This is a genomic window from Virgibacillus halotolerans, from assembly GCF_016908515.1.
GTDB classification, from domain to species: Bacteria; Bacillota; Bacilli; order Bacillales; family Amphibacillaceae; genus Virgibacillus_M; species Virgibacillus_M halotolerans.
Map to the genome: position 1 here is coordinate 57,672 of NZ_JAFBEA010000011.1, position 57,671 is coordinate 115,342.

Below are 57,671 nucleotides of genomic sequence, written 5' to 3' on the forward strand. Positions count from 1 at the left end.
GCCCAAATATCTTTTAATGGAATATTAACCGCGCCGAATTGAATACTAAAGATCGTCGAAATTACTAGTAAAATAACAAAAACAGCAACAATAAATCCTTTCCATCCGGCTCTATCTCTTAATGCTTCTTTTTTACTCATTCCCAAACACTTCTGGGTACACCATTTCTGCCATATCCTGCATCGTATCAGCATAATCAAAGCCTGGATTAGATAGATATTTTTCGGAAGGTATAATATGGACATTTCCCTCTTGTACAGCTTTTAGTGAACCCCACGCAGGATTTCCTTCCAAATCCTCTTCTATTATTTCCTTTCCAGCTTCTTCACTACCATGTATAGTCATTAAGATATAATCTGGCTGCTGTTCGGCAATTGTCTCTAGACTATATGGTGCTGAGGTTTGAGATTTAGGGCCGGCTTCCATATCTTTTCCGATATTATTTACATGGAGTAAATCCCCAATCTCCAGCGCAGTCGTATTGGCTCTTTGGACAGAAACACTTTTCGCTGTAATATTTAAAACCACTATAGACGGATCCACGTCACTTGGCAGCTTGTCTTGTACTTCTTGCATCTGCTCTTCCGTTTCTTGCAGTTTCTTGGTTGCAAGCTCTTCTTTATCTAATATTTCCCCCATAAGCGTTGCCATTTTCTTTACATCATCGAAAGAGCGCATGTCTAATAACGCAAAGGGAATATCACTGCTCTCCATAATCCCTTCCAAATCAGCATGGAAATTTGGTGCTCCAATGACAAGGTCTGGAGAGAGAGCCACCAGTTCTTCCGTATTTATTTGATTCACCGTTCCCAATTCAGGCAAATCCTCTGCTTTCTTTGGAACAGGTATGCCGCTTGTTGACATTCTCCCAACCGCTTCTCCATCCAAGTCATAAATCAATTTTAAAAATTCGGGTGCTAAGACAACAATCCTTTCTGGTTGACCATCAAGCACTACTTCCCTGTCCATGCTATCTGTAAAAGATATTTCTTCCATATCATCTGAACGCACGACAACTGTCTCATCCGCTGTCGATGTTTCTTCGTTTTGCTGACAAGCTGTCATTAATATAATTACAATAACAGCAATTCCGATTCCTATTATTTTATTCCTAAGTAATAAATTAGCCAAAGTAGCTCCACCTCCGTAATGATTACGATTTAAGAAAAATGAATATTTTCTTAATAAATGACAGAATTAGACATTGCGTTGACCCTAAGTTATTAACATCCTTATTTAAAAAGATGAATATTTTATTTCTTATTATTAAATATTTCCCCAAAGTAAAGTGTTTAGTTTTGAGGAAATATTAACATTATTAATCTGTTATTTTATCAAGCACTTTTAAGTTATCATCCATTAGTTCAATATAGTCTTTCCCATTTTCAATATTCTCTTCTGTTCTTACTTCTAAGTTGTGAATCATTACAGCCTCCGCATCAATCTGTTCTTGAATAATGTCAGAAAGACGGTTCTTGCTGTTTTGTTCGTACAGAACATAATCTAAATTGTGCTTTTCAGCAGCTTTTATAACTTCAGTTAATGCCTTTTGTGATGGCTCCTCAGTAGAAGATAAACCGCTTATTGGAATTTGCTCGATACCGTATCGTTCTTCCCAATAACCAAAAGCTGCATGTGGAACTATAATATATTTATTTTCTTTCGTATCAAGGAGATCCTTGTATCTCTTATCCAATTTTGTTAATTTGCTTTTTAATGCATCAAAATTTTCATTGTAAAGAGCTTCTTCATCAGGATTTAATTCAATTAACTCCTCCTTCAATATTTTCGCAACTTTAATGACTCGTAATGGATCAGTCCAAATATGCGGATCATGATCTTCATGATCATCAATTGTTATTGTTACTGGATTTGATTCGGCAACTCGTTCATGATTGTCATCATATAGCTCAGCTTTTATTTGTTGTTCTGAAATAGTAGCTTCCCCTTCATAAGTATCTACATTTTGATCTTCTACCTTTTCCCATTCCTTTGAGTCCGGATCAAGTGTAAACCAGTGCCAATGATCATAATCAGCGTCTTCATTATGTTTTGCAGTAAGCTCAATTGTATCCCCCGTATGGTAATGACCAGCTAATCCTCTGAGTGAAATTGCTTGGTCCTCATCTCCGTCGTGGTCGTGGTCATGTTCATCATGATCGTGGTCATCTCCATGTTCATGGTCGTGCCCATCATGATCGTGGTCATCTCCATGTTCATGTGAATCGTGATCGTGGTTATCCTCATGTTCGTGATCATCAATTGTTATTGTTACCGGATTTGATTCGGCAACTAGTTCATGATTGGCATCATATAGCTCAGCTTTTATTTGTTGTTCTGAAATAGTAGCTTCCCCTTCATAAGTATCTACATTTTGATCTTCTACCTTTTCCCACTCCTTTGAATCTGGTTCTAGTGTAAACCAGTGCCAATGATCATAATCGGAATCATCATTATGTTTTGCAGTAAGCTCAATTGTATCCCCTGTATGGTAGTGATCAGCTAACCCTTTGAGTGAAATTGCTTGTTCCTCATCCTCGTCATGATCATTCCCTTCATGTTTATGGTCATGTCCGTCATGATCATGACTGGCATGTTCATGATGGAAAAGATCCTCATGTTTTCCGATTTCTATTAATTTCACATCTTGCGAATCCAATGCACCAGAGACACTTTCAGCGAATCCCTCCATTCCTTCCCCTATATAAATAAATGCATCACTTTTCGCAAACTCAGTCATTTCCTTAGAGGTCGGTTCATATGTATGACCATCTGCGCCTGGTGGATAAACTGAATGAGCAGTAACCGTACTCCCACCGATTTCCTCCACTATGTATTGAAGTGGATAGACTGTAGTATAGACGGTTAAATCTGATTTTGATTGTTCAGAACTAGATGCGTCTTTATTTTCGAAAGAACAGCCTACAGTCACAAAAACTAGTAACAATAATATTGCGAACGGTTTTATAAATTTCATTCTCTACTCCCTTTCCATTTAGATCGTAATCATTACGACTTAGATTGTATCGTAATCATTACGATTTGTAAATAGAAATTATTACGATTTATAATTTTATTTTGTTAAAGCTACAACATGGCCGATTGAACAACTCTATATCCATAGATTTAATTTAAAATCCAACTGACAAAGAAAAAACTAGAATTCATTCTTTATAAAATGAAACCCTAGTTTTTTTCGTTCAGTTTTTTTATTTTATTAAACATTATCCTCCTACCAGTTGGATTAGTGGCGGATATATATAAGGGTCATCCCGCTCCTCTATTACTGTCCAATTATCGACTTTTATGACAGGCAGTTCGAATCCATTATAAGTTGTTATATCAAGGGTCCCTTCTATTTCAAGCCATGTGTCTTCTTCAAACTTTCCAGCTTCTTCAAATTCATTTAGAAAACCTATTACACTTGTATCTGCTACACAGTGCACCATATAAAATCTTGCCAAGACCAATTGATTGGGGCCCAAATTTTCCTCCCTGTATACAAATCCATTTATTTTAAAGTTCTTACCGACGAACGCTTTTGGATTTGCATCTATTTCTTCATAATAGGCTCCATATATATTTTCATCCATTTGAATAACATCCGATTCATGAAGACCTTCCATTGCTTTGTCATATTCATTTTCAGAAAAATAATTATTGTTTTCCATAGGCGTTTGATGTTCCACCTGTGTATCGTTGTTGTCTGCCGTTGAATTTAAACTCCCATTTGCTTCTTTTTTGATCGTTTTCTCTCCATACATATCCTTATCCTCATTTTGACCGCCCCGAGTTAGAATAGTACTTTTCTTAGCTGCTATTGACGCATCCAGTGTTACTGGAGCTAATAAAAATCCCGTAACCAAAGGGAAAATAATTATTGCATATCCGATGAACCTTTTTATAAATGAGCCGGAATCATGATTGTGATCGCTACAATCTGAACAGAAATCATGCGTTTTCTGCTTAATTTCCCACACTCTCATTAACTGAATGATAAACAAGAAAACAAATGCTCCTGCTGCAATTTTACTTGTAAGATCATACTTCGGATTAATAAGTTTTTCGATATCACCCGTATAATGCAGCTTAATGAAAAGCGCCGCAAAACCTACTAAAATAAATGCCCGCAGTAGCTGCCTAAAATTAATGCCCATTTCATCTCACCATCCCAACAAACTAACAATATAGGTAGATAAAAATACTACCAGCGTTATGAATATCAACAGCACCATTACAAACTTTGTTTTGAACACCCCAAGGAGCATAAATGTATTTTTCAAATCGATCATTGGGCCATAAACCAAAAATGCTAGAACGGAAGCGGAAGGAAAAATGTGGCTGAATGAAGCACCAATAAAAGCATCAGCTTCCGAGCATAAAGAAAGGAAGTAAGCCAGTCCCATCATGACAACAGTCGAACCAATGAACCCGTCACCAAATATAAAAAGGGAGGATGCCGCTACATAGGTTTGAACAAATGCCGCTACGAATGCGCCGATAAACAAGTATTTTCCCATATCAAAAAACTCGTCAATCGAATGATTCATCATTTCCCCCAATTTATGGGAGAAAGGTTTCTTTCGATCGGTATGACTATGGGCATGTACATGATTCCCATCTATTAATTGGTTGGATTTATAGAAGTAACTAATAATAAGTGAGATAACTAGCGCCGCAACAAAGCCTGCTCCCATTCGTAATCCCGCCATTTTTAAGTCATTTCCGAATGCCATATAAGTGGATAAAATGACGATTGGATTGATTAAAGGCCCCGTTAACATAAATCCAACTGCTGCATGAATAGGTACACCCTTTGAAACCAGACGACGCATAATTGGTACAATGCCACACTCACAGGCGGGAAATAGACCGCCAATCACACAACTCATCAACACAGCAAGATATCGATTAGCTGGAATCCATCGCCTAATCATTTCTTCGGTTATAAAAATTTGAATAAACCCTGCAATCAGGACTCCTATTAGCACGAAAGGAAGCGCCTCTATCAAAAGACTGAGAAAAATAGTGTTAAGTTGTTGCATGGAATTTGGTATGTGTACAGATAAGATTTGTCCAAGTGGTTGGCTGGTGGAAATGAGAAAAAGAACAATCATGATGACAAACATACCGGTAACATCGAATAATAGTGAATGTAATCTGTGATTCATTTTATTTGTCCCCCCATAAATTTCTTCATTTATAATAAGTATTTATGCCAATATCCTGCTACGACTTTTTAGCATCCTTTTTAAAAGAAATACCATTCGGGATGGGAATACAAACAATTCCTTAATCGTAATCATTATGATATATCCATTCTATTAATCGGAATCTAATATTATTCTAATTTAAGATAAAAGGGTATAAAAAAAGAACCTTATGTCAAGGTTCATTTAAATAAGTAAGTATAATCTATGGCGGAAGATCGACTGCAATTCGACATTTAGCCGCAGTCCAGCCTTTCTAAATGCTTCAACAACATCCTTTATTTCTTCTGTATGTAATTCTCTTCGTACAGGAACATCCTTCTTGCCATCGGCCTAAATGATACTCATCGAAGGGTTTCTACAATAAAAACATATAGAAGTAATGAGGTTGTTATGCTAATATTACATTTATACATAATAAAATAATTATGAGGTGAAACGTATTGAAAAAGTACATGATGATTTCCATTCTAATAGTAAGCGGATTTCTATTAGCGGCATGTAGTGATGACAGCAATGATAGTGATGCCTTCGACAATGCAAGTGATTCTGTAAACGATAGTGAAGATCAGAAAGTAAGTGCAAACATTCCCGAGGAAGTAATCAAAGATGCGGATGCTGACCCGATTGAACTAGAAGATCAGATGGATCTGGAGATCGGGGACAAAGGTTATGCCATAACACAGTCGGAAGGCCTTCCGCTTGCAGCAACGCTAAACAGTGTCGAAAAGACACAAGATGTCGGCTCTGAGACACGGGACGGTGATAAATTTTACCTGATTGCCGATTTCACATTTGAAAATCTCGGAGACGGTCACCTAGAAGTAGAGAAACCGGATGTAGGTTCAAGTTCAGATGAATCAGCTATTATAAATGACGAAGTGACGAAAGGAGACCGACTCGGACTAGGTAGCTGGGCTCTCGATGAGAATGGCGATATCGATCAAGATAACCCTACGAATACAATAACATTAGAACCTGGTGAAGAAGCAAATCATAAAATTGCTTTATCCATGCTTGACAGTGCAGATGAGTATATCGTTTACTTCGGTTTTTATGCTTCAAACAACAGAGATTACAGGAACAAGGCTGCATGGACGATCCAGACAGAGCAAATAGATGAAAAGTAAAACAAGCCAAGATATTGGAATGGACTGAGTCCATTCCAATATCTTGGCTATTTATTTGAGGAACTTCCCAATATGGATATAACAGATAGATCGGATTTGACTTCCTTAAAGATAAATTTAATCGTCATACTATTTAATTAGAGGCAGAAATACATCATCTACAATTTCAGAAATTGTCTTCTCTGTTACAGGCTCATATGTGGTTAAAAACTCATGTCTAATCAGATCAATGGGAAGTTTCACTATCCGCTCAGAAATCTTTTCTTCCTTGATTTCTCCTCGCCCTATTGCGCGTTTTATGATAGTCTCCATTGTATTTGTTCTCCTCATATTTAATATCTCAGAAAACGGAATATCAACAAGTACAGACATTAAACCATGCAGGGTCTCTGCCCCAATTTTGGACAAGGTATCGTTTAGTCGTTTCATTACGATGATAACGTCACTTCTTATATCACCAGTATCAGGAATGTCGCCCACCGGTTTTGGCATATTTTTCTGAATAGCAGCTAATACAAGCTCCTCTCGATTCGCCCATCTTCGGTAGATAACCGGTTTACTTGTTTTTGCCTTGATAGCAACTTCTTCAATCGTAAAGCTTTGATAGCCAACATTCACGAGTTCTTCCCACGCAGTTTGAAGAATCGCCTCTTCCAGTTCTTCGCCTCTTCTTCTCGTATTCATCTTTTGTTACTCCTTTTTCATTTATACATTCGAAATAAAATACCTTGCGTATCTTATATTTTTATTGTAACATATTCTCATATAGGAAACCCACAGTATCTTATATCTAAAAAAGGAGTGTTAAAATGGATAAAGCAATCAAGAATAGCAATTCAAACGAAAAAATTGATCCAGCTGTTTTGAAAATAGTTTGGATCTTACTTATTGGGATGTTAGCCCCTTTATTTGATACAACCATTATGAATGTAGCCATCGACACGCTAGGCAATGCTTTAGATGCACCTGTTTCAATGGTTCAATGGGTGATGACCAGTTATTTAATTGCACTTGGTGCCATCATTCCTGTTTCAGGATGGTTGCTAGACCGTTTTGGAGATAAAAATATATGGATATTTGCCTTAAGTTTATTTTTAATAGGCTCCATTTTATCCAGTTTAGCTTGGAGTATCGAAAGTCTTATCTTATTTAGAGCTATCCAAGGGCTTGGAGGCGGATTGATGATGCCGATTATGCAAACAATGGTAGTCCGGGCTACTGGCGGAGAAAAGTTAGGAAAACTGATGGCTATCGTAGGCTTGCCCGTATTGCTTGGGCCTATTCTAGGTCCTGTTTTAGGAGGTATCATTATTAACGCGCTTAATTGGAGATGGATTTTTTATGTAAATATTCCAATAGTCGCTGTTGCTTTGATTCTAGCAATCTGGCATTTACCAAAAGACAGCGCGCCCAAAAAGACGCAAAAATTAGATGTGATTGGATTGTTGCTGCTTACACCTCCAATCATTTTAATTATTTACGGACTTACTGTAGTTAGTGACTATAATGGATTCTTTAATCAACATGTCATGATCCCAATTGGGGTTGGAATCATAATCCTGATTCTTTTCTGTATGCATGCTTTAAAAAAGCAAAGCAATGCAATTATTAATATCCTGCTTTTTAAAAGTCGTTCTTTTACAGCTTCTTCGTGCCTTCTATTTCTATTAGGATTAACTACTTTTGGAGGAATGCTTTTGCTGCCACTTTACTTCCAACAAGTACGGGGGGCCAGTGTTCTTATTGCAGGGCTTTTATTGATACCCCAAGGTATAGGAATGCTGCTTACTCGCTCGTTAGCAGGTAAGCTGACAGATACAATTGGGTCGCGATGGGTTGTATTTTTGAGTACTATTCTCACCATACTTGGTACAATACCATTCATTTTTAGCAATGCAGATACATCTATACTATTAATTTCTTTGACGCTTATTTTGCGTGGTGCAGGACTTGGAGGCATAATGATTTCAATTATGGCAAGCGTTTATATCGGATTAAGCAAAGAAGATATACCTCATGCAAGCAGTATGACACGTATCCTTCAACAAATTGGAGGAGCTTTTGGAGCTTCTATACTTGCAATAATTTTACAAAGTCAATTGAGTTCACTAAATGCAATGGGTATTACTGCTATAAATACCGCGTTTAACCATACATTTATGTGGACAACAATTTTTACGGTAATCTCCTTAATCTTTGCTTTGTTTTTGCCCAATAAATTAAGCAAAAATCATTCTACGGCCGATTAGAAAAGTAAACGAAACTGAAGGCCCGCCCCCTATGTTAGGAGTGATGTCATCATTTACTTTAGTGTATACTAGCGCTTATATACGGAAGGAAATACCAAAAAGTACTTCTATAAAAATCAGAAGTACTTTTTATGCTCACTTTGATTCGTTGCTGTGGCTTTGGAATAAAGTTTGATTAAAAACACCTTACACCCCAATACTTTACTTGTCTCGCTTAAATTGGCAAATCAAATGATAAAAACTCAGGTAGTTGTTGTTCACGCTTGTCGAGCATAATCTGTTCTGGCTTGATCCCCTGTTCACGCAGTACTTCAATGTTCTGCACGAGGAATTCGTCACTGCCGACAACATAGAAGAGTCCATCCTTGTCTGCAGCAAGATTTTTCACTTCTTCATAGTAGTCTTTACGGTTATCAACGAACTGTGATGTGAACTTCTTGTCAGACGCGGATTCAAAAATATTAGTGAATAAGAAGTCTTTTGATGAATCGACGTTCAGGGAATGAATTTGATTGACGTTGTCAGCGCGTTCGAAATAATCAAGTACAAGCGGTCTGAAAGTTGCCAGACCGACACCTGATGACAGCAGGTAAACATTTTTGTCTTCTCTTTTAAGCGGTACATTCGAATGGATTTTAAATATCGCAACTTCACTACCGACTTCAAGCGTTCTTAGAATCGATTTAAACTCAGAGCACTGCTCTTTGATGCGTGTTGTGATGCCGATTGAATTTTCGTGTGGTAAAGTGGAAATTGACATATGGCGAACCAAGCTACGGTTTGGTTTCTCTCCTGCGTTAAAACCTTCCAGTCCCAAGTGGATGTGGGCCCCTTCTTCCCATGTAAGGCCTTCCGGACAGTCGACTAGGTACGTTTTTATCTCTGGTGTTTCTTCAATAATCTTATTTATCTTTGTCCAGTATATTTGCATTATATCTTCTCCTTATTCAATGATATGAATCGTTACTATCTAATATACATCAAATGATAACAATTCTCAATTAAACAGATTGGCCATTTAAGATAATTTATGCGACTAAAATAATAACATTTTAGAAAAAGGTTTCGCCTGAAATAAATCAGCATTCATCTCAATAATAAACTTTTCGTCTGTAACCGATAGTTGTCGGTGCGAATCATGAGGATTTAAGATGAACAATTCGTCTTGAGCAATTTCATGATCAGCCTGCTTGGTCCTTCTAAAGAAAAGATACATTTAAATAATCTGTTTGCCATCCTCTGTTTTCGTATAATCTTTCCTTTACAATTACTTTTATTTCGTAAAGACAAAAAAACTCAACTGAACTAAATCAGTTGAGCACACTAATAACATTCTTAAATAAAGAAAAACTATTCTACCCCTTTTAACGATTCAACCATGTCGATTCTTTTAACCTTCAGTTTTAAGAAACTATTGGTTGTTAAAGTTGAAACTAATGTAAGTAGAATCGCTATAGGTATACTCATTAAATTAAGTGAATGTGGGAAAGCCATTTCGTCTGAAGCGATAAATTCACATAGAATAATATACATTGGGTAGCTAAGTAATATTCCAAATATGGATGAAAATACAACTAGAAAAATATTTTCAACAAAGATTACACGATTTATTTCTTTTAAAGTTAAACCTAGTACTTTCTCCGTTGCAATATCCCTTCTTTTTTCAAAGATATTAATAGAACTAATATTATAAATCACTGTAAATGCAAGTAATATAGAGGCAACGATCATAATAAGGACTAGGGAATCTATTGAGCTGGAAGCATTTAGATATTCATTTTTTTGTGTATCTTTTACAGTAACATGTGAGAATTGTGAATCATCATCCAACTTTTCTTTTAAAATCTCCACGTCATCACTTGTAGTTAAATGAATGCTCATAACTGGGTAATTAATATCATGTTCGTCTAGTAGTTCAAATGTTCCATAGAATCCTTGATTTGTATAACTTTTATATACATCTAATATCTCCACTTCAATATTTTTATTTTCTATAACAGGAGAGTTAAAGCCTAGTTCAATCATATCTCCTTTTCCTATAGAGTTTTCTTCAGCAAATTTTTCTGACACATATATACCACTATCATTTATTTTAATTTCTTCTCCACTTCTATTATATAAATGATTAGATTGTGTATCTTCATTGACAATGTTTAAGACTGTATTTTTGTTGTCATAGGTTACTGGAGATACGCTAAATAAATCGGCTGCATCTACAGTATCCTTATGCTTAAAATCTTTATCTTCAAAGGAAGGCTCATTTAAAGTGGCAGTAACATCATAACTTCGATTTAAATCAAATTCTGTGTCCACAATCTGATTAAAAGCATATTTTATTCCAATAGAAGCGATCATAATACTCACACAAAATATAATACCTAAAGAACTTAACCAGAATCTTTTTTTATTCATAGAAATATTTCTGAAAATCATTCTATACGTATAAGGTATCTTATTCCAGATAAATTGATTTCTTTCCACAATAGAGTTTTTTGCTTTTTTAGGCGGTAAAGGCCTCATACCCTGTGCTGGAATTTCCTTTAGAATTTTCCTGCACGCCATTCCTGTTGCAATAGCACCAGCAATTAAAGCTACTAGAAAGCCAATAATGGACAAATGGATGTATGTTACCGAACTTAAAGAAGGGAATACAAATAAAACAGAGAGTGTAGAAATTAATACTTTTGGAAATAAAACTATACCTATTGTTGTCCCTACTATCGTACCTATTAAAGCTGTAAATAAAGGGTATTGTAAAAAACTAACACTTATATCTAGTTTTGAAATTCCAAATGCTCTCATCACAGAAATTTGTTCACGTTGGTTCTCAATTTGTCTAGACATACTTATAGATGTTATAATAGCAGCCAAAGCAATAAAAACAATTGGTAAAATAACACTTAAATTCTTTACAGATTCTAATTTACTGGATACCATTTCATAACTTACATTTTGTTCTTTGGCAGTTGACTGAAGATAAGTTGAAAGTTCAGAGTCTATTTTATCAATAAGTTCACTATCGTCAGCTTTGCTTGTTAAATTTATCAAAGCTTGAGTATAGTTAATCCCAAGTTCTTCAAAGAAATTAGCCTCTACTATCCCTACCGCATAACTAGAATGATTGGGAACAGGTATAGTATTATCATCCGTATAGTAAATATATTCTGCACTTTTAAAAACGCCTGAAACAGTAAGCTCATCATCAACTTGTTCATTTCCAATACTTACAGTTATATGATCTCCAATTTTAATATTATTGCTCGACACATATTCACTATCTAAAATAATTTGATCACCTGTCTCAGGGTAATCTCCTTCTATTATAGTAGGAATATTCATATAATTATCATTAGAATAAGACTGCAGGGTAATCGTGTCATCTGAAGATATTCTTCCTTCAAGGAGGAATCTTCCTTGTACTTCTTTTACCTCTTCAAATTCCTTAATGGTATCAATATCGTCTTTACTTAAGTCTAAGAAAGAAACAGACATATCGGCTAGATTTGCTTCTTGATAATAATCATTGATAGATTCATTAATTGTATCGTAAGAATAAGTAAGTCCGACAAAGAACGCAATTCCAATAGAAATCACAAGAGAGATAGCCGTAAATTGACCAATATTTTCTAAAATATCTTTTCTGAATTTTTTTATCAAAAACTTCATAGCTCTGATCACCTACCATTCAATATCATCAATATCTTTCTTATGATGATTCCTATATATTTCTTCAACTTCTCCACTCTTTACCTTGATTACCTTATCAGCCATGTCTGCAAGGGCTATATTATGTGTAATGACAATTACTGTCTTGTCATAATCTTGGTTCACTTGTGATAAAAGCTTCAATACTTCTTTACCAGTTTTATAATCAAGAGCCCCTGTCGGTTCATCGCACAATAACAAAGTTGGATTTTTGGCAACCGCTCTTGCTATAGCAACTCTTTGCTGCTCTCCACCTGATAATTGAGTTGGAAAATTATTAAGACGTTCTCCTAAACCAACTCTTGATAATATTTCTTTTGCATCAAACTTATCTTTGTTATAAGAACTGGCAAACTGTACATTTTCTAATGCATTTAAATTGGGAATCAAATTATAGAACTGAAAAACAAATCCAATTTTATTCCTTCGAAAAAAAGTTAACTCTCTTTCGTTATATTTATTAATTTCCTCATCTTCAACAAATATTGAACCCTCGGAAACAAAATCCATTCCTCCAAGAAGATTCAATATGGTAGTTTTTCCAGCTCCACTTGCCCCAAGAATAATTATAAATTCTCCTTTACCAATACTAAAACTTACATCTCTTAAAGCTAATATTTCAGTATCTCCTGACACATATCTTTTAAAAACATTTTCAAGTTTTATAATATTATTCATGTTCAACCTCCATATTCATCTTTAAAATAATTATTTAGAAAGCTTAAGAAGTGTATTTTTCATAAACTTCATGTCTTTTTGATTAATCAAACCAGGAACTAATTGATTTATAATACCAAATACATAATCTGAACGTAATTCGAGTTCTTCTAATTTCCATTTAAATAAAATAGGATCTAACCAGACATCAGCGAGTATTAAAATTACTTCTGCTGCAAAAGTTGGATGATCACACTTTATTTCATTTTTTTCAATTCCTTGTTGAAAAATTTCTGCAAGAATCGGAGAAAGATTTTTCATTGTACCTCGTAATGTATCTAATAAGGCATAGGGAACTTTTTCAACCCATCTATTTTCGATTAAGTTATTTTGGATTGAATTATTCCCAAAATAACTTATGATTTTTAGAATTTTTTCCTTAGTAGAGAGTTCATGGTTATTCTTTACTTCCTCAAAATAATCTCTGACACAATTATGTGCTTCTTCTGTAAGAGTTTGTAAAATTTCTTGTTTACCCTTGAAGTGATGATATATTGCTCCTTTAGACATTTGTGTTTCTTTCATAATATCTTGTAAAGAAGTAGCATCATATCCTTGTTCAGAAAACAATTTTACTGCAGCATTTAATATATTTCCTTTTGATTTTTTGGCTTTTTCCTGTTGTTTCATAATAACAATCCTCCAATCCAGACCAACAAAATAAACCGACGGTCGGTTTTTTATTATTGTATCACTTTCTTGCTGATTTAGTCAACACACTTCACATCTTTTTACAAGAACAGTCTAGTTCCTTGTATCTGTTCATTACACAAAAGACTTATTCAATTATCTGTGGCCCAACTGTGGATCAATTAATCATCTCTTCATTATTTTCATCTGCTACTTTTCCACAGGATGTATGTAGAAATCGTCACGCTTCACATTTTAACTGTTGAACTACCAATGAATTTTACTAATGGTCTACAATTTCCCACCCAAATTGTGATACGATTTATGAAGCGCCATGATTTGTCTTGCTTAAGAGCACGCTTTATCTACTTCCAAACCTGTGATGTTGTTAGGTTCAAAAAGAGGAATCGATTTTACAGTTATGAGGATGATATACATACGGAAGGGGAGAAAAGATTATTAAACATTTTGCGAATATACGTTTGTATGCCACTGACACTTATGTTAATATAATAATAGAGCACAGATTCTATTAAGTCATCAAACTATAGCTATGAAAGGACTTGATATCATTGGAGATGCAAAATCCACACGATAAATTCTTCAAAGCAACATTTTCTAATGTAGAAGTAGTGAAAGATTTTATCGTTCACTTTCTACCACCTTCCGTTCGTGAACTGATTGACCTGACATACATTCAACCTCAGAAAGACAGCTTTATCCGTCATGACCTTCAAGAATATTTCTCCGATTTACTATTCCAAACGAAAATTCATAACAAACCAGCCTATGTGTACCTTCTATTCGAGCATAAAAGCTATGTCGATTACCATATTTCTCTGCAATTACTGCAATATATGGTGGAAATATGGAAGACCAAACGGGAAAAAGAAGAGATAGATACGTTACCATTTATTATGCCTATTGTTCTGTATCATGGTCAAAATAAATGGACTGCTGCTTCATTCAGTGACCTATTGAAAGGTTATAAAGATTTACCTCCAGAAATGCAGAAATATGTACCCGATTATGAATACTTTCTTTACGATGTATCATACTATCAAGACGAAGAAGTGCAGCTTAATGTATTGTTGCGAATCATATTGCTGATGTTCCGTGACATCCGGAAAAAAGATGTACGGGTAGTATTAAATTCCGTCTATCGATCGGTAGATTATCTACAGCAATTAACAGATCAGAAAATGGCAACTGAGTACCTTGATACGCTGTTCCGTTATGTGTTCAGTGCCAATCAACATCTTACAAAAATGGAGTACTATGATATAATTGAACATGTAGGAAATACCTCTAGAGAAGGGAGCGAAATGACAATGAGCTTAGCAGAGATTTTTCGAAATGAAGGAATAGAAGAAGGCTTACAAAAAGGTAAAGCAGCATTAGCTAACACTGCCATTGAATTAATCACAAAATTTATAGCTCCGATATCAGAAGAGATGAAGAATAAGCTGCGCGAGCAAGAAATTAATACGTTAGAAGCGCTTATCAAACAAATAGATGAATTTCAAACCATAGAAGAAGTAAAACAATACTTGAAATAGATAAAACACGGGGCTTCCCGTGTTTTTTTAACCTAATCAGAGAATTAGCCTCCCCCGCTGTTTTCACTTTCTGTTTGGAAGCAGGGGTTATACGGACTGTTGCCTCTGGTTTACGATTGAATCCATATTGACGTTTTAAAAGTCTTCCTCATTTTCCTTTTGGTCGGCATTATTTTATGGTCCGTATTTTTTATCTTAGCTACAGTTTTTTATTGGTAAATGTTAACCTGCTTATTTCAGGTAAAGAAGGTTCTAAAAAAACACGTCTAAAAAATAATGATTATATTATTTTTTAGACGTGTTTTTCCATTTAATGTAAAATTATTTTTAGTAATAATGTATTTAGTAGCATGCATCAAGGATTATATAAGTCTATATTTCCTTAAAATTAACTGCTAAAACAAGACATTAGCTATTATTAACAAACAATATGATCGTTTAGCTTCTATACCTGAATGCCTCGGTGACGATTTTACCGAAGAAGTATTGGAAGACAAATCTCTTTATTGCCTGTATATATATCAAAAGGATTAGAGTTTGATTCCGTACTAATGATCGATGTCGATGAAGCACATTATCCGAGCACGGAGCAAACAACCAAATTATTATATGTCGGCTGCACAAGGGCTTTGCATCATTTATCGATTATGTACAGCGGAAAAGCCTCCAAATTGATTACGAATGAATAACGTGCAGTAATAGTTCCGTTGAAGTAAAGAATAAACAGGACAGAAAAAGGCTTATCAGTATTAAAATGGTTTAGAATGACAATGAAAAGGCGAACAGCATGTAGCAATAAACTATAAAGTGTGGATTCCATATATGAGATTATAATTACTTATAAGGAGGAAAAGAAATGAAGCATATGAGCTTTATTCTATTTACAATTATGCTGTTACAAATTTTAACTGGCTGTTCTTTGACTGAGGAATTGTTTACTGAAGAAGAGCAAAGTGCCGTAGAAGTAGCCTTAAAACAAGATACGGGGAAAGGGGCAATTGAATTAGTTACACCAACCATTACTACAGCAGATAATGAAATTGAAATTAAGGTTAGTGGTATTAATGAGGACAAAATCACTTTTATTTCTGTAGCGAACAAAACCATTTTTGAAGACACCATTGAGAATGATAAAGTATACACGTTAGACATTGGCGATATCAAAGATGCACTCCGAACAGATTACAAACCAAAAGTACAATTGTTGCAAACAAATAATGACAAAGTATCTGGGGATATTACTACTTTCAAACAAATTAGATATACTGTTGAACAGGAATAAATAGGTTACAGGTTTTGGCTTTTTGTATGCCCCATTGGACATTGCTACGATGCTTATCGTTGATGCTACAAATTAAAGGATGTAACAGATACTGCAAAACCATTGCAAACTCAGCTGGTTATCAAGGTAAAAATATATCCCACAACCCATTTGGTGATTGATTTTTTCAAAAGAAAAATATCGAATAAAAAATAAGCCTTCCTCAAGCAAGCGGATCAGATTTATAATTATATCGAACGGTTTGAACTAGATTTCGTTTCTCCTATACCGGTCATCAGGGCAATTTGGCATTACCGAGAAAACAAGACAAATAACCTTCTAGTAAGAGCTACTCTTACTAGAAGGTTATTTAAAATTACTGATAAATGTAAAGTATTATAAGAAAATACCTTTACAAAAATGATTTCAAGGAGGAGGATGATATTTCATTAGATTAATTGTTTATTAACTATTTTCAGGTTTCGAATGTTTTATGATTGATATCATATCTTAATTTCTTTAATTCTCTTGTGATCCGTTTGTATCCATAGCGTTCATAGAAATTTGTAAGGGAAACTGTTATTAAATACCTAGCTATGAATCTAGAAGTAATGTCTTTGCGGCTGGCTTCTACTAAGATCCGAACCCGGAAATTATATATATATAACAAACAAATATTGAGGTGGTTGAAAGAACATCCAGACTTACCTTCAGCACAAGTTTATGATTGGCTAGCAGAAAAGCTGATGATTTTGAAGCCGGTATCATATGAATAATAATAAAATTAGCGTTCAAGTCATTTTCATGATAGATTCGATCACTAGGCGTAGCTATAATATCTGCATTCTTATTTATTTCTTGGATGGCTTCCTCAATGTTTTATTGGGTTTTTAAATAATATAAATTAATCTTGATAATCGATAACGATGTTTTAAATCTTCGCCACGAAGGGGCTAAGAATTATGAAATTCATTTAATTAGAAATCTATTAATACCTCATAATTTTTAATAAGACTTTCTAATTCTCTTAAATATTTTTGAGCCCTACTTGTTTCCGTAAATAACACTCCATTTACCAGTGGGCTTTTGGCATATACTTTTCTAATTCCAAACTCAATTCCAAGATTTCTAATTTTATCAGTAATAACTATTTTTGATGGCGTATTCAATAGTAAGTCAACAATTTTATTAGCTCTTTCTGAATTGGACTTCTTCAACAAATTTATTACTTCATAGTCTTTCATAAGGGCAAATCCGCTTATTTTTTGACAATCTTCTTTATATAATTTAATTGCCACTGCTAACATTCTATCTACAGCAAGTAGCAGTGGTGATAGGAAAACTTTGTGGTCGCTAACAATCAATTTCATAATCAACTCTGCCGTTTCACTATCTGTTTCAATACCTTGAGAAGTACATGTTAACTTCCAAATTATATCTTTAGGTAACTTATCAATGGTTCCGTACATATAAGTATCCCTAAAAAAACTATCTATATGATCAATTCCCAATACACCATTTCGTCCCGTTAATACAGTTTCTCTATTTAATAGTTGGATGATGTCTTTACTCTCTACACCTTCTTCTTGCAGAATAGTGGATATCTCATTGCTTTCAATATATCTGTTGGTTAATACATGATGATCAAACCCAAGAGATTTCTCTACAGAATGTGAAAATGGCAAATGTCCTATGTCATGTAAGATTGCCGCTAATCTCATTAATTTATCATTCGGAAAGAAAAAGCAAACTAGTTTCCAAACCCCGACCGTATGCTCATATCTAGAATGCACCACTGGTGAAACTAAAGAACCAGCGCCGAAATGTGCTAAGAATTTGAGTCTTCTTAGGAACGTAGTATTAAATAGCCTTTTTTCTATTTCCAGTGGATTTACGTGTGGATAAAGCGGTTCATGTATAATAACATCGGTATTGAACATATTTTATACCCTCCTATCCCTCGATATGTATTTTATTACTTGTTTTCTCGTAGTATTTTTTTCATTTGTCTTTTATAAAATTTAACAATCCCTTTCCGTATCCTCCACCTTGATGCTTAACATCAATAAACAATGCAGCCAAATAATTATCTACCATTGATATGAAGCCTAAACCATTTTTTCATTACTTATAACATAGGTTTCAGACATTGGGATCAATTTTTCTTCCATCTCCGTTTGCTGTAATTTCCAATAATCCTTATCAATAAAGTCGTGTGCTGTTAATAAATCTTCATACCATATTTCTACTAATTTATTGCCCTTGTTTCTGAAAAGTGCCCGTTTGCCTAAGTATTTATTTAACCTATTTCACAAAACCTATGTGCTGTTTTTGTTCACTAATATTCAATTCAGGAATATATTTCTCAACTAAAGCAATAGTCTCATTAACCAATATTTCCAATTCCACCACTGAACTTCGTGGATTTCCCGTCAGAATATGAGTTATCCGGCGACCAAGGTTTTCTGGTTTAATCTTCATTTGTTCCCCATTGTACTTCATCCACTTAAATATCGGATGATGAACATACATATGATTAAGCCCAAACAAAACACCAAATAGTTTCTTTTGAACGTCACAAATAACATCGTAGAACATAAGCCAATCTTGACGGTATACAAGTGCTTCACGGTTATTCCACCGATTACCTAACCAAAGATTTTCCGAAATCATTTTTTCAGACAGACCCAAAGGATATTTTGCAACTATATTTTTCAGCTCATTAATTTTCTCTTTCCCATAAAGGCTTACACCATCATTGACGGCAGCTACAATACACTGCTTATCATAATCCGTTTTGAATCTGTCCACCACATCAGAAATGAAACATTCCACTGTTGTTGATAAAAAGTTGCTTATTTCAAACTTCACCCCATCTTGATCAATAAAGGATTCAGACCATTCCCCTTCCTCATATGGTTCATACGATAAAATTGTGCCTTTAACTCTTTCGATGGGTATTTTACGATCATCATCAGTTAAAGAAGCAGACCTTAAAATATGTAATTCAATATCTGAATGCACATCCTCTAAGTTCCTTGATACAGAACCAGCTAAAATAATTGCTTCCACCTTTGGATTCTCTCTATATACCCTCGACATATCCATTGATTTTTGAAATAAGTTCATTAGATCTGCTCCCAACTAATTGGCTTTATTTATTCAGCTATCGCGTCTGTTTGTTGAAAGGTTAAACTATTACTCTTATATCTTCCCAACCGTATACACATTCATTGAGTTTCTTTCCAGAAATCTGTTCTTCCACAGTGTCAATTTTTTCACCTCCAAGTGCCTCATAAAAAAGGCAAGAATCATTATCCTCTAGCACTTTTACTATCATTGTAGAAATGTTTTTCTGTTTTAGTTCTTCAATTACTGGCTTTACTAGTAATTTTCCTAGCCCATTTCTTTGATATTCTTTTAAAATATAAATAGCATATAGTTCGCCTGAGTAACTTGGATATTTTCCTGTCCTTTCTTCCCCACCAGAAGAAAAACCCACAATATCATTTTCCTTATTTTCTGCCACAAATACGTCGCCGTTTGGGATGTTGATTCTCCATAATTGCTCCCGTCTCTCATAGGTCAAATTATTTAAGTACTCCTCCGGGACAATATTTGCATAGGTAGTTTCCCAACTATCAACGTGTACCTTTGCTATTCCTTCCGCATCAGCCAAAACAGCCTTCCTTATCTTCATTGATTAGTCGCCCCATTTTTCCCATTTAAATATTAAATTCTATTCCTAACATAATAAAACCTGCATTCTTCCGCAATCTCGCCGTATAATTGAAAAACGATATTCTGCAAAAGCACCCGAACGGAACAATAAACGTTAGTCATTCGCCATCGATGAAGTGATTCTAAAAATAATATCCATCTGGATCAACTATTCTAAAATCCTCCAATCCCCAGGGTCTTTTTGTTAATTCAGCCTGTATTGGATATTCTTTTGCAACTACTTTGTTATATGCTTTCTTTACATCTTCAACTTCCAAAACTATTTCTACTCCCAAACCAATTTGTTGACCATTAGAGGTTTTAAGAGGGTGTTTTTCAGACAAATTTTCCATTTCCCCTAAACCTAAAACCACATCACCATTCCTAACAGATATGTAACTTTTATTAGTATCCTTTGGAAGGTTGAAACCTAACACATTACTATAAAAATTCATTGACTTTTCTATATCTCCCACGAACAATTCCAGTCTTAATTTCATTTTCATCTCCCTTTCAAAAGGCTATTTATGCTTAATTTAGCATAGATAGCCTTTACTGTTCTATTCAACTATTTGGCCCATCGTATTATAAGGTTAGCCGGTCATTTCTGGTTGACCTATTTTTTATAGGTTTTATTCTTAAGGTAGTCGGGGTAGGACGATCTGTCCTGTGGGACACCGATCCCGTCCACAATACTGTCCTCCCTCTACTTGTAGAAACATGTTTGAGGATGGTTTGGACCTGATCCCGTATAACAAGCGAAGCTATGACACTACAAGTGACGAAGAGGCGAACCGGCAAATCTATTAAAAGGAGTGTGATTTATATGGATCCTGTAATCGGCTTGGATGTTGCTAAAGGCGAAAGCCAAGTTCAAGCTTTTTTACAAAGGAAACAGACGTATAGAGAAAGCTCTTAATTTACGTCTTTTAACTAGACAGAACAGTGCTTTAACAGACAGTTATGTTCAGATAAAACTTCAATTTCAAGTGGCTTTAGATCAAGTATTCCCTGAATATCATAATGTTTTTAGTGATTTATATGGGAAATTATCATTAAACAATTTATTGAATTATCCTACTGCTTAGACGTTCACAAAGTCGCTGATGAGAAGTTAGCCGAAGAGATGCGTCAATTTGGAGCTAGACGCTCTCATGCATGGTTTTTAGATAAAGCACAGCAATTAAAAGAAGCTGCAAGACGTAATCCATTTCAATCTCAAATTAGCTATGGGCAACTTGTCAGCTTGCGTATGTACATTCAGATGCTCTTTCAATATCAAGAGCATTTATCAAAGTTATTAAGAGAAATAAATGCGCTTTCAAAGTCCTTTGAAGAATACAGATTAGTCCAATCCGTGCCTGGTATCGGAGATAAGATTGCGGCAACTATCCATCTCTGAAATTGGTTATATCAACCAATCCGAGCATCCTAAAAAGCTAGTAGCCTATGCAGGATTGGATCCATCTGTTTTTGAATCAGGTAAATTCAAAGCCTCCATCAATCGGATCACGAAAAGAGGTTCATCGAGACTGAGACAAACGCTTTACACGGCTGCTCAGTGTGGTTTAGCTAAAGGACGAAACAAAAAACTAACTGCTTTTTATGAACGTAAAAGAAACGAAGGCAAACCACACAAAGTCGCTATTATCACTTGTGCGAACAAGCTTGTTCATTGGCTCCATGCCATGTTAAAACGCCAGGAAGTCTTTGTAGATCAAGTGTAATTTGCTTTATCTCCCTACGTTTTTTCCTTTAACTTAAAAGGCCTATTTAGAATGCTCACATTTAGTGTAACATGCTTTTTAAAACTTTTTTAGTACTAATTGTTGACAGCTATTAGCTGGTATTGCGGAAGAACTTATTGAACTAAAGCACCATTTAGCAAAAGAAGCAACTGCTTTTCCAATTAAACCATATAATAGACTAAGTTATTTACTTCTCCTTGGCCCTGGTAGTTAAGGAACAACAGGGAAACATGGTATTAATTACAGGAATCATTTCTTTACTGATCGTTCTCAAAATGATATCATAGGCTGTGTAAGAAGGGGAATAAGCCATATTTTTTAAAGTAATGGGAATGTTCATTCTCAAAAGTAACTTTGCATGGATTCATAAGGTTTCATTCCTCTAGCGTTCGAAGGGAGGGAATAGCATGGCTAGAAATAAAGAATATGATGAGAATGAAGTATTACGAAAAGCTATGGAACTTTTTTGGAAACAAGGCTATGAAAAAACCTCTATGCAAGATTTAGTGACTCATATGGGTATTCATCGCAGAAGCATATACGACACGTTTGGAGACAAGCATACATTGTTCATGAAAGCATTGGAACAGTATGCCGAGATAATAGAAACCAAAATAGAAACGCAAGTAAAGTCGCAGGGTTCGGTCAAGCAGGCGATAAGACGTTTATTTGAGATGGTAATTCCAAAAAACGAACAACAACCGATCGGATGCTTAACAGTGAATTCAGCAGTTGAATTGTCCTTGCAGGACGAAGAAGCAGCAGAAAAGGTTGCAGAGAGTTTTGATAGGACAGAAAACCTGCTATATGAGCTATTATTGCATGGTCAAAAATCGGGAGAAATATCTGATCAGCATGATATGAAAAAACTTTCTCAGTTTTTCCATAATTCGTTAGTCGGATTGCGCGTATTGACAAAAACCACCGATGACAAACAAAAACTGGAAAGCATTATCGACTTGACGCTATCTGTCTTAGATTAAGCTTTCTTTTTTTGATAATTAAAGAATGATCATTCTTTAATTATCACTAATTGGAGGTGTTAAAAATGAAAGCGATGGTAATTGATACGTATGGAAAGGTTCCATTGCATTTGGTAGAAGTACCCTTACCTGAAATCGGTGAAAATGAGATACTTGCAGAAATTCATGCAGCAAGTATTAATCCCCTTGACTCTAAGATACGTGATAGAACAATAAAGTTATAAGAGCTAAAGGGAAGATTATTTTAAAAATTAGATAACCATTAGATGAACGATTAGTGTAATAAATCAACGTAACAAAATAGAAAGGCATTATAAATGCTAGTTTAAGTCCTCGATACTACAATATCAAGGTTGAAAAAAATATTTCTAACTATCCGAGCGATACGTTCGAAAGGAGACAATACAATGTCAAAGTTTACTATTCCAACTACATCAAAATATGTCGAAGCCAATGGAATTCGATTTGCCTATAGGAAGTTTGGCAAAGAAACTGGTGTTCCACTGGTGTTTTTTATTCACTTCCGAGGAACAATGGAAAACTGGGATCCCAAGGTTATTGAAGCTCTGGCTAAAGATAGACCAATTATCCTTTTCGATAATACCGGTGTCGGTGAATCCAGTGGCGAAGCGCCATATGCTGTAGCTGAAATGGCTAAGAATGCAGCATCCTTCATTCATGCACTTGGTTTACAACAGGTCGATGTACTTGGTTTCTCAATTGGTGGGTTCGTAGTTCAGGAGTTAGTATTGCAACAGCCGGATTTAGTTCGCCGCTTAGTACTTTCGGGTACTGCTCCACAATCAGGCGTTGGTCTCAATTTTCGGCACGATGTATATGTGGCGGCTAGCAGTGAAGATGCTGACAGCGCCTTCGAGAGATTCATGTTCCTTTTTTATCACTCGACCGAAACTAGTCGTGCAGCTGGAGCCGCTTCACTGAAGCGTATTATGGCCCAGAAAAAAATTGAGAGTTCGTTGCAGGTACGTAATACACAAGAGAAGGCGATATTACAGTGGGCTGATCGAGTGCATAACCAATCCTATGAGTGGTTACATAAAATTAAGCAACCAGTACTTGTAACCAACGGTGTTGAGGATATCATGGTGCCTACCGAAAACAGTTACATTCTTGCCGGGCAACTACCTAACGCACAGCTTATCATTTATCCAGACGCTGGACATGGACACCTGTTTCAATATCCCAAACTGTTTGCTGAACATGTAAAGCTTTTTCTTGACGCCTAATCTCAGATGAGTTCAGTCAAGATCACATAAGAGCCGCACTCAAATGGACATCCTTAGCTGCGTCGTTGAAAATACGCTTAAAAGTTAAAAATTATTATTTAGGAGGTATGGTTAATGAATCACTTAGAAAACTTAAAGAACATGATGGCGAGTGAAATACCTGGCCCCCCAGTTGCACAAGTACTTGGTTTCAAGGTTGTAGAAGTTGAAGAAGGTAGAGTTGTTATAGAAATGGAAGCTTCTGAAAGATTGCATAATCCGATGGGCACCCTACATGGTGGGATACTTTGCGATATAGCGGATGCTGCGATGGGATATACTTTTGCTAGCACGCTTGCAGATGATGAAGTTTTTACGACAGTGGAAATTAAATTAAATTTCCTAAAACCTATATTTGATTCGAAACTTCGAGCTGAGGGAAAAATAATTAAGAAAGGAAATTCTGTTGGATTATTGGAATGTCATATATATGATGAAAAAGAAAGCCTTGTTGCTCATTCAACTAGTACGTGTATGATTTTAAAGGGAAATTCTAAACAAAAAAGAGTGGAGAGAGGAAATGGTAAATAAAATGAATAACTTTCAAGCAATGGTATTAGATAAAGTAAATGATCAATCGAAGTTAGAAATCAAACAATTAAGTATGGATGATCTTCCTGAAGCTGAAGTAACCATTCGAGTCGCATATTCTAGTGTGAACTTTAAAGATGGTGCAGTAGCTATCCAAAATAATTTTGTAACCTCCTACCCTTTAGTACCAGGGATTGATTTAGCCGGAACGGTTCTTGATTCAAAAGATGAACGATTTACAATTGGTGATGAAGTCATTGTTACTAGCTATAAATTAGGAACAGGACATTTTGGCGGATTTAGTGAAATCGCACGTGTACCTGCAGAGTGGGTTGTTCCTCTTCCAAAAGGATTATCTTTAAAAGAATCCATGATCCTTGGAACAGCTGGGTTTACTGCAGCATTAGCCGTTCAAAGACTTGAAGATAATGATTTAGAACCAAGCGATGGACCTATTTTGGTAGCTGGTGCAACGGGAGGAGTAGGCAGTATTGCTGTGAATATCTTGGCTAAAAAAGGCTATGATGTTGTAGCTAGTACAGGCAAATTAGATCAAGAAGAATATTTGCAAGGATTAGGCGCTAAACAAATCATTCACCGTAATGAAATTATAGATAGCGACAATAAGCCATTGCGTGAAGAAAAATGGGCTGGCGCAATCGATCCTGTAGGCGGAAAAACGCTCCAATACATTCTAAGTACGTTGAAATATGGCGCATCTGCAGCTACATGTGGTTTTACAGGTGGGACTGAAATTTCCACAACCGTTTTTCCTCATATTTCAAGAGGTGTTAATTGGCTTGGCATTGACTCGGTTGAATGTCCAATGGAAAAGCGTTTAGAAATTTGGAATCGTTTAGGTAATGATTTGAAACCAACAACGTTTACTGAAGAGATGGTAAATGAAATCTCATTAAAAGAGCTACCAGAAGTATTAGCTGCTATTCTAGAAGGAAAAGTGCGCGGAAGAACGCTTGTTAAACTATAAAAGGATACCAATCACAACAAAACATATGAACTAACATAGTGATAAAGGGCACATATAAAGAGGCGCTGAAAAGGTATTCATTTTAACCTTTTCAGCGCCTCTTGAATATTTAACCACAGCATGTATTCTACTCCAGTTCCACGACCTTCTTTAATTCACTTATCGACTTTATTTTAAAATTACAATTGAAGTATCGCACCAGTTAGTGGAAGAAACTTTTTTATTAATCCCCTCTTAATTTTTACTTGGTTAAATTAAAGCTTTGCTCAATTAAATTATAAATTTCCCCTTTTGGATCGGTACGTTCTAAAACAAGCGAAATCCAATGTTCCTTATCCATATGATATCCGGGTAAAATATTTTTTCCATTTCTTAAATTGTCACTTATTTCAGGGGGACATTTTAAATTCAGAACATCTATTTCTTCATTTCCATCTAATCCCAATTTTTCTGGTAGAACATTCATTATGAGACCATACCATTTCTCGCTAGATTCATGTCTCAAAGCTGCATATTCGGGAAATTTCCCCCATGGATAATCAGGTAATGTACCATAGTTTTCTTTGACGTGTTTAAAGATATCTTCTCTTGTTAACATACTGAATAATCCCTCCAACTACTTAAATAGACTTTCGACATTTGCCAAGCTAGATGGGACAAGTGCTTATCTTTCCCAATGGAAATTTAACTTCATTTTTCTTTACCCCAATATCTTTTATACAAAACAGTTGGTTAAATCAAATTTAAACAGATTATTTATTTGCCGAACTTCAAATCCTCCCATATCTTCCTCCTAAAAACTTAATTTTGATTATTATTCTCGTTTAATTATCTTAAGGTAAGTTCTCCCACAATATGACCCGATAATTAAATAACGTTTGTTATTCCGCAAAAGCGCCCGATTCATGAACAAATAACTTATGATTTATCCTTTAAATAACGCAATAAAAATTCTCTGTCTTCTGGATAAGAAAATGTTAAGTCTTTTATTTCATCACTATTTTTCCATTCTACTTTATGAATTAGATCGTCGGGGTCTTGTGCTTGTAATTTCCCCCCGATTACTGCTACTTCAAAATAATGTACTTCGAATTGAACATCATTTTCCCCTCTTTTTATAAATATCTTTCTTACAACCTTTACTTTATAACCCGTTTCTTCTTCAACTTCCCTTATACAATTTTCCTCCAATGTCTCCCCGCTATCTTTTACCCCAGAAGGAACCGACCATAACTTTGAGTTTGGATCTCTTGGTTTGCCTTGCAATACCATTAAGACTTCATTTTTATCGTTGACACAAATTCCTGCTGAACCAAGCATTATTATTCTCCCCCTGTTCCATTGAATGGACCGATTTTGCAAAAAAAATACGCCTGTAGTGTTACAGCTCATTAAGCTGAATTTGTATGTTTATGCAATACTTCTTCTCCAACAATCGCGCCCGTTTGTTCAGGCCGCACACCTGAAACTTTGGCTATCAAAATATCCTATCCTCAAACATCCATTTTCAGGTGCTATTCTACCCTATAGGCAAACCATACCCATACCGACTACCTCAGTGCATTCATTTAATCATTTTTTAGTGACTTTAAATAATTAGCATTTGACTTATAACGGTCGGGCAATTTTCCGTATGTTGTTATTCTCCATATAAACTCCATGGGACCAATCTTAAAATATTGAAACCAAATGGTGCTATATATCATTTGAATAATCAAAATGCCGATGGCAATGTTCATTAACGTCGTTTGGTGCACGTTACCTTTTAAATGAAATAGATCACTCGCTAATAAAATTAAGGCGGTCTGAACAAGGTAATTTGTTAAAGCCATTCTCCCCAAATACTTTAGGGGTGTCAATAATCTTTGAATTATATTGTGACGGAGAAGGAGTGTTAACGTCGTCACAAAGAATGCACTGACAAAAGGAGCGGAAATGGCACCCGCTTGCTCAATTTTTCCGTTTTGTTCGGATAAGAAATACTGAATGTAAATAACAACAGGCAAAAGAACAAAAGTAACAATTTGTACCCAACGAAATCCTTTTTGATAGGTCGCAATATTTTCAAAAACCTTCCATTGTCCCATGCATAACCCAAGCAGGAACATCGGAAAAATCATAAGATAGCTCCCTCCAAGAAATATAGCAGGAACCATGAGTATAACAGCAGTTATAAAATTAATGGTTGGTTTTAATTTATAAAAAGGAATGAGAATGAATCCGAATACTGCATAGGGTAGCAAAGCCTCCCCGGGCTGAAAGTATTGATGAATCAAACCAAGAATCAATAGTGCAAGCAATCGTCTTATAAAGAGAGTTGTACTTCGATCACCGCGATTGACGGCTCGCGTAATGAAAATATAAAAACCAATCCCAAATAAAAAAGAGAAAATCATAAAAAATCGTTCCGATATCGCATAGGATAAAGTTTCACTCCAAAAAGGGTTGGTTTGAATGGAGGAGGGGAGTATAATAACCGTTATATTTGCGAATATAATCCCCAATAATGCAAATCCACGCAAGAAATCTAATGTATCAATCCTTTGTTTCATATATATCTATCCTTTATTTATGATTAAAATGTCCAAAGGGAAGCCAGAAGTGTATCGTCTTGCCTTGAAAATTTAACTCATCTTTAATTAACAGATGGACTTTTAACACCCTGTCATACACCAGACAGAAAAGGAGTCAACTCCTTTTACTTGTTAGTTATCCTAAACCAGTCCCTTTCAAAAAGAGAGACCAAACTCAATCTTTCTCTCCCAATAACTCCTGTGCCTTTTTAGGGACGTCATCAGCATCCACCTCTTCATAGGTAATTACTTCATCTTTTTTGTAATGCACCTTTAAATAAGCACCTTGTTTTAATTGATCTCCAGCTGTGAAAGAGAGTTCTTTTACCTCTCCATCCTCATCAAAACCCGTCAGATTATACTCATATCTGGTATAACCCGATTCTTCATATTCCTCACCATCATCATCAACTTCCACATAATATTTAGTCGAACCAATTGTTTGCAGTGGCTGTGGCGAACACGCAGTCAATAAACATATGGCAAATCCCATACTTACAATAAGTAATTTTTTCATCAAAAACCATCCTTTATAATTAACAATAATTCAATTATAAAAAATAAATTCAAAAATCAACATCGAATTACCTTACAAATACCTTTCAATTTTGACACTTTATTAGGTAATAATATTAAGGAGTCACTTACGAATTAAAAGTCGATTTAACTTATCTAATTTTATTTCCGCCTCGTTTTATACCACAATCTGCCCCGTTTGTTCAGCTTCGGAAATAATTCTTATTCCGGATTAATGCCCGATAATTGACTAAGTTGATAATTACTTTTCTGGCATAATGAACGTGATAGAAAATCCATTGCTTTCTTCAACCTTCATAAATATTTCATTAAGAATTTCTAATGCTCTTTCATTTGATTCATATTTACCCAAAGTTTTATTCCATTGATCCAATAAACTGTTTTCAATAAAACCTTCTATATTTTTCCCTTTTACAGTAACATCTTTTACATTCAACAAGCTCTGTTTATTTTGTGTAAGTAACCATAACATAGAAAAGATCATCCTTTCCGTGCAAATTTATGACTCTAATTTGTACCGCAATCTGGCCCGTTTTGGGCTCAGTGCTTATTCCACAACTGCGCCCGATTGTTTTAAATATAGGTAAAGACCATAATCAGTTGGTACAGAAGCATAACCCATCTGTCTTAACATAGCTGTAATATTACCACGATGATACGTTCCATGGTTGACAACATGGGGCACTTGTTCGAACACACTCGTTTTCATCAGGTCACCATTCGGGTTCTGAATCCCTAGGGCTTTGTCTGAGCCTTTCAATTGGCTGAAGAACAACCTATATCGTTCTGATAGTTTTAAAAACATTGCTTCCATTTCCTCTAATCCTTTTGACTCCGTTTGCTCTTTGAGTTCCTCCTGTAACCTCAAAGCATGCTCCATTTCCCTACCAGAGAAAACCTCTATCCAACCAAGATCAGAAAGATAAACATGAGCTAAAACATGGGATATTGAGGAAAATACACTTTGAATTTCCTTACGATAAACATCCTTTGGAAGTTCTTTAAGTCGGTCAAAAATTTGTCCATTCGCCCATTCGTTATAATCATATAACTGTAATTCAAGTCGTTCCATTTGAGACTTCTTCCTTTCATATTTAATATAACCGTCAACCTAATTATACACTGCCATTTTTATTATTAGTAACATCCAAATGACTGTATCCTTGTTTCACTAGCTGGTCCGTTTGTTTAATAAAGAATATTTAAAATTCATCTTTTGATACTATTTTAACATACAGAAATTATTCACACATGATAATCCGGAATAACCAAAAATAATCCCTACCAAATTATTTTTGGTAGGGAATCATATATTAATATACCTTTTTATCTGTTTTTGATTAAGTTAAATGCTGTTAAATAGGCGTTCTCTCTATTGTACTTTTATTCCCACTCAATCGCCGGTAAATAGCTCATTTACTAAACATTAAAATTCACTTTGAAAATATTTCAAGCAGATTGGATTTTTAATATCCAAGCATTTTAATTTTATATTGTCTTGTTAAACTAAACCGCCAGTTAGTTTAAGATCATTCCTTCACAAAATCCTTATTACTTACTTGTATATGGAGTAATTAAAATGTTATTCCATTAAATGGCCCGTTCGAAGAGTCGCAATCGGTTTCGGTATAGAACTTTATTACAAAGTAAACATTTCCCAAGTAAAGAACTTTATTACCACAGAAAACTTCCGGGTATAATTATAAATATAATGTATACATAGGTTGTACAAAATCACCCGAATTTTTTGGATGGATTTAATCTAAATCATAAAAAAATCGCATTTTCACCGAATATTTTAGTCAGAATTACGTAGTTTTTTCTTTTAAACTAAATTACTTTTGGAAGTAGGAATATGCTTAGATTAATTATCACGGATAAGCCATCTTTCGCAAAAAATATTGCGGATGCTTTAAAAAACAAGAATAGAAATGACGTTTATTTTGAAGGAAATGGATATATTATTACTTGGGCGTTTGGACATTTGCTTCAGCTTTACGCTGTAAAGGATTACGATGAAAAAATGGCAATATGGGATCTGGAGAATTTCCCCTATATTCCTTCGGGTTTTCGACACAAGGTAAAAAGTGATCTCCAAAATCGAGATAAAGAAGATTCCCGGACTAAAAAGCAGTTGAAGGATGACTTCGCCGGAGTCACTTTGGGTGCTACGTTGTCGCCAGTGTCGAACAGTTTTACTCTTTATAAGAGCCAAGATACCAGTCGCATTCAGCCCAGCCCATAGTCGGCAGATCCAGGTGCGCACCTGTTTCTTGCATATAGTATCTAGAAATTGAATTCGAATTAATCATTAAACTTTTTGAATGCAATCACTGCATTATGTCCGCCGAAACCAAAGCCATTTGAAATTGCATAGTTTATTTTCATTTTCGATGCTTTGTTTGGAACGTAATTCAAGTCGCATTCCTCATCCGCGGTTTCGTAATTGATAGTAGCTGGTGCGATATCTTCCAATATACTTTTAAGCGTTATTATAGCCTCCACTCCACCCGCAGCACCAAATAGGTGTCCCGTCATCGATTTTGTAGAGCTTACCTTCAATTTATATGCATGCGACCCAAAAGTAGCCTTAATTGCTTTTGTTTCTGATTTGTCTCCTTCTGGTGTGCTTGTTCCATGCGCATTAATATAATCAACATCAGTAGGATGAATTCTCGCCATTTCTAAAGCTAGCTTCATCGCCCTTGCAGCACCATCGAAATCAGGAGATGTGATATGATAGGCATCGGTTGTTGAACCGTAACCGACAATCTCGCCCAAAATTGTTGCACCTCTTTGTTTAGCATGCTCATACTCTTCAAGTACTAAAATACCGGCACCTTCCGACATGACAAAGCCATCACGCTTACCATCAAAAGGACGGCTCGCCTTTTCCGGAGAATCATTTAAAGTAGACATCGCCCTCATCCTTGAGAAACCAGCAAAAGATAAGGGATTAATGGAAGCCTCTGTGCCTCCCGCTACAATGGCATCAGAATAACCATGTAATATATTTAAATAAGCTTCACCTATTGCATGGTTCCCTGTTGCACATGCTGAAACTGGCGAAAAACTTGGACCTTTAAAACTATATTTAATCGCTATAATACCTGCTGCCATATTACTAATCATCATTGGTGCCATAAATGGAGAAACTCTTCTTACGCCTCTTTCCAACAAAGAGTTATAATTGTCCATTACGGTGTCGATTCCACCAATTCCTGATCCTACGTAAACGCCTATCCGCTCTTTATTAATCGTATCCCGATTAAGTCCTGATTGCTCTATAGCTTGGTTCGCTGCTGCATAGGCATACTGCGCAAACAAGTCATATTTCCCTAACTCCTTTTTATCGAAGTAGTCTTCCGCAGGAAAGTCACTTACTTTTCCGGCAATCCGCGTGTTAATTTCTTTGAATTCACCGGATTCGACTTTTTTAATACCTGATTTACCTGCTTTAATATGACTCCAAAACGTATCTATATTATTTCCTAATGGTGATACAACTCCATAACCTGTTACGACAACTCGACGTTCCATATTTTATCCCTCCAATAAATTCGATATGTTTTCATGTTAGCTGCTTTAACCTAGCTTTTCGATAATATAAACCGTATATTAAAACAGCTATAACTATAACAAAGGAAAAGCAAATATATATATTTCTATAAATAATTTCTGAAGATAAACTTTCTTGAAGTACTAATAATAATCCAGAAATTGTCACACCGAGCCCCGCACCTAAAAATTGTATTAATTGGACAACACCTATCCCTGAAGCAATTTGAGCCTTTGGCAGAATTCTTGTTACTTCGTTGGAAATACTCGTAGAGAGTGCTGTAAAGCCAACACTCGCGAACATATATGTTAAAAGTATGAAATAGGGAGTTAAGGTAGACAAGAATGCAAATAGGATTGCGGCACATAATAAAAATAATTGGCCAAAAATAATTAATGGTGCATTGCCAAAACGGTCAACTAATCTTCCTATAAATTGTCCGGCAATCACCGCAATAATGGCGCCTGGAAAAATGATCATTCCTACCACTACTGGTTCTTTTCCGAATACAGTCGTAAGAATAATGGGCATTAAAAATAGATTTGAAAAGTTTATGAAAAAGGCTGAACAAGCAATAAATAGTAGTTTTGTATACTGCTTGTTTCTAAGGAGTATTGGCGGAATAAACGGCTCTTCCGTCTTATTAAGATATCTCCACCATGCCGCGAATAGGACAATGGTTCCCACTAGGATGACATATGAAAATGTGGATAGAAAAAGTAATAGACTTGTAACACTAAGTCCCGTTAGAATTGCACCATATAGGTCGAAATGTCCTTTTTTTATGTCCTCTTTTGGCAAGTACTTGTGGAAGAAAGGTAGAGATAGAATTGAAAATCCTGGGATAACGAAAAGATAATTCCATCCTAAGTATTGAGTGATTACTCCCCCTATTACAGGACCTAACCCAAATGCTAGAGAGGCAGCTGAAGCAATAATTGCCATCGCTTTTCCACGCCTTGATAGGGGGATATAACGTCCAGCCATTATCATACCCAATCCCATCACTGCTCCGGCTCCAGCAGCCTGAAAAATTCGAACCCCTAACAATATAAAGAAATGAGTTGAAAAGAAACCGATTATCGATGTGATTCCTAAAATGCTAATGCCAAAGAGTAAAAGTCTCGATAGGGAAATAAAATCGGATAGCCTACTAAAAGTCAACGTAGAAATGGCGAACATGATTGAATAACCAGAAACAAGCCATGATGCCGTTGATGAACTTAAGGAAAAGTCTATAAGTATAGAAGGCAATGCAACATTAAACATTGTCGTATTCATTACCGCAAGCAAGGTGGCAATACTCCAAATTAAAATGATTTTATTCTCTTGAAAGGGCACCTGGCTATCATCTTTGAAAGAAGAAATTGAGGTCATTTGATCCCAGCCTTATTTTTTAAATAGTTGTAAAAACATACAAAATTGCCTTCACGACTTATAACGTCCCAGATGAAGCTTAATCATATGGAACATTCCTCACTTCTATCATTAATATTGTTTTATAAAGAGGCGCTGCGAAAGGTTAAATCCATTACCTTTTTTAGCACCCCTTTATATGTGTCTTTTTATCATTAGGTCAACTCATATGTTATATGTTATTGTTCCCTTTTATAGTTTAACAAGAGTTCTACCGCGTACTTTTCCTTCTAATATAGATGTTAATACTTCTGGTAGCTCTTTTAATGATATCTCATTTACCATCTCTTCATTTAGATTTGTTGGTTTTAAGTCATCACCTAAGCGATTCCAAATTTCTAAACGCTTGTTCATTGGATATTGAACCGAGTCAACACCAAGCCAATTAATACCTCTTGAAATATGAGGAAAAACGGTTGTGGAAACTTCACTGCCGCCTGTGAAACCACATGTAGCTACAGATCCACCATACTTCAATGTACTTAGAATGTATTGGAGCGTTTTTCCCCCAACAGGATCAACCGCTGCTGCCCATTTTTCTTCACGTACTGGATGATTATCGTTATCTACAATCTCATCTCTATGAATGATTTGTTTAGCGCCTAATCCTTTCAAATATTCTTCTTGATTTGATTTGCCCGTACTAGCTACAACATCATAGCCTTTTTTAGCCAAGATATTCACAGCAATACTGCCCACTCCTCCTGTTGCACCAGCTACCAAAACAGGTCCATGGCTTGGTTCTAAATCATTATCTTCAAGTCTTTGAACGGCTAATGCTGCGGTAAACCCAGCTGTTCCAAGGATCATGGCTTCTTTTAAAGATAATCCTTTTGGAAGAGGAACAACCCACTCCGCAGGTACACGTGCAATTTCACTAAATCCGCCAAAATGTCCTGTTCCTAATTGGTAACTAGTTACAATGACTTCATCACCTGATTGATATCGCTCATCTTTCGAATCAATCACTGTTCCAGCCAAATCAATTCCTGGTACTATAGGGTAGGAATCTACAAACTTGTTTAGGATAGCTACTGCACCGTCTTTAAAGTTCACACTAGAATATGCCACACGAATGGTTACTTTACCTTCAGGAAGATCATCCATACTTAATTGTTTGATTTCTAAATTTGTCTGATCATTTACTTTATCTAATACCATTGCTTGAAAATTATTCATTTTATTTATCATTTCCTCTCTCTACTCTGTTTTGTTGAGAATTTCCTTTCAAAATCATACACGTACTAGTTGAATGGGCAACAAGACTATCTTTTTCGTCATATACATGACATTCCAGTAGCCCAACTGTGGCACCTTTTTTAATTAATTTCCCTTCAGCTCGAAGTTTCGATTTAAAAACAGGTTTAAGGAAATTCAATTTAATTTCTATTGTCGTAAAAATTTCATCTTCAGCAAGCGTACTAGCAAACGCTAATCCCATCGCAGCATCGGCTATATCACAAAGTACCCCACCATGTAGCGTGCCCATCGGATTATGCAATCTTTCAGAAGCTTCTAATTCAACAACAACTCTACCTTCTTCAGCACCTACCACCTTAAAACCAAGTACTTGTGCAACTGGGGGGTCAGCTATTTCACCCGTCATCATTTTCTTTACGTTTTCTAAGTGATTCATTATCGACGCCTCCTAAATAATAAATTTTAATTTTTAAGAGTATTTTTCAACGAGGCCGCTGAGGATGTCCATTTTGGTGCAGCTCTTTTGTGATTTTGATTGAACTCATCTGATGATTAGGCGTCAATAAAAAGCTTTACATGTTCAGCAAATAGCTTAGGATATTGGAACAGATGCCCATGCCCAGCATCTGGGTAAATGATAAGCTGTGCGTTAGGTAGTTGCCTGGCAAGAATTATACTGTTTTCGGTAGGTACCATAATATCCTCAGCACCGTTGGTTACAAGTACTGGTTGCTTAATCTGATGTAGCCGCTCATAGGATTGGTTATACACACGATCAGCCCACTGTAATATCGCCTTCAGCTGTGCATCACGTGCGTGCTCTGAACTTTCAACTTGTTTCTGTTTCACAATACGCTCCAAGGAAGCTGCTCCAGCTTTACGACTAGTTTCAGTCGGTGAATAAAAAAGAAATAGAGCATTTTCGAGGGCCTTATTCCTATCGTCCGAAGTACTAGCAAGATATACATCATGTCTGAATTTGAGTCCCACCCCTGATTGTGGAGCAGTACCTGAGAGTACTAAGCGGCGAACTAAATCCGGCTGTTGCAACGCTAACTCCTGAACTACGAACCCACCAATTGAGAAACCAAGTACATCGACCTGTTGCAAACCAAGTGCATGAATAAAGGATGCTGCTTCTTTGGCCATTTCAGCTATAGTAGATGGCGTTTCACCATTGGATTCACCGACACCGGTATTATCGAAAAGAATAATTGGTCTATCTTTAGCCAGGGACTCAATAACCTCGGGATCCCAGTTTTCCATTGTTCCTCGGAAGTGAATAAAGAACACCAGTGGAACACCAGCCTCTTTGCCAAACTTCCTATAGGCAAATCGAATTCCATTGGCTTCGACATACTTTGATGTAGTTGGAATAGTAAATTTTGACATTGTATTGTCTCCTTTCGAACCTATCGCTCGGATAGTTAGAAATATTTTTTTCATGCTTGATATTGTAGTATCAAGGACTTAAACCAGTATTTGTAATGCCTTTCCATTTTGTTACGTTGATTTATAACACCAATCGTTCATGTAATGGTTATCTAATTTTTAAAATAATCTCCCCTTTTGCTCTGCCTGTTTCCGAATATTTCATCGCCTCTTCAACTCCATCCATAGGGAAAATTCTATCAATGATAGGTTTGATTTCCCCAGATTCAATATAGTTTGTAATCGTACTTAATTGTTCCCCACTTGCCTTCACAAACATAAATGTATATTGCACATGATGTTTTTTCTCGAGTTTTGTAAGCTTATGACTCGCTGCTGAAAACAACATCGTTTTCAAAAGTCCCAACCCATCTGCTTTAGCAAATCGAGCATTTGGCAAGCCAGATAGAGAGATGATTTGTCCGCCTTTTTTAACAATTTTGAATGACCTTTCGAGTATGTCACCACCTAGTGTGTCAAATACGGCATCATAGTTTTCCAATAGATCTTCAAACTTTTCCGTTTTATAATTAATAACTTCATCCGCACCAACCGATTTTACTAAATCCATTCCGGCTTCACTCGTAGTTGTTGCAACAGTAGCCCCCATTAACTTTGCAAGTTGGATCGCAAAAGTTCCAACACCTCCAGCCCCTGCTTGAATCAAAATCTTCTGTCCTTTTTGTAATTGTAAGATGTCATGAAAAGCTTGATAAGCTGTTAAACCGACCAGTGGGATTGCTGCTGCTTCTTCAAAACTCAAGTTCTTCGGTTTCAAAGCTATATCATTTTCATGAACGGAAATATATTCTGCAAAAGTACCAATACTTTGCTTACGCGGTCGGCCATATATTTCATCTCCGACTTTAAAACGCGTTACTTTTTTGCCTGCCTTGACCACAACACCAGAAAAGTCATTCCCAAGAATAAGTGGCATTTCATATTTAATTAATAATTTTATTGTTCCATCACGTATCTTAGAGTCAAGTGGATTGATACTTGCCACATGTATTTCTGCCAACACCTCATAATCACCTACTGTGGGCATAGGCCTGTCGGCTAACAACAGAGGAGTTTTTCCGTATTTTTCAATTATCATTGCTTTCATCATAAAGCCTCCAAAAAACGTTTTAACGAAGGACTCTTCGTTTGTTTGCTTGTAACCAACCGGGAGCCCAACCTCTTTCCATTGTATCCAGGGTTATCCCTGGTGGAACAATAGAATCAATTTCGTCGAGAATATCGTTACTTAATCGGATGTCTTTACCTTTTAATGTTTCTCGAAGTTGCTCAAGCGTTCTAGGCCCTATAATGGCTGAAGTTATGCAAGGGTAAGCTTGCGTGAATGCCATGGCAAGATGTGGTAAAGTCATCCCCACTTTATTTGCAAGTGTTTGTAGTTTTGTTATAGCTTCAAATTTGAGACGATTTTCTTCTCGGTTAGGGTCTACAATAGATTGCAGATTTCCTGCAAAGGTGGCTGCTCTTGAATTGGAGGGGACTGCCTCCCCAAAACCGTATTTACCAGTTAATAAACCACCCGAAAGTGGACTCCAAACCATAACTCCCATTCCGTATTTCGCTGTGGCAGCAAGTAAATCAAATTCGATACTACGATTTAATATGGAATACGGGGATTGCTCAGAGATAAACCGTGCTACATTTTTACGTTCGCTAATCCATTGAGCTTCTGTAACTTGCCAAGCTTGGAAATTAGATGTGCCAATGTAGCGAATCTTCCCTTCAGTGACCAAATCCGTCAGTACACTAAGTGTCTCTTCAATATCGGTATTAAGATCAGGCTCGTGTAGTTGATACAAATCGATATAATCAGTTTGCAACCTTCTCAAACTATCTTCTACAGCTTTTCTTATCCAGTACTTTGAATTTCCCGATTGATTTTGCCCACTGCCCATGGGCTTGCCACCCTTAGTGCCCAGAATGACATCCTGTCTGCGCCCTTTTAATAATTTACCTAGAATTTCTTCTGATTGACCACTTGAATAGACATCTGCCGTATCAATTAGGTTAATTCCTTCAGCTAAAGCTTCATCCAAAATAGGTGCAACTTCAATCTCAGTATTATTCCCCCAAAAACCAAATGTACCGGTACCTAATACAAAACTGCTTACTTTTAGACCTGTGCGGCCTAATACTCTGTATTCCATTTATCCCCAACCCCTTCTTTGATATGTTATTTTAGAATGCTCATTCTCATTAAATTAAAAATTTCCCCCGAACGATGCTTACTCTTACTGTCCAGTGATTTTATTCAAATCATTCTAATGTGATTTTCCCGTTTTAGCTACCTTTAGACTTGCAGAACTATTTGAGTGATAAACACGAATACGCACACATGACAAGAAAACTAGCATAGCCACAAATATGAATTGTTATGTCGATAATGCAACCTTACTTTTTGTTATTATCTATTAAATAATTACAAAAACAAGATCAATTAATCTTCTAAAAACGGATAATCTGTATAATCCTGCACACCACCAACATAGAGCTTATTTAAATCTGGTTCATTTAGTGAGGCACTTTTCTTAACACGCTCAATGAAGTCTGGATTAGCTAGTGCCCAAATCCCTACTGTTGCGACATCTGCTAGATCATTATCCAAGTCCACATTAAGTTGTTCAAGTGGACGTCCCATTCTATTTACCAATAGTGGTTGTGTCCATAATTGACGTATTTCTTGTAATAAGGGTTCATTGCCAAAGTTCATAATATGAAGATAAGCCAAATCAAGCTTATTTAATTCCCCTATTAAATGTCGATACATCTCAATATTTGTAACGCCTTCCTCAATTCCGTTCAATGTTCCTTAAGGAGAGAACCGAATTCCTGTTTTTTCTGCACCAATTTCATCAATAACTGCTTTAGTCACTTCAATTGCAAATCGAGCCCGGTTTTCAATTGAACCACCATAGGCATCTTGACGATGATTTGAGTTCTCACTAAGGAATTTGTTGAATTAGATATCCATTTGCCCCGCGGAGCCCTACTCCATCAGCTCCAGCTTCAATTGCTGCCGCTGCAGCTGTACGAAATTCTTGAATGACTTCTTTTATCTCATTTCGACCTAATTCCCTAGGAGTCGGGATATCTTTCTTCCCCTCAGCTGTATACATTTCTACTCCAGGTGCAATAGCTGAAGGTGCAACCGGTTGTCGATGATGGGGCGTATTGTCAGGATGTGAAACACGCCCTACATGCAACTCCTGTGCAACCATTCCTCCTATTGAAAAGCCTAGAATATCGACTTGTTTTAGATCAAGTGCCTTAATAAAAGTTGCCCCATCCTTTGCCATTTCAGCTATAGTAGATGGCGTTTCCCACTGGATTCACCGACACCAGTATTATCAAAAAGAATAATTGGTCGACTTTCTGCTAAAGCACAAATCATATTAGGATCCCAGTTTTCCATTGTTCCACGGAAGTGAATGAAGAAAACGAGCGGAATTCCTGTTTCTCGGCCGAACTTTCGATAGGCAAAGCGGATTCCTTCAGCTTCGAAATAACTTGATTCAGTTGGAATTGTAAATGTTGACATTGTATAGTCTCCTTTCGAACTTATTGTTCGAGTATTTTTAAATTAGATTTTATCTGTCTGGCAGTGACTTACTGTACATGTGATGGCTGCCTGATTTTCAATATAATTTTCCCTTCTAATCTCTTGTAAAGGAAATAATTTACTCTACAAGTATACGTACAATTTTAATTGAAATAATTCGAGAACGAACATTCTCAAAAGAGTAAAAAAAGAAAGCTTAATCCAAGACAGACAGTGTCATATCGATAATGCTTTCCAATTTTTCTTTATCATCGCTTGTTTTCGCTAATACTCGCAATCCCACTAATGAATTATGAATAAATTGGGAGAGATTTTCCGCATCATGATGATTAGATATTTCTCCTAATGTTTGACCTCGAAGCAATAGCTCGTACAGTAGTTTTTCAGTCTTTGAGAAACTATCCACAACTTTCTCTGCCACCTCTTCGTCATGCAGGGATAATTCAACTGCTGTATTTACTGTTAAACAACCAATAGGTTTTTTTTCGTTTTTATAAATTGCAATCTCAAATAAACGCCTGATGGCCTGTTTTACCGAATTCAGTGGCTTTACTTGCGAATCTATCTTGGTCCCTATTACCTCTTCATAGTGATCCAATGCTCTCATAAATAATGTGTGCTTATCGCCAAATGTATCGTATATACTTCTGCGATGGACGCCCATATGCGTGACTAAATCTTGCATCGAGGTTTTTTCATAGCCTTGTTTCCAAAAGAGTACCATAGCTTTTTGTAATACTTCATTTTCATCGTATTCTTTGATTCTTGCCATCCAATTCCCCTCCTTTCTAAAAGCAGCTCTTTATAACGTCGTTTAAAAAGCCTTTAAGTACTTAGAAGCCCGTTTCGAGAACGATCATTCTCATTTTCCTAAAAAAATATTGCTTACCCCTTACCTTAATATACCTTACGATATCATTTAAAGAACGATCAATCAATAAAAATAACTTCAGTAATTATTATACCATTACCATATGCTTTAGAACCATCGGATAGTGATTTTTTCTCAAAATATAATTCAACCAGAGAAAATTGGTAATTAAATAAATTTTTCATCTTACACTATCCGAATCTTGATTATCTTGTTCCACAATACGAGCGGGTCTGATTGTTGATCTTTTGAAAGTAAAAGGCAAAGAAGTTGCAAATAAAGAAGGATATTCAGAAAATAGTGTGGAAAGAGAGATTAGAAGTCTCCTTTTCATTGCTTTAACAAATATGAAAAAGTCTTAATTTTAACGGACTAACCAATGCCATTTGAGAGCTTTTTTTCCGTTTTTTTGACAAAATCGTCTTTGCCGTCACCATAGCTATCAATGTCAGTGGGATATTTGTCAGCTAATTTACTTTTTAATTCTCCATATTCTTTGCTTATTTCTGGATTTTGGCGAAGATAATCTCTGAACAATAGGTGTCTTTCGATTTCTTGAATATTATCATACTGAAAAGCATGGATTTGATGAGTCCGATTATCTCCGCCTTTACGGAAGTACCTTCTTTCTTCAATTCCAAACTCACCCATGACTTCATAACCAAGATTTTCAAATTGTGTAGAGTAAGTATCCAATTCACTGATGTCTTTGACCACAAGCAAAATATCGATGATAGGTTTTGCTTTTAGACCTGGAACTGATGTACTGCCAATATGAAAACTATTTACCAGTTCTTTTTGAAGGAAAGTCTTAATAGACAATTCTTCCTTCTTATACTCACTTTTCCAATTTTGATTATAATCTACAACTCTTATATTCATTAGACGTACCCCATTCCTTTATATTTTACATTTTTCCACAAAAAATCCGAATACCTATAAAGATAAATCCTTCTACCATTGTGCTTCCACACGATAATCCGAAATAGTACTTAAATGAGCATTAGTTTAATATGATAGGTTCCCACACAAAAATCCGAATACACAAAATTTTAAGACGAGTTTTATTATTACAATGTGGACAAAGTTTCCATTTAATTTTTTTCATAGCATATGTCATCCTATAATAATCTAATGAGTTTTATTGTTTAAAAACAACCATCTAGTTCAAACGTTTCTCTTCCAAGACATTAAAAATTGTTTTTCACCTGTATTCTCATCAACATTTTCAGATTGTATTACGAAATTCTCTCTTTGATAAAATTCAACGGCACGCCTATTTTTTTGATATACACTTAAAGATAGTTCTGATTTTAAATCTTTAATGTAATCTAACAATTGTTTCCCGATCCCTTTTGATTGTTCATTACTTAAAACAAAAATACCAGCAATGTAATTATCCGTGAGTCCTACAAAACCTAATATTTTACCGTTTTCATAAACGTATACTTCTGATTGTGGTAGTAACTCTTTTACAGTTTCTAACTGTTTTCTCCAATATTCATCACTGATAAAATTATGAGCTTTAATATTAACTTCAAGCCATATGTGGATGATAACTTCAAAATCATCCTTTTTTAGTTTTCTAATCATAATTTATTATTCTCCTGACTATTAATGTGGTTAATCAATGTTTTTATTAGATTCCATTATCTTCCGAAATGTACTACAGTAAATTTGCATTCCTTCTAAAAAAGCATTTCGCTGTTGGAGAGTTAAGTTGTCCATAGCACTGCATTCTGCTTTCCGTATTTGAGGAATAATCTTATCAGTAAATTCCTTTCCGACTTTTGTGAAATGAATGGTTTTTGCTCTTCTGTTCTCTGGTATTTCTCTTAGCTCAATCATACCTTGCTTATAAAAACTAGTAATGATGGTGTTCACTGTTTGCTTAGGCAAAAAAGTAGCTTCACAAATCTTTTTTTGTGTACAGTTTTTTATTTCAGTTATAAGATTAAGGATTTGTAAACTAGTGTATGGAAGGTTAACAGATTTTGCATATTCTTCATAAATCATATTCATTTCTTGCAAAGAACTAGCAAATTGCCTAACTTGTTTTTTAATAAGGTCATATTCCATGCCAAATTGCTCCTTTATTAGTACAGTCTGATTACAGTACTATTATATTAAACCTTGTTTTCTTTGTCAAATATCCTTTTAAAGTACTTAACAAGTTCCAAATTCATAATCTATCTTAACTCACTAGCGTTGTATAAATATAATCAAAATAATACTATTTTTATTTTAGTTAAAACCATAAGAAAAAATTATGCTGAAAATAGCTAGTAGCACGTATTCCAGTTAATTAGAATACGTGCTAGATAGTTTACTCTACAATCATCCAGTTTATATCTTTTTCTAAAGTTAGTTCGTACTAGGAAAGTTGAGAGACTTTTGTTGTTTCATCCAAATATTTTACTGTCAACCATACTTTCACTTGGTGCTCTTTTTCTTGAAATACAGGATTGATTAATTCAGAAAAGATGTAGGCTTGGTCAATCGATGGCAAAGCATGCTCTTTTACATAATAAGCAAGCTCTTTATCAGTTGCAGTCGGATAAAACGCAAAAAATGTCTCCAAAAACTCGGTCACTTCTTGTACCGTGTCGGAATCAACTGTTCCGTTACTTTCTGGTTGTTGTGGTTCATAATCTGAATTATTCGGTATGCTCCATAAAGCAGGGTTTCGTGTAATTACTAAGTTTCCTGCGTTATCTTGATGAAGCAAGATTCGATACGTGGAACGAATCCGCTGAATATCGTTATCTTCTGTAATCTTTTGATCTACTGAATAAACAACTGTATAGGTATCATCATTATCTGATGCCACTGACCAAATATCAATATTACTCACACTGGAACTGGTAGGAATATCATCTCTTACAGTATCGAAATTTAAAGCTTGTAAATCCTCGGTCAAGTAGTCATTAATCTTTTCCACCCGTTGTTCAATGGAATTTTTTTCATTTTGCCATGTGTAGTAGTCTTTAACAAAGATTTCGTAAAACTTTCTATGGCACTTGTATCCATAATTTTTGTTTCAATGATTTCTTTTCATGAACAGTATGCTGATCAATCGCTGTAAAGTTTTTATAAATGGCAAAGGCAAGACTGCCAATGAGTAGCACCATGTCTTCTAGTTTCCCATGTACTTTCTTCTACATTAGATTGATAGTATGGCAAATAATATGAGTTCATAAACTCTCCAAAGGTAAGTCTATAATTGGCATAACCATTCAGCATATGGTATTCATTTTTTATTCTAGTCGCTTCCTTATTGGCCTCTCTTGCTGAAGTAAACCTTTTACCATTGCTGTCTTTTCTACTTTTCTTTTGAATCCTTTTACCGGTAACCTTATCAACACCAAGTTCAATATTGTAAAAGAATCCTCCTTTTCCATCTTGATATACTCCTGAATATTTTGTTTTAGCCACTCATATCGCCTTCAAACGAAACACCAATAATATTTTCAACTGCATGGCATGGTACTCTTCCCAATCTTTTATTGTTATAATACGGATAACATTCTTGCACCATATAATATTTAGCTTGTCTAATAATATCAACTGATTGATATGGTAGAAAACCCATATCTTGCAATTCTTTTTTTGAAATGGTTTTATTCATTTGTATCCTCCTCATTTTTTAAAAATAGACATAAAAAAAGAACAGATTTTTTCATCTGCTCTTTCACAAAGTAAATTATTTTAATATAGGACATTATCTTTATCCCAAAATAAGCCTGTAGTGTTACAGCCCATTAAACTGAATTTATATGTTTATGCAATATTTCTTCTTCACCAATCGCATCCGATTGGTGAAGAGTCACCTTTTATTCTTATAAAAACTTTTTCATTTTGGTTTAGGATTATCTTCCAGGTACTTAACTAACTTTTCGTAGGAAGTAGTTTGATAAACGAGGTCTTTTGTGTTAAATAAAAAGTAATTAGGTTTATCCTTTTGAATTTCCAAATAAGGAGTATCTTCTTTTGCATTGTCATAATCAGATTCAGTTATTGTCCTAAAAACAGAATTACCGACTAATTCCTTTTCCAACTTCATATCAACTTGGTCATCACCAACAACATATAATGCATAGCGACCTTTTTCTTCAGAAACCATTACACCTCTTTGATAATCATTACATCCAGCTAATCCCAACACGGAAAACAACAATAAACTAAATATGACTACTCGCTTCATAGGTTCCCCCAATTGGTTGATTAATTTGATATTTGGATGAAATAATCTGACCTGAATCAAGCACAGTTTTTTTCAACAAACGCGCCCGTTTGTGGCACATCATTATACGATTATCACAACAATATAATAAGGTGTATTAATTAAGGCCAAAGCAAATGATGTTTCCATTTTTCATCATTCCGTTGATATTGCACTCTTATATGCTTTCTTTCTGAATCTCCCTGCCAAAATTCAACCTCGTTAGCGTCGACTGCATACAATGTCCAGTTAGAGCTTATAGTATTAGGTGATTGCTTTATCAATTCTTTTGATTTTACAAATGCTTCATCTAGATCCTCGAGACGCTTTAATTGCTTACTCTGCTTGCCGATTAAAGCTTCTGCTCTTCCTCCAATTGATCTTTCTAAAATCTGATGGAGATTCAGGTAAATCATCGGTGTAGAAGCTTTGAAAAGGACCTTTCAACACTTCTAATCCTCTTAATAAATTCTTTGTTTGTTTCATAATACTTGCTTCTCCCTTATCATTTTCTTCTGCAATATGGCCCGATTGCGGAATAAAGTATAAATGAAATTTTAAACTACTTATTGATAAACCGCTAAGACTTCTAAAGTTACTACATTCTTTTCACTTTTTATATTTTCAGCGCCTTCAATCTCTTGTTCTTCCGCTTGTCTTCTCATCGCTCTATTTAATGAAAATAAGTCCTTCATTACATCAAATAAAATTACAGGATTATTTTTTACATCTTTACGAGTCAATACTTTGGCAATTATGGTTACTTCTTCATCTTCAAAATCCTCTAACTCTGTCAACTGGTATTTAAGATTATTTGAATTTAACTTAGAAAAACCAACTCTGTCATCAAAACGCTCGCTGTCAAAATACATAGGAATCTTTGTATTTTCCTTTCCAAAGATTTTATTAAATATTTCTTCCTCTTCTTCATTTTCCATATCCATTTGTGCAGTTAACATAGATTTAAATTCATTAATTAAATCCATCATATCGAATTGCTCTGGAATATTAAACATACCTTCGAAACGTATAATTGCTGTTTTGGGAACAGTTTCAATATCAAAATCTTCATTTCCTGTCATATCAAAATAATTGTCTTTACTATTTTTTTCAAGTAGTTCTTCAAATTCATTACAATCATAAATTGGATTATCTACAATTTCTCCCTCAAATTCATCGGTATTATCATAGTTTCCTGATGCAATGTATGCATCACCTTTAACAGACTTAGAAGTACTTTTTTTAACTTTTTTGAAATCAACTTGTCTTTCGCCTTTTAACAATGCACTGTATTCTGCAACTTTTCGTGAATCAAAGTAGATTAAGTTTTTAAACATTTGCTTAATATCCCACCTTATATTATTGTTTTCTCTTCCCAGGTTAGTTTATCGCTTTTATTCAACAACCTGGCCCTACTCTTGAAGATTACTGTTTTACTGAATCCACAATATTTTTTGCATCCACCAAGGATAACCCATATCTTTCTCTTAACACTTTGATCGTCTGCATTTTTGTCATGGAATTCAACATTTTATTTGCTTCCATCTTCAGACCATCATATTTGGAATCGTATTTGAACGAATCACTATATTTCTTTTTTAAATTATCGTCTACTTTATTGATTATGCTACTAAATGGGGTCACAGCAAAGAATAATGAAATAATAACAGCTGCCCATACACTTATAGTTTTAAAGGCACCCTGTAGGTGGAAAACATCGTTAATTAGATAATTTGCGAGTTGAATAAGACCGAACCCAATTGCAACAGCTATAATAAATGAAACGATAAGTAACGTAATTTGAGACAATGATAGCCATTTCATTTTTTTAATCTTGCCATTACCAATTGAAAAACAAAGAAAGGCTACAGGTAATAATACTAATTGCCAATCCGTATATCCATACCTAAGCCATAAAGCAACTATACCTAAAAGTAAAACCCATCCACTTACATTAAAAAATCTTGTGTTCATTTCAGTAATATCCTCCTTTTTGACTGGTGTTCAACAATATGGCCCGTTTGTTGAATCTCCTTTAAGGAGAATCGGTTTATTCAATTATGATTGCTTCTCCATCCCTCAATGCTTTAAATAGAATTTTATTTTCAATCATAAATTCAATTGCTTGGTTCATATCGTTAGATTCTTTGTGGTCTGTTTTATAATGAGGGGCAATTACATAATCCAAAATGCATAACCCTTTCCATATAGTCTGATGTTCATCACCGTAAGGCTTCAGTTCAGGTTCATCTACTAAATGAATACCTTTTAGCGTTGGTCCAAGGATACAAGCTCCTGCACTATACCCCCCATATAGAATATCTCTTTTTTCTTTATAATACTTTTTAATAATTTTATCGAAGCCGCTTAATTCCATAGCTTGAGCGAGAACAAAGGTATTACCGCCTCTTACCCAAATAACATCGTATTGATCAAGCCTTTCATTCAATCCTTCTTGGTTATAAAAATACTTTTTCAAGTCTAAAATATCAACCGTGAAACCTAATCTCTGTATATCACTTACATCCGTCGCATCACTTTTATTTTTTCTTTCCAAATCAGTAGCAAAATCTAATGCATTATTGATATAAGCGACTTTTTTATTTCCATTTTCCGTCAGCTCAATTAGTTTCCGTTCTTCGTTTCCAATTTTAAAAGATGAAAGATAAAATTTCATATTGTTCCCCCTCACTTTTTACGCTTTCCTATTCTGTTAAATGGCCCGATTGAAGTATAACCTTTATTCCGTTAAAGCGCTCGTTAACTTAACACTCATAATCATATAAGTTTTAAGTGATGTGTAGAATTTGGATAAAGCTTTTCTTCTGAAAACCCAAGGGAAGTATAAAATTTATTTGCTTGTTCTGTATCTGTATGTAGAACTAAAACCTTATAATGGTTTTTCGCATCGTAAATTATCTTATTCAGCAAGAGTTTTCCAAAACCTTTTCTTCGATAGTCCCTAGAAATGTAAAACCTTCGTAACCGTCCGATTTGTTGTTCGCCTGAATAGGGGTCGATATTAAGGCCACCAATTGCAATTAGTTGATCCTCCTTGTTGAACACACCATATAACGATTCCCCGGGCTTATTAAAGTTATTAGTCCCATTTTCATAATCATTAACTAATCTTTCAAGAAATTGAAAACCATTTTCTTTACTTTCCTTCACTAAATCAGTTAAGTCAAAATAAAGCAAATTAATTATTTTCCGAACTTCAAATTCTCCCATACCATCCTCCAAAAAACTCAATTTTGATTATAAATTTCTATTAATTACCCTGGGGGAGATCATCTTCCCCAATCTGGCCCGATTCTTGAAGATCACTGTTTTACTGAATCCACAATTTTTTTTGCATCCACCAAGGATAACCCATATCTTTCTCTTAACACTTTGATCGTCTGCATTTTTGTCATGGAATTCAACATCTTATTTGCTTCCATCTTCAGACCATCATATTTGGAATCGTTTTTGAACGAATCACTATATTTATTTTTTAAATTATCGTCTACTTTATTGATTATGCTACTAAATGGGGTCACAGCAAGGAATAATGCCTTTATTCCGTTAAAGCGCCCGATAACAGTGCAATGAGTGCAATCCACTATCATTACGCCTGATAATGCACGCTGTTTTTCGAATTCATATAATAGAGGTACTCAAAGCCACATCGTAGCTAATTAAATTATACTTTGCTTCAAAGCCTACGGAGCGATACAATTCGACAGCTGATATGTTGTCTTCTCCTACACAAATCGTGATCTCCTCAATTCTTTGATAAGAAAAGAGTTGATTTAATGCACACGTAATTAATGTTTTACCAATGCCCTGTCTTCTAAAATCTTTTGACACACCTACATACTCAATATTCCCTTCCATGTGCTTAGGATTAGCTTCTATATATACGTAACCTTTAATGTTAAAATCATTTTCTTTAGCTAAAATTAACTGGTTGTTATCGTTTAACCTACTAAGTATCGTGTTCGCATCAAAATACGTATTAGGGAATATCTCATTATGAAGTTTTGAGAAGGACTTATGATATTTATCATTAAAGTGATCTAAATTTACAGTTTTACTTTTATAATTATCCTTGGTTAATTTAAGTACTAGATCTGAACCTTGGTCTATCCCTTCATTCTGTAGTGCAAAATTCTTTGCAAACTTATTTCCTTTATTTATAAAGAATGAGAGACTTTTCACTTCCCTAGGTACTTTTTGAATTAGTTTTTCCCATAATTTTGAAGCTAACTCCATATTTTCTTCTCTAATAAAAGGGCCCCATACATCAGCATATCCCCTACTTAAATCAACATCTAAGCCTATTGCGCCTATGATATCAAAATTATTATAAGCTACTATAAAAGATTCATCTAATTCTAAATCTGAAAAATCGTTAACTAACGTATCATATATCTCAGAGCTATTCTCTCCGCAGAAACCAATGTGATACTTTCCTTGAGTGTTCATTTCTTCTAAAAAATCAGCAAGCAACCTTACGTTAACTGGTGGATTAATATCCATAATTCGCAACCTCCCTAAAGCGTCGTTAGTCCAAGTAGACTTATGCCATTATATGGCCCGTTTGTGTAATAAAGATTATTTTGAGTATTTGAATATCATTTTAACATACAAAAATTAGTTTCACACGATAATACCAATTTCCAAAAAATAATCCCTACCAAATTATTTTTTGGCAGGGATTTTGGCAGGGAACTATATTATTTTATACCAATTTGTCAATTTAAGATTAAGATAAATACTGTTAAATAGGCGTTCTCTTTTCAAATCAAGTTAGCTCTTTACTCCCACTCAATCGTAGCAGGCGGCTTGCTCGTAACATCATACACAACCCGATTAATATGTTCCACATCATTCACCAATCGCGTTGAGATTTTTTCCAGAACATCCCACGGGATACGTGCCCAATCGGAGGTCATACCATCAATAGAGGTTACTGCACGAATACCGATTGTATAATCATATGTCCGCGCATCTCCCATCACACCAACACTGCGAATATTAGGTAGGACAGTGAAATACTGCCAAATGTCTCTATCTAAGCCAGCTGCTGCGATTTCTTCTCGCAAAATAGCATCTGATTCACGGACAATAGCAAGTTTCTCTGGTGTTACTTCGCCAAGCACCCGAATTGCTAAACCTGGTCCAGGGAAAGGCTGACGCCATACAATATGATCCGGAAGACCAAGTTGTGAACCGAGCTCACGCACTTCATCTTTGAATAGTGCATTCAATGGTTCAATCAGCTCAAATTGCATGTCTTCTGGTAATCCACCAACATTATGGTGAGATTTGATTGTTTGCGCTGTATCTGTTCCGCTTTCAATAATATCTGTATAAAGCGTACCTTGTGCAAGAAAATCAATTTCTTTCAGCTTGTCTGCTTCATCATCAAATACATATATAAATTCATTACCAATTATTTTACGTTTTTGCTCTGGATCGTCTACACCTTTAAGTTTAGATAAGAAGCGTTCTTCCGCATCCACTTTGATAATGTTCATATGGAAGTCTTCGGCAAATAACTTCATCACATCATCTGCTTCATTTTTCCTAAGTAAGCCATGATCAACAAAGATACATGTCAACTGGTCGCCGATTGCTTTATGAATTAATGCAGCAACAACGGACGAGTCAACCCCACCACTGAGTGCACATAATACTTTTCGGTCACCGACTTTTTCTTGGATTTTCGCGACTTCCATGTCGATAAAGTTTTCAATTGTCCATTCCGCATGACAGTTACAAACTTCAAAAACAAAATTTTTGAGTAGGTGGTTGCCGTATTCTGAATTACGAACCTCCGGATGGAATTGAACGCCATAAAGTTTCTTTTCAGGATGACTGATTGCCGCAATTGGTGTGGCATTGCTTGTTGCATCTGTTTGAAATTCATCTGGTGCAGCAAGTACTTTATCACCGTGGCTCATCCATACCGTTTGACTGGCAGGAGTATCCTTAAATAGACCACTGAAATCACTAACTTCCATCGTTGCTTTTCCATACTCCCGTTTATCTGTACGTTCTACTTTTCCGCCATATTGTAATGTCATCAATTGCATACCGTAACAAATACCTAGAATGGGAATACCCAAATCAAAAATAGCTGTATCACAGCGGAAGCTGTTTTCATCATAAACACTGTGTGGACCGCCAGACAAAATGATGCCTTTTGGATTCATTTTCTTAATTGCTTCAGCAGTTAGCTTATGTGAGTGTAGTTCACTATAGACACCGAGTTCTCTAATCCTTCTTGTAATTAATTGATTGTATTGGCTACCAAAGTCCAATACAAGTATCATTTCATTGTTGTCCATGACTTCCGCTCCTTATTTGCTGCTTTTATTTCGATTTACTACCGTTTGTTGATCGTACATCTATAAGAAAAGCTAAAAAAACTACTTGGTTCTTATGAATCAAGTAAGATGTTCGCTCCAGATAGTCGCTTTCCGCGGACAACACTTCAGCTTCCTCGAAAGCAAAGAACGCTTCCTGCGGGATCTTCAGTTGTTGCTTTTCCCGCAGGAGTCGACTACCTTCCGCGACCATCCATGATATTCTAAGGTAACCTTCCTTCTCTAAAAAGGAATAGTTGGCAATTTTTCCCTCGTTTACCTTTTTAATCGTACAAGGATAAATAACTGTCAAAAATCAGTTATCACTAGAGCGGAAGAAATATACGTAGACTCCTGCAGGAAAAGCGTAGTCGCTGAGACCCCACAAGAAAAGTGGGCTTCTTTTCTGAGGAGGCTCAGTGCAAGCCTGCGGAAAGCGTAGTATATTTCTGTAGCGACAGGGACTAGATAAGCCCTTCGTTTATACTTTAACTACCTTTTAAAATAACCTGGTCTTCACCCTTTTTGCATACGTCAAGTACGAAAAAGACAGAAACCAGGCTACATAGCTAGACATAACAAGTTCCGCCTTCATAGTCAGTACATTTACGGTGCACCGGTAGAAACGCTCTGGTCCCTATTACCTGAGGATATACGAACGGCAATTGCATTCATTTTATTTATATCTTCCTATTTTACTAACCGGCGCCCCGATGGTCAACCCATTACACGTTTAATTAAATCTTTCCATAATTTCGTGAGCTTATCCATCTCTGATTCGTTTACCTTATTCCGATAAAGGACGTGTTCGAAATGGGTCGTCAATTGCCCCATTTCATCTGTCTCATAGTGTGCATCAATTTGCTTTGCGAATTCACTTAATGTCTGATCCGTCTCTTTCTTGAAGCCATTATGTTGTAAAATATTGAGCAGATGATGATATGCTTCTTGATATGTTTCCGCATTTTTCTGGCGCTTTAGCTTGCGTGCCAACAGCAATGTCTGCCAGCGGAATCTAGTTTTATAGACAATCAAGCTGATTGCAGCTAATAGAAGCACACCAACAATGACGTGCCAGATTTTTAACGACGAGTTACCCGATTCATCCTCCGCCTGTGCGATTTCTGGTTCTTCGTCTGATGCTTCTTGCTCCCTTTCCGATTCCGGTTCCTGTTCTGCCTGTTCCGGTGGTACATCTGGCCCATCATCCTGGTCCTCTACAGCATTATTCTGCCCAGTATCTGAATGAAAATCAGTTAGGTTAGAAAATCCTTGTGTTGGCTCAAATGGAACCCATCCTACATCAGGGAAATATACCTCTACCCATGAATGGGCATTCGAATTAGTGACCTCATACACATCACTAGAAGGATCTGCATCCATCGATAGACCTGGAATAACCTGCCCTCCGGTAAATCCTTTCGCCCACCTTGCAGGAATATCCAACGTTCTTAACATAACCACCATTGCCGTGGAAAAGTTATCGCAATATCCGACTTGTGAATCGAATAAAAACTGATCCACATAATCTTCCTGTCTACTTGGAACAGGAACATTCTCTGTTTGATATTCAAATTCATTTTGTCCAAAGTAACGTTCAATTGCCCGAGCCTGATCATATCGATTGTTATAGACGGATGTAATGTCTACTGCCAATTCTCCAATACGATCAGGCAATGCGGACGGGAGCTGTGTGTAGAATGCTTCGTAATCTGTCAATTCTCCCGCATCTGTTTCACGTAATTTCTCTGTCTCAAAGGATGGCTCGTCGTAAACAATCGAATAACGATCTAAATCGGTAACTTGATCATCCACTTTTGTTTGAATGGCCTCCGAATGTTCATCCAGAAAATAGCTTGCATCTTCTGCAATCGCTTGATGAATCCCATATGGATAAATCAGTTTTTCAATGGATGTATTTCCTTGGAACACAAGCGTTGACTCCAATCTTTCTGTTTCCACTGCCGATGTAAAAGTTTTCAAATCAATGATGCCATCTTCTTGAACCTGATATTCGGGTTCCGTGAAAAGCTCCCACCCCTTCCCGGTATATACATCCTTTGTTTCAATCCGCCAATAATGTTTCCCCTCGCCTGTTGCCTGAAATACAGGGGTGTCGTCTTGCTGAAATGAGCCACCAAGGCGGGAATCATCTTCCCCATAGCCTACCTTTTGTATCGGTCCACTGGATCCCCCACCCGTTCCGGTTGCACTTTGAATAAATGGTACAGGGTCAGGCCATTGCGGTCCCATTTTTGGACCTGCAAAGCCAATAATGGTCGAAAAAAGCACAATACCGAGCAACGGGAATAACCATGTCGGCGTTTTCTTTACCCAACCAAATGGAATGGACGCGCTGTCTAACTCCTTCATAAAATTTGCAATGCCTAAAGCGATAAAGGAAATAACAAACGTTCTTACAATCGACAAGCTGGCATCATATGCCGTGTACGTATCCAGTACTGTAATATAAACAAATGTAAGTAAAACAAATAATAAAATCCGCTTCATCACCACGAACCAGTAATGCAATAAATAACTGATCAGCCAAATTAAGATCAGAAATAGCATACTACGAAATACAGGCGTGATATAATACCATTGCTGAGAAAATAGGACATCCATATTATAAGTGAATTCCGTATAAAACGCTTCAAGCCAATGGAGGCTTAGAATGCTTTGTTCGAAAAAAAGGCCGTTAACAATAAATAACAAGCCAAATCCTTTGATCAGAAATGTGATCCACCATTTCATCTGAAATAACGAAATAAAGAAGCAAAAGAAGGCATAAAAAATAAATACGGACAGGTTACTGATTTCGGCAATATCTTCGACGGGATAAAGCCATTCTAGGAATAGTAAAAGCCCACATAAATAGAGTAGGGAGGTGTATAAGATTGATTTACTTTGTAGAAAATTTTTCATGATATACCACCTCTATTGGACTTTCCACTAATTGCTTTTCCGTTAGTACATGGATATCTGCCCGTTCAAATTGGAGCTGCTGTAGAAGCGAACGCTCCTCCTGCGTAATCCGGCTGGATGGTTGAATATATATGACTTTCACCCTGTTCCCTCGCTGTTTCAGTTGCCGGACAGTTTGTTTAAATGTGTGATCGATATGGGTTGTTATTATCATTAAAATATGCCCACCCGTAATTTTCGCCATTTCTTCCTGCAACCTGACAGAGAAATGTTGATTACCGGTTGGCCTGAGGCGTGTTAGATGCTGCCGGATCCATTCTTTCTTTGTTGGATCATGATGAACAGGAAATTGAATCGTGTCCGCACCTATCGAAAGTAAACCAACCTGTGCCGCCTGTTTCTGAATCGTTTCCATTAAAGAAATCGTTACTTCAATAGCCGCTTCAAACGCCAATTCATTCATCCCATCATCGTAACAGCTATTTAAAACAAGCATGACGTCTGTGCTTTTTTCCTGTTCAAACTCTTTTGTCATGATCGTGTTTTTTCGTGCTGTTTGCTTCCAATTAATCCAAGAATATTTATCGCCTGGCAAATATTCTCGAACACCGGAAGCCACGTTAGTATTTTTTAAATTCAAGGTGGACGAAGCGATAGACCCTTGTTCATAACTACTCATCGGCTCTTTCATTTGAATCGTACGCTCATTTGGATAAGCAATAAGCTGATCCTTTATCTCAAACGTATGCGCCTTTTTCACAAAACCAAAAATATCACCTGTTTGAACCCGAATCGCTTGCAGTTCATGCTCTCCCCTTGGTACTTGGGATAGATAATAAGATAATTCGATCGTGCGACGAAAGGAGGGAAAGATAATTTTCTTCATCTTCCGGTTCACCCGTAACTTTTCCGGTTCATTCATATAATGATATTTATCTTTACGATTGTCGATTCGCTTTAATGTCTCAGGAAATTTTTCTTCAAATATACAATAATATAACGGGAATGGGATACTACGACTGATGTTGACAGTTACATTTACTTCATCCCCGGCACGGATCACACGATGGGAGAGCGTCCTTGTAACCATCCAGTTTCTGATCGGATAAAATAGCAAACCGATATGATATAAAAAGATCGGTAAAAAGCTATAAAATAAAAACCAGCTTACAAATCCACCTTGAAACATTGCAAAAGAAAACAAAAGAAGGAAAAGAAAGATAATAAAGATCAAATTACTAACGAAAAGCGCTGTCCCTTTCATTCGATAAATTCCTTTCGAATCGGAATGTGCGTTGTTTTTACGATGGATTCTACGATATCTTCACTTTTCACCCCGTCGTATTTTGCTTCAGAGGTTAAAATAATCCGGTGGGACAGGACAAATGGTGCCAGAAACTTCACGTCATCTGGCAATACGTAATCACGGCCTAGAATAAAAGCATACGCTTTGGCTGCTTTCATTAATGCAATCGATCCTCTTGGACTCGCGCCTAGATAAATTGCACTGTTCTTTCTGGTTCGGGTTACTAGATTAATAATATACTCCTGCACATTAGGATCGATATAGACCTCTTTCACTTCTTCTTGAATAGCAACGACTTCCTCTCGGGACATCACCGGTCCAATCGATTCAATCGGATGATTCTCTGATGTACGCTCCAGCATTTCCAGTTCATCCTCGAACGATGGATAACCCATGTTCAATTTTAAAATAAATCGGTCCAACTGGGCCTCGGGTAACGGATAGGTCCCCTCATATTCAATCGGGTTCTGTGTTGCCATGACAAAGAATGGTTGCTGTAATGCGATTGTTTTTCCATCTACAGTCACACTCTTTTCTTCCATCCCTTCCAGCAAAGATGATTGTGTTTTCGGTGACGTCCGATTAATCTCATCGGCAAGGATAATGTTTCCTAAAATGGGTCCGCCACGAAACTCAAATTCAAGTTCCTTTGGATTATAAATCGATATCCCTGTCACATCGGAAGGTAACAAATCCGGGGTAAACTGTATTCTTCTAAAATCGCAATCTAATGATTTTGCCATCGTTCGAACAAGCATTGTCTTTCCCACACCTGGAACATCTTCCAGAAGCACATGCCCCTGGGCTAGCAGTGCAACAAGGCTTAGGGCGGCAGCGTTTTCTTTCCCGATCATCACTTTATTAATATTTTTAATCACTTTTTCTATCTTTTCATTATATAAAATGGTTTCCTGCATCATCTTTCGACCCCTCTCAGGCGTTCACTTTATTCAATTTTCACACTTACTATAACTATAATTATAACTATACTAAAAAAGGCCTATGAAGTAAAAGCAGATTATTGAACAATTTGAAAACTAGCATGTACATTAAACTGCTTTTTTATACTACGGGAGAGGAGAATGATGATTGCTGGGACAACCCGTAAAGTTGAGCGCCGCCCGATTCGTGGTGCTTCTCTCCCGAATTGCCGCCCTGCTCTCCCGAGTTATCATGCTTCTCTCCCGACTTCGCGCCCTCCTCTCCCGCTTGACCCAAAAAATGCTCCCCGTTCCAACGGGAAGCATGATATTTAATGATCTTCAAAATAAGGATTGCCTTTCATGCCAATCCACAAGTCTGATTGTTCCAGCTGGTGAGCTATTTGTAATAGTCGGTGTTCCGCTCCTTTACCAGCCATAAATTGGACTCCTAACGGAAGCCCATCTTTAGACAAGTGAACGGGTACGGATATACCGGGCTGTCCCGTTAAGTTTGCCAATTGGGTAAACGGTGTGTAAGTTAAACTTGGGACAAACATGTCGTAAACGACTGCCTGCTTATCCTGCATAGCAGCTTCAGCAATTTGTGCACGTAAGGCCTCCTGCTCAGACTTGCTAAATGTCAACTCACCTACTTTTGGTGCTGGGAAAGCGGTCGCTGGTGTGACATAAAAATCATACGTCTGGTGCAGCTTAGCCATTTGTGCTGCAGCAGTATCCCATGACGCAAGACTTGCAGAGAACGCCGCTGCGGAAACCGATTTACCAGCTTCGTTCAATACCCATGTGTCAATTTCAACATCATCAGCCGTAATCGATCGACCCATAGCCTGCTCCAGTTGCGCCACCACCATCGAAATCTCACCGCTGTTCATTAAGAAATAGTCTCTCATTAATTGGACACCGTCAACACCATTATTCACTTCTTCTACCATATGTCCCTCTTTTTCCAACCATTTAACGGTCTTTTCCACGGCTTGCTTTGCTTCATCTGAAACGGGTGTACCAACAGGAGATTCCGTTGTGAAGCCAATTTT

The 57,671-nt window shown here is 36.1% G+C and carries 58 protein-coding genes, 5 pseudogenes and 1 riboswitch (2 of these 64 cut by a window edge); of the genes and pseudogenes, 12 read left to right on the forward strand and 51 right to left on the reverse strand.

The annotated features are described in order from the left end of the window. The 5 genes from JOC34_RS18850 to JOC34_RS18870 all read right to left on the reverse strand — a co-directional run. Positions 1-140: the 5' end (the start) of a FecCD family ABC transporter permease gene (locus JOC34_RS18850; RefSeq protein WP_205138344.1), read on the reverse strand. Its footprint begins 865 nt before the window's first position; the window shows 140 of its 1,005 coding nt (coding positions 1-140); it begins with the start codon at positions 138-140; its stop codon lies beyond the left edge, outside the window. Next, on the reverse strand, positions 133-1,131 hold the full coding sequence (locus tag JOC34_RS18855; protein ID WP_205138345.1) for an ABC transporter substrate-binding protein: 999 nt from the start codon (positions 1,129-1,131) through the stop codon (positions 133-135). The genes JOC34_RS18850 and JOC34_RS18855 overlap by 8 nt, the downstream gene beginning before the upstream one ends. Before the next feature lie 187 nt (positions 1,132-1,318). Beyond that, a complete protein-coding gene (locus JOC34_RS18860; protein ID WP_205138346.1) occupies positions 1,319-2,977 on the reverse strand; it encodes a metal ABC transporter solute-binding protein, Zn/Mn family in 1,659 nt (552 codons plus the stop codon). A gap of 247 nt (positions 2,978-3,224) precedes the next feature. Then, positions 3,225-4,157, reverse strand: coding sequence for a TIGR03943 family putative permease subunit (locus JOC34_RS18865; protein ID WP_205138347.1), 933 nt, complete (start codon positions 4,155-4,157; stop codon positions 3,225-3,227). Positions 4,158-4,163: 6 nt separating this feature from the next. Beyond that, positions 4,164-5,171, reverse strand: a complete 1,008-nt coding sequence (locus JOC34_RS18870; protein WP_205138348.1) for a permease — start codon at positions 5,169-5,171, stop codon at positions 4,164-4,166. A 482-nt stretch (positions 5,172-5,653) separates the two neighbouring features. On the opposite strand from JOC34_RS18870, the gene JOC34_RS18875 reads away from it, so the two are divergent. Continuing rightward, positions 5,654-6,340 carry a hypothetical protein gene (locus tag JOC34_RS18875; RefSeq protein WP_205138349.1) on the forward strand — a complete coding sequence of 229 codons (687 nt, stop codon included), beginning with the start codon at positions 5,654-5,656 and terminating at the stop codon, positions 6,338-6,340. Between the two features lie 129 nt (positions 6,341-6,469). Here the strand turns inward: JOC34_RS18875 and JOC34_RS18880 are convergent, their stop codons facing one another. Then, entirely contained in the window at positions 6,470-7,024 is a 555-nt protein-coding gene (locus tag JOC34_RS18880; RefSeq protein ID WP_205138350.1) for a TetR/AcrR family transcriptional regulator, read from the reverse strand. A gap of 125 nt (positions 7,025-7,149) precedes the next feature. Between JOC34_RS18880 and JOC34_RS18885 the strand changes: the two genes are divergently transcribed. After that, positions 7,150-8,589, forward strand: a complete 1,440-nt coding sequence (locus JOC34_RS18885; protein ID WP_205138351.1) for an MDR family MFS transporter — start codon at positions 7,150-7,152, stop codon at positions 8,587-8,589. Positions 8,590-8,803: 214 nt separating this feature from the next. Here JOC34_RS18885 and JOC34_RS18890 read toward each other — a convergent pair whose 3' ends face one another. From JOC34_RS18890 to JOC34_RS18905, 4 genes are all read right to left on the reverse strand, one after another. After that, on the reverse strand, positions 8,804-9,520 hold the full coding sequence (locus tag JOC34_RS18890) for a ferredoxin reductase domain-containing protein (protein WP_205138352.1): 717 nt from the start codon (positions 9,518-9,520) through the stop codon (positions 8,804-8,806). Positions 9,521-9,939: 419 nt separating this feature from the next. Further along, the gene (locus JOC34_RS18895) at positions 9,940-12,255 is read right to left on the reverse strand and encodes an ABC transporter permease (RefSeq protein ID WP_205138353.1); all 2,316 of its coding nucleotides are present in this window, start codon (positions 12,253-12,255) and stop codon (positions 9,940-9,942) included. 12 nt (positions 12,256-12,267) lie between these two features. Next, a complete protein-coding gene (locus JOC34_RS18900; RefSeq protein WP_205138354.1) occupies positions 12,268-12,972 on the reverse strand; it encodes an ABC transporter ATP-binding protein in 705 nt (234 codons plus the stop codon). A gap of 30 nt (positions 12,973-13,002) precedes the next feature. Beyond that, positions 13,003-13,641 carry a TetR/AcrR family transcriptional regulator gene (locus JOC34_RS18905; RefSeq protein ID WP_205138355.1) on the reverse strand — a complete coding sequence of 213 codons (639 nt, stop codon included), beginning with the start codon at positions 13,639-13,641 and terminating at the stop codon, positions 13,003-13,005. Between the two features lie 578 nt (positions 13,642-14,219). Between JOC34_RS18905 and JOC34_RS18910 the strand changes: the two genes are divergently transcribed. From JOC34_RS18910 to JOC34_RS18920, 3 genes and pseudogenes are all read left to right on the forward strand, one after another. After that, positions 14,220-15,200, forward strand: coding sequence for an Rpn family recombination-promoting nuclease/putative transposase (locus JOC34_RS18910; protein ID WP_239544602.1), 981 nt, complete (start codon positions 14,220-14,222; stop codon positions 15,198-15,200). 497 nt (positions 15,201-15,697) lie between these two features. Continuing rightward, positions 15,698-15,889: pseudogene (locus JOC34_RS18915) on the forward strand (ATP-binding domain-containing protein); the annotation flags it as partial. A 167-nt stretch (positions 15,890-16,056) separates the two neighbouring features. Next, a complete protein-coding gene (locus JOC34_RS18920; RefSeq protein WP_205138356.1) occupies positions 16,057-16,482 on the forward strand; it encodes a hypothetical protein in 426 nt (141 codons plus the stop codon). Positions 16,483-17,438: 956 nt separating this feature from the next. On the opposite strand, the gene JOC34_RS18925 is transcribed toward JOC34_RS18920, so the two are convergent. From JOC34_RS18925 to JOC34_RS18940, 4 genes are all read right to left on the reverse strand, one after another. Then, positions 17,439-18,401 carry an HD domain-containing protein gene (locus JOC34_RS18925; RefSeq protein ID WP_239544582.1) on the reverse strand — a complete coding sequence of 321 codons (963 nt, stop codon included), beginning with the start codon at positions 18,399-18,401 and terminating at the stop codon, positions 17,439-17,441. A 364-nt stretch (positions 18,402-18,765) separates the two neighbouring features. After that, positions 18,766-19,590, reverse strand: coding sequence for a DUF4037 domain-containing protein (locus JOC34_RS18930; RefSeq protein ID WP_205138357.1), 825 nt, complete (start codon positions 19,588-19,590; stop codon positions 18,766-18,768). A gap of 61 nt (positions 19,591-19,651) precedes the next feature. Continuing rightward, the gene (locus tag JOC34_RS18935; protein ID WP_205138358.1) at positions 19,652-20,161 is read right to left on the reverse strand and encodes a GNAT family N-acetyltransferase; all 510 of its coding nucleotides are present in this window, start codon (positions 20,159-20,161) and stop codon (positions 19,652-19,654) included. A 163-nt stretch (positions 20,162-20,324) separates the two neighbouring features. Continuing rightward, the gene (locus tag JOC34_RS18940; protein ID WP_205138359.1) at positions 20,325-20,681 is read right to left on the reverse strand and encodes a VOC family protein; all 357 of its coding nucleotides are present in this window, start codon (positions 20,679-20,681) and stop codon (positions 20,325-20,327) included. Positions 20,682-21,083: 402 nt separating this feature from the next. On the opposite strand from JOC34_RS18940, the pseudogene JOC34_RS22315 reads away from it, so the two are divergent. From JOC34_RS22315 to JOC34_RS18970, 6 genes and pseudogenes are all read left to right on the forward strand, one after another. Further along, positions 21,084-21,908, forward strand: a pseudogene (locus JOC34_RS22315) (IS110 family RNA-guided transposase); the annotation flags it as partial. Positions 21,909-22,336: 428 nt separating this feature from the next. Then, positions 22,337-22,912 carry a TetR/AcrR family transcriptional regulator gene (locus JOC34_RS18950; protein ID WP_205138360.1) on the forward strand — a complete coding sequence of 192 codons (576 nt, stop codon included), beginning with the start codon at positions 22,337-22,339 and terminating at the stop codon, positions 22,910-22,912. A gap of 65 nt (positions 22,913-22,977) precedes the next feature. Further along, a pseudogene (locus JOC34_RS18955) lies at positions 22,978-23,133 on the forward strand (NADP-dependent oxidoreductase); the annotation flags it as partial. A 186-nt stretch (positions 23,134-23,319) separates the two neighbouring features. Then, positions 23,320-24,159 (forward strand): alpha/beta fold hydrolase, encoded by an 840-nt coding sequence (locus JOC34_RS18960; protein ID WP_205138361.1) that lies wholly within the window; start codon positions 23,320-23,322, stop codon positions 24,157-24,159. Positions 24,160-24,273: 114 nt separating this feature from the next. Then, on the forward strand, positions 24,274-24,729 hold the full coding sequence (locus JOC34_RS18965; RefSeq protein WP_205138362.1) for a PaaI family thioesterase: 456 nt from the start codon (positions 24,274-24,276) through the stop codon (positions 24,727-24,729). A gap of 1 nt (position 24,730) precedes the next feature. Then, the gene (locus tag JOC34_RS18970; RefSeq protein WP_205138431.1) at positions 24,731-25,717 is read left to right on the forward strand and encodes an acrylyl-CoA reductase family protein; all 987 of its coding nucleotides are present in this window, start codon (positions 24,731-24,733) and stop codon (positions 25,715-25,717) included. 241 nt (positions 25,718-25,958) lie between these two features. Here the strand turns inward: JOC34_RS18970 and JOC34_RS18975 are convergent, their stop codons facing one another. The 6 genes from JOC34_RS18975 to JOC34_RS19000 form a co-directional block, all read right to left on the reverse strand. Next, positions 25,959-26,315, reverse strand: coding sequence for an MmcQ/YjbR family DNA-binding protein (locus JOC34_RS18975; RefSeq protein ID WP_205138363.1), 357 nt, complete (start codon positions 26,313-26,315; stop codon positions 25,959-25,961). Positions 26,316-26,635: 320 nt separating this feature from the next. Further along, positions 26,636-27,037, reverse strand: a complete 402-nt coding sequence (locus JOC34_RS18980) for an NUDIX hydrolase (protein WP_205138364.1) — start codon at positions 27,035-27,037, stop codon at positions 26,636-26,638. Between the two features lie 248 nt (positions 27,038-27,285). After that, positions 27,286-28,269, reverse strand: a complete 984-nt coding sequence (locus JOC34_RS18985) for a DUF418 domain-containing protein (RefSeq protein ID WP_205138365.1) — start codon at positions 28,267-28,269, stop codon at positions 27,286-27,288. 196 nt (positions 28,270-28,465) lie between these two features. Then, positions 28,466-28,807 carry a YxeA family protein gene (locus JOC34_RS18990; RefSeq protein WP_205138366.1) on the reverse strand — a complete coding sequence of 114 codons (342 nt, stop codon included), beginning with the start codon at positions 28,805-28,807 and terminating at the stop codon, positions 28,466-28,468. Positions 28,808-29,068: 261 nt separating this feature from the next. Continuing rightward, a complete protein-coding gene (locus tag JOC34_RS18995) occupies positions 29,069-29,299 on the reverse strand; it encodes a hypothetical protein (protein ID WP_205138367.1) in 231 nt (76 codons plus the stop codon). A 75-nt stretch (positions 29,300-29,374) separates the two neighbouring features. Then, complete coding sequence (locus JOC34_RS19000; RefSeq protein WP_205138368.1) at positions 29,375-29,899, reverse strand: DinB family protein; 525 nt, start codon at positions 29,897-29,899, stop codon at positions 29,375-29,377. A gap of 783 nt (positions 29,900-30,682) precedes the next feature. Here JOC34_RS19000 and JOC34_RS19005 point away from each other — a divergent pair. Continuing rightward, positions 30,683-30,967, forward strand: a pseudogene (locus JOC34_RS19005) (type IA DNA topoisomerase); the annotation flags it as partial. Positions 30,968-31,131: 164 nt separating this feature from the next. On the opposite strand, the gene fabF reads toward JOC34_RS19005, so the two are convergent. The 31 genes and pseudogenes from fabF to JOC34_RS19155 all read right to left on the reverse strand — a co-directional run. Continuing rightward, positions 31,132-32,367 carry a beta-ketoacyl-ACP synthase II gene (fabF, locus tag JOC34_RS19010; protein WP_205138369.1) on the reverse strand — a complete coding sequence of 412 codons (1,236 nt, stop codon included), beginning with the start codon at positions 32,365-32,367 and terminating at the stop codon, positions 31,132-31,134. A 31-nt stretch (positions 32,368-32,398) separates the two neighbouring features. After that, positions 32,399-33,763 carry an MFS transporter gene (locus tag JOC34_RS19015; RefSeq protein ID WP_205138370.1) on the reverse strand — a complete coding sequence of 455 codons (1,365 nt, stop codon included), beginning with the start codon at positions 33,761-33,763 and terminating at the stop codon, positions 32,399-32,401. Positions 33,764-33,994: 231 nt separating this feature from the next. Continuing rightward, positions 33,995-34,981, reverse strand: a complete 987-nt coding sequence (locus JOC34_RS19020; RefSeq protein WP_205138371.1) for an acrylyl-CoA reductase family protein — start codon at positions 34,979-34,981, stop codon at positions 33,995-33,997. A gap of 1 nt (position 34,982) precedes the next feature. Further along, positions 34,983-35,438 (reverse strand): PaaI family thioesterase, encoded by a 456-nt coding sequence (locus tag JOC34_RS19025; protein ID WP_205138372.1) that lies wholly within the window; start codon positions 35,436-35,438, stop codon positions 34,983-34,985. A 116-nt stretch (positions 35,439-35,554) separates the two neighbouring features. Beyond that, positions 35,555-36,394, reverse strand: a complete 840-nt coding sequence (locus tag JOC34_RS19030) for an alpha/beta fold hydrolase (RefSeq protein WP_205138373.1) — start codon at positions 36,392-36,394, stop codon at positions 35,555-35,557. 148 nt (positions 36,395-36,542) lie between these two features. Then, entirely contained in the window at positions 36,543-37,541 is a 999-nt protein-coding gene (locus JOC34_RS19035; RefSeq protein ID WP_205138374.1) for an NADP-dependent oxidoreductase, read from the reverse strand. Between the two features lie 22 nt (positions 37,542-37,563). After that, the gene (locus JOC34_RS19040) at positions 37,564-38,601 is read right to left on the reverse strand and encodes an aldo/keto reductase (RefSeq protein ID WP_205138375.1); all 1,038 of its coding nucleotides are present in this window, start codon (positions 38,599-38,601) and stop codon (positions 37,564-37,566) included. Between the two features lie 290 nt (positions 38,602-38,891). Further along, a pseudogene (locus JOC34_RS19045) lies at positions 38,892-39,992 on the reverse strand (alpha/beta fold hydrolase). Positions 39,993-40,209: 217 nt separating this feature from the next. Next, on the reverse strand, positions 40,210-40,785 hold the full coding sequence (locus JOC34_RS19055; RefSeq protein WP_205138377.1) for a TetR/AcrR family transcriptional regulator: 576 nt from the start codon (positions 40,783-40,785) through the stop codon (positions 40,210-40,212). Positions 40,786-41,256: 471 nt separating this feature from the next. Further along, complete coding sequence (locus JOC34_RS19060; protein ID WP_205138378.1) at positions 41,257-41,766, reverse strand: GrpB family protein; 510 nt, start codon at positions 41,764-41,766, stop codon at positions 41,257-41,259. A gap of 121 nt (positions 41,767-41,887) precedes the next feature. Further along, positions 41,888-42,004: a cysteine-rich KTR domain-containing protein gene (locus JOC34_RS22320; RefSeq protein WP_476756232.1), complete on the reverse strand. Its 117-nt coding sequence runs from the start codon at positions 42,002-42,004 to the stop codon at positions 41,888-41,890. 47 nt (positions 42,005-42,051) lie between these two features. Next, positions 42,052-42,477, reverse strand: coding sequence for an N-acetyltransferase (locus JOC34_RS19065; protein WP_205138379.1), 426 nt, complete (start codon positions 42,475-42,477; stop codon positions 42,052-42,054). A 30-nt stretch (positions 42,478-42,507) separates the two neighbouring features. Beyond that, positions 42,508-42,963, reverse strand: coding sequence for a MarR family winged helix-turn-helix transcriptional regulator (locus JOC34_RS19070; RefSeq protein ID WP_205138380.1), 456 nt, complete (start codon positions 42,961-42,963; stop codon positions 42,508-42,510). Between the two features lie 295 nt (positions 42,964-43,258). Further along, positions 43,259-43,882, reverse strand: a complete 624-nt coding sequence (locus JOC34_RS19075) for a conjugal transfer protein (protein WP_338062702.1) — start codon at positions 43,880-43,882, stop codon at positions 43,259-43,261. Positions 43,883-43,974: 92 nt separating this feature from the next. Beyond that, positions 43,975-44,319: a hypothetical protein gene (locus tag JOC34_RS19080; protein ID WP_205138381.1), complete on the reverse strand. Its 345-nt coding sequence runs from the start codon at positions 44,317-44,319 to the stop codon at positions 43,975-43,977. Continuing rightward, a complete protein-coding gene (locus JOC34_RS19085; protein ID WP_205138382.1) occupies positions 44,312-44,512 on the reverse strand; it encodes a DUF3173 domain-containing protein in 201 nt (66 codons plus the stop codon). Before JOC34_RS19085 ends, JOC34_RS19080 begins: the two co-directional genes overlap by 8 nt. Before the next feature lie 225 nt (positions 44,513-44,737). After that, positions 44,738-45,088, reverse strand: coding sequence for a hypothetical protein (locus JOC34_RS19090; RefSeq protein WP_205138383.1), 351 nt, complete (start codon positions 45,086-45,088; stop codon positions 44,738-44,740). A 140-nt stretch (positions 45,089-45,228) separates the two neighbouring features. Continuing rightward, complete coding sequence (locus JOC34_RS22270) at positions 45,229-45,390, reverse strand: pyridoxine 5'-phosphate oxidase C-terminal domain-containing protein (protein ID WP_420856178.1); 162 nt, start codon at positions 45,388-45,390, stop codon at positions 45,229-45,231. Positions 45,391-45,442: 52 nt separating this feature from the next. Next, positions 45,443-45,592: a hypothetical protein gene (locus JOC34_RS21895; protein ID WP_239544587.1), complete on the reverse strand. Its 150-nt coding sequence runs from the start codon at positions 45,590-45,592 to the stop codon at positions 45,443-45,445. Between the two features lie 80 nt (positions 45,593-45,672). Next, positions 45,673-46,443, reverse strand: coding sequence for a hypothetical protein (locus JOC34_RS19100; RefSeq protein WP_205138385.1), 771 nt, complete (start codon positions 46,441-46,443; stop codon positions 45,673-45,675). A gap of 88 nt (positions 46,444-46,531) precedes the next feature. Continuing rightward, positions 46,532-47,080 carry a disulfide bond formation protein DsbD gene (locus JOC34_RS19105; RefSeq protein ID WP_205138386.1) on the reverse strand — a complete coding sequence of 183 codons (549 nt, stop codon included), beginning with the start codon at positions 47,078-47,080 and terminating at the stop codon, positions 46,532-46,534. Positions 47,081-47,156: 76 nt separating this feature from the next. Then, positions 47,157-47,783 carry a Type 1 glutamine amidotransferase-like domain-containing protein gene (locus JOC34_RS19110; RefSeq protein ID WP_205138387.1) on the reverse strand — a complete coding sequence of 209 codons (627 nt, stop codon included), beginning with the start codon at positions 47,781-47,783 and terminating at the stop codon, positions 47,157-47,159. A gap of 101 nt (positions 47,784-47,884) precedes the next feature. Next, positions 47,885-48,337, reverse strand: coding sequence for a GNAT family N-acetyltransferase (locus tag JOC34_RS19115; RefSeq protein ID WP_205138388.1), 453 nt, complete (start codon positions 48,335-48,337; stop codon positions 47,885-47,887). 92 nt (positions 48,338-48,429) lie between these two features. After that, positions 48,430-48,711 carry a hypothetical protein gene (locus JOC34_RS19120; protein ID WP_205138389.1) on the reverse strand — a complete coding sequence of 94 codons (282 nt, stop codon included), beginning with the start codon at positions 48,709-48,711 and terminating at the stop codon, positions 48,430-48,432. Positions 48,712-48,748: 37 nt separating this feature from the next. Further along, positions 48,749-49,630 carry a GNAT family N-acetyltransferase gene (locus JOC34_RS19125; RefSeq protein WP_205138390.1) on the reverse strand — a complete coding sequence of 294 codons (882 nt, stop codon included), beginning with the start codon at positions 49,628-49,630 and terminating at the stop codon, positions 48,749-48,751. 278 nt (positions 49,631-49,908) lie between these two features. After that, positions 49,909-51,444: a glutamine-hydrolyzing GMP synthase gene (gene guaA / locus JOC34_RS19130; protein ID WP_205138391.1), complete on the reverse strand. Its 1,536-nt coding sequence runs from the start codon at positions 51,442-51,444 to the stop codon at positions 49,909-49,911. A 25-nt stretch (positions 51,445-51,469) separates the two neighbouring features. Then, complete coding sequence (locus JOC34_RS19135) at positions 51,470-51,775, reverse strand: hypothetical protein (protein ID WP_239544589.1); 306 nt, start codon at positions 51,773-51,775, stop codon at positions 51,470-51,472. Between the two features lie 261 nt (positions 51,776-52,036). Further along, positions 52,037-52,140, reverse strand: a riboswitch (purine riboswitch). 39 nt (positions 52,141-52,179) lie between these two features. Next, positions 52,180-54,387 (reverse strand): DUF4129 domain-containing transglutaminase family protein, encoded by a 2,208-nt coding sequence (locus tag JOC34_RS19140; RefSeq protein WP_205138392.1) that lies wholly within the window; start codon positions 54,385-54,387, stop codon positions 52,180-52,182. Continuing rightward, a complete protein-coding gene (locus JOC34_RS19145; RefSeq protein ID WP_205138393.1) occupies positions 54,365-55,651 on the reverse strand; it encodes a DUF58 domain-containing protein in 1,287 nt (428 codons plus the stop codon). Before JOC34_RS19145 ends, JOC34_RS19140 begins: the two co-directional genes overlap by 23 nt. Then, a complete protein-coding gene (locus tag JOC34_RS19150; RefSeq protein ID WP_205138394.1) occupies positions 55,648-56,613 on the reverse strand; it encodes an AAA family ATPase in 966 nt (321 codons plus the stop codon). Before JOC34_RS19150 ends, JOC34_RS19145 begins: the two co-directional genes overlap by 4 nt. Positions 56,614-56,945: 332 nt before the next feature. Beyond that, on the reverse strand, positions 56,946-57,671 hold the 3' portion of the coding sequence (locus JOC34_RS19155) for an amidase (protein ID WP_205138395.1). It continues 780 nt past the right edge of the window; the window shows 726 of its 1,506 coding nt (coding positions 781-1,506); the start codon falls outside the window, past its right edge — the gene reads right to left on this strand; its stop codon occupies positions 56,946-56,948.

Excerpts from the sequence above, each read along its gene's own strand:
- JOC34_RS18895 (WP_205138353.1), bottom strand. The coding sequence starts at position 12,255 with ATGAAGTTTTTGATAAAAAAATTCAGAAAAGATATTTTAGAAAATATT.
- JOC34_RS18900 (WP_205138354.1), bottom strand. The coding sequence starts at position 12,972 with ATGAATAATATTATAAAACTTGAAAATGTTTTTAAAAGATATGTGTCA.
- JOC34_RS19085 (WP_205138382.1), bottom strand. The coding sequence starts at position 44,512 with ATGAATAAAACCATTTCAAAAAAAGAATTGCAAGATATGGGTTTTCTA.
- JOC34_RS18950 (WP_205138360.1), top strand. The coding sequence starts at position 22,337 with ATGGCTAGAAATAAAGAATATGATGAGAATGAAGTATTACGAAAAGCT.
- JOC34_RS19015 (WP_205138370.1), bottom strand. The coding sequence starts at position 33,763 with ATGACCTCAATTTCTTCTTTCAAAGATGATAGCCAGGTGCCCTTTCAA.
- JOC34_RS18880 (WP_205138350.1), bottom strand. The coding sequence starts at position 7,024 with ATGAATACGAGAAGAAGAGGCGAAGAACTGGAAGAGGCGATTCTTCAA.
- JOC34_RS19090 (WP_205138383.1), bottom strand. The coding sequence starts at position 45,088 with ATGAAGCGAGTAGTCATATTTAGTTTATTGTTGTTTTCCGTGTTGGGA.
- JOC34_RS18995 (WP_205138367.1), bottom strand. The coding sequence starts at position 29,299 with ATGTTATGGTTACTTACACAAAATAAACAGAGCTTGTTGAATGTAAAA.
- JOC34_RS19150 (WP_205138394.1), bottom strand. The coding sequence starts at position 56,613 with ATGATGCAGGAAACCATTTTATATAATGAAAAGATAGAAAAAGTGATT.
- JOC34_RS19100 (WP_205138385.1), bottom strand. The coding sequence starts at position 46,443 with ATGTTTAAAAACTTAATCTACTTTGATTCACGAAAAGTTGCAGAATAC.
- JOC34_RS18860 (WP_205138346.1), bottom strand. The coding sequence starts at position 2,977 with ATGAAATTTATAAAACCGTTCGCAATATTATTGTTACTAGTTTTTGTG.
- fabF (WP_205138369.1), bottom strand. The coding sequence starts at position 32,367 with ATGGAACGTCGAGTTGTCGTAACAGGTTATGGAGTTGTATCACCATTA.
- JOC34_RS19020 (WP_205138371.1), bottom strand. The coding sequence starts at position 34,981 with ATGAATAATTTTCAAGCAATGGTATTAGATAAAGTAAATGATCAGACA.
- JOC34_RS18920 (WP_205138356.1), top strand. The coding sequence starts at position 16,057 with ATGAAGCATATGAGCTTTATTCTATTTACAATTATGCTGTTACAAATT.
- JOC34_RS19110 (WP_205138387.1), bottom strand. The coding sequence starts at position 47,783 with ATGAAATTTTATCTTTCATCTTTTAAAATTGGAAACGAAGAACGGAAA.
- JOC34_RS19065 (WP_205138379.1), bottom strand. The coding sequence starts at position 42,477 with ATGATTAGAAAACTAAAAAAGGATGATTTTGAAGTTATCATCCACATA.
- JOC34_RS19025 (WP_205138372.1), bottom strand. The coding sequence starts at position 35,438 with ATGAATCACTTAGAAAACGTAAAGAAAATGATGACGGGTGAAATAGCT.
- JOC34_RS19060 (WP_205138378.1), bottom strand. The coding sequence starts at position 41,766 with ATGAATATAAGAGTTGTAGATTATAATCAAAATTGGAAAAGTGAGTAT.
- JOC34_RS18885 (WP_205138351.1), top strand. The coding sequence starts at position 7,150 with ATGGATAAAGCAATCAAGAATAGCAATTCAAACGAAAAAATTGATCCA.
- JOC34_RS19040 (WP_205138375.1), bottom strand. The coding sequence starts at position 38,601 with ATGGAATACAGAGTATTAGGCCGCACAGGTCTAAAAGTAAGCAGTTTT.
- JOC34_RS18990 (WP_205138366.1), bottom strand. The coding sequence starts at position 28,807 with ATGAAAAAATTACTTATTGTAAGTATGGGATTTGCCATATGTTTATTG.
- JOC34_RS18985 (WP_205138365.1), bottom strand. The coding sequence starts at position 28,269 with ATGAAACAAAGGATTGATACATTAGATTTCTTGCGTGGATTTGCATTA.
- JOC34_RS19105 (WP_205138386.1), bottom strand. The coding sequence starts at position 47,080 with ATGAACACAAGATTTTTTAATGTAAGTGGATGGGTTTTACTTTTAGGT.
- JOC34_RS19070 (WP_205138380.1), bottom strand. The coding sequence starts at position 42,963 with ATGGAATATGACCTTATTAAAAAACAAGTTAGGCAATTTGCTAGTTCT.
- JOC34_RS18960 (WP_205138361.1), top strand. The coding sequence starts at position 23,320 with ATGTCAAAGTTTACTATTCCAACTACATCAAAATATGTCGAAGCCAAT.
- JOC34_RS19115 (WP_205138388.1), bottom strand. The coding sequence starts at position 48,337 with ATGGGAGAATTTGAAGTTCGGAAAATAATTAATTTGCTTTATTTTGAC.
- JOC34_RS18965 (WP_205138362.1), top strand. The coding sequence starts at position 24,274 with ATGAATCACTTAGAAAACTTAAAGAACATGATGGCGAGTGAAATACCT.
- JOC34_RS19055 (WP_205138377.1), bottom strand. The coding sequence starts at position 40,785 with ATGGCAAGAATCAAAGAATACGATGAAAATGAAGTATTACAAAAAGCT.
- JOC34_RS18890 (WP_205138352.1), bottom strand. The coding sequence starts at position 9,520 with ATGCAAATATACTGGACAAAGATAAATAAGATTATTGAAGAAACACCA.
- JOC34_RS18870 (WP_205138348.1), bottom strand. The coding sequence starts at position 5,171 with ATGAATCACAGATTACATTCACTATTATTCGATGTTACCGGTATGTTT.
- JOC34_RS19125 (WP_205138390.1), bottom strand. The coding sequence starts at position 49,630 with ATGGATATTAATCCACCAGTTAACGTAAGGTTGCTTGCTGATTTTTTA.
- JOC34_RS22320 (WP_476756232.1), bottom strand. The coding sequence starts at position 42,004 with ATGACATATGCTATGAAAAAAATTAAATGGAAACTTTGTCCACATTGT.
- JOC34_RS18935 (WP_205138358.1), bottom strand. The coding sequence starts at position 20,161 with ATGAAGATAAGGAAGGCTGTTTTGGCTGATGCGGAAGGAATAGCAAAG.
- JOC34_RS19145 (WP_205138393.1), bottom strand. The coding sequence starts at position 55,651 with ATGAAAGGGACAGCGCTTTTCGTTAGTAATTTGATCTTTATTATCTTT.
- JOC34_RS18970 (WP_205138431.1), top strand. The coding sequence starts at position 24,731 with ATGAATAACTTTCAAGCAATGGTATTAGATAAAGTAAATGATCAATCG.
- JOC34_RS18980 (WP_205138364.1), bottom strand. The coding sequence starts at position 27,037 with ATGCTTGGTTCAGCAGGAATTTGTGTCAACGATAAAAATGAAGTCTTA.
- JOC34_RS19035 (WP_205138374.1), bottom strand. The coding sequence starts at position 37,541 with ATGAAAGCAATGATAATTGAAAAATACGGAAAAACTCCTCTGTTGTTA.
- JOC34_RS18930 (WP_205138357.1), bottom strand. The coding sequence starts at position 19,590 with ATGAACTTATTTCAAAAATCAATGGATATGTCGAGGGTATATAGAGAG.
- guaA (WP_205138391.1), bottom strand. The coding sequence starts at position 51,444 with ATGGACAACAATGAAATGATACTTGTATTGGACTTTGGTAGCCAATAC.
- JOC34_RS18940 (WP_205138359.1), bottom strand. The coding sequence starts at position 20,681 with ATGAAATTAAGACTGGAATTGTTCGTGGGAGATATAGAAAAGTCAATG.
- JOC34_RS19030 (WP_205138373.1), bottom strand. The coding sequence starts at position 36,394 with ATGTCAAAATTTACTATTCCAACTACATCAAAGTATGTCGAAGCCAAT.
- JOC34_RS21895 (WP_239544587.1), bottom strand. The coding sequence starts at position 45,592 with ATGAAACAAACAAAGAATTTATTAAGAGGATTAGAAGTGTTGAAAGGT.
- JOC34_RS18905 (WP_205138355.1), bottom strand. The coding sequence starts at position 13,641 with ATGAAACAACAGGAAAAAGCCAAAAAATCAAAAGGAAATATATTAAAT.
- JOC34_RS18925 (WP_239544582.1), bottom strand. The coding sequence starts at position 18,401 with ATGTTCAATACCGATGTTATTATACATGAACCGCTTTATCCACACGTA.
- JOC34_RS18865 (WP_205138347.1), bottom strand. The coding sequence starts at position 4,157 with ATGGGCATTAATTTTAGGCAGCTACTGCGGGCATTTATTTTAGTAGGT.
- JOC34_RS18975 (WP_205138363.1), bottom strand. The coding sequence starts at position 26,315 with ATGTTAACAAGAGAAGATATCTTTAAACACGTCAAAGAAAACTATGGT.
- JOC34_RS19000 (WP_205138368.1), bottom strand. The coding sequence starts at position 29,899 with ATGGAACGACTTGAATTACAGTTATATGATTATAACGAATGGGCGAAT.
- JOC34_RS18910 (WP_239544602.1), top strand. The coding sequence starts at position 14,220 with ATGCAAAATCCACACGATAAATTCTTCAAAGCAACATTTTCTAATGTA.
- JOC34_RS19140 (WP_205138392.1), bottom strand. The coding sequence starts at position 54,387 with ATGAAAAATTTTCTACAAAGTAAATCAATCTTATACACCTCCCTACTC.